This is a genomic window from Sinorhizobium sp. 6-70 (assembly GCF_030124375.1).
GTDB lineage: Bacteria > Pseudomonadota > Alphaproteobacteria > Rhizobiales > Rhizobiaceae > Sinorhizobium.
The window spans coordinates 55780-106041 of record NZ_JASKLS010000003.1 but is presented as its reverse complement, the minus strand read 5'-3'; the positions used below and the strand labels follow the sequence as shown (position 1 = coordinate 106041).

The window sequence follows — 50262 nt, the reverse complement described above, 5'->3', positions numbered from 1 at the left end:
ACGTAGAGGAACCGGTCGTCCATCGAGAGATCGATGTCGGTCACGAGCGGAGCGACCGCCTTGAACCCCTTGAGCACGGGCGGCAGGAGGTCCGGGTCGGCCGGCTCGGCGGGAATCTCGATCACTTTCTTCACCGCCCACTGGTCGCCGTCTCGATACCAGGTCCAGATCGAGGCGGAGAGATCTTTGAGACTGATCACACAGCCGACGAAACCATAAGCCTTGGTCGGATCGTGGGCGGGACGCAATTCGAAGACCAGCTGATGCTCTTCGCCGAGATCGATCTCCTGCACGTGCTTGCGCTTGTTGAGATCCCAGAAATGCAGCCTGCGCCCGTATTTCGAACCGAGCAGCACCTCCGGAACCAGGCCGTTTTCGAAGTTTTCCGGCGTTCCCCACTCGCTGGTAATCATCGTGTCATGGCCGAGATGCCACCAGAAATCATAGGCGAGCTGCTGCGGTCCACGATCCATCTCCCATTGCCCGAGCACGTCGAAGCTGTCGTGGTCGAGCAGGAAGATGCCACCGGGAGCGTTGCCGTCGCGGTCGGCAAGCGCGTTGACATAGATGCCCTCCGGTCCGCAATGGATGGTGTGCAGCCGGGAGTAGTTTGCCTTCTCGGCAATTTCCGCCGGATCGATCACACGGACGATCCGCGGATTTTTGGGATCCGGCTTGGTGTCGAGGATATGAAGCCGCGACGACCTCAGGCCCGGCACGACCAGATAGCGGCGCTCGACATGAGGATGCGGCGCATTGGGGCAAAGGCAGGACGAACAGGCATTCCAGCCGAAGTGATGCAGTTCGTCGCCGACGTTCGGCATGTCGACCTGCCCGACGATCTGAGAATAGCTCGTGGAGGTCGAATCGACGTCGACCACCGCGATCGCATCCGGTCGCTGTCGGTCCGGATCGAATGCCGCCACATAGGCGATGGTTTCCTTTGGGGCCTTTGCGGCCATACGGGGTGATGGATAGAAGGAAGGATCGGGTCGCCACGTCGCCATTTTTATTCTCCCCCAGAGAAGTCAATGCGTGGATCCTGCGAAGCTTAATGCATGTCGTCCAAAAGTGTGCAGCGGTTTTCAGACAACGACATGCATAAAAGCAGTTTAGTAGATGCGGCAAAAACGCGTCGGAAATGCGGCGCATTGCCTTATTCGGACGGTGCAAGCGAATGAAGGATATCGACGAATTCGCCGCGGAGGGTACTCTGGGAGCAGAGCGTCGCCGCGGGTACCTTCTCCTCCGCTTGCCGGGGGGGGAATGTGCCGGCAGGCGAATGCTCCCGTGGAGCAGTCGCTCTGCCGATTCAACCGAAGTTGTTGCTCTAAGTCTCGATCCTGAGCTTCATCCGGTCGGCCGCAAAGCGCGTGCGCGAAAATTCGACGGGCTTGCCGTCGAGGTCGGCGTTCACCGATTGCGCTTCCATCACGATCGCACCGGGCGACAGCTTCAACTGCGAAAGCTCGTCCGCATCGGCATGCCGCGCGACGATTTCGGTCGAAACGCGCACATAGTCATCGAGCCCCTGCGCGGCAAAGGCCTTGGTGATGGAGCCGAGCTGGGAATATTCCTCGGCCATCCGCGGAAAACGATCTACCGGAAAATAGCTGAATGACATGGAGAGCGGCCGACCGTCGCCGCTGCTGACCGTCCGCAATTCTATGAGCAGGGAGCCGGGGGAAATGGCAAGGGCGGCCGCGATCTCGCCGCTCGCCGGCACTTCCGCGTGGCCAAGCAGCCGTGTGCCGATCTCCTTCACCTGCCGGCCGAGCCCCTGCGAAAAGCGGGTGCGCCGCGAGATCGGATAGCTGACGCGATCCTTGCGCGTGATCATGGTGCCTCGCCCCTGGACGGCGCGGACAAGGCCTTCCTCGCCAAGCGCCGCCAAAGCGCTGCGAACCGTGTGGCGGTTGACGCCGAATTCCTGCGCCAGCACCGTCTCCGGCGGCACCATGCCGGTCGCGTCATAGTCGCCATTGCTGATCGAAAGCCGGATGCGATCGGCGATCTGCCGCCAGAGCGCCACGCCGGTCTGCCGTTCGACCACTTTCTTCAACGCCATTTTCCTTGTCCTGAGTTCTCGCCCCATTTTCTTCGCCGATGTCACAAGCCTGTCATTTGCGAACGTTAAGGAAAGATATAAGATGTATAGTTGTCTAGATCAATAGACATTTTGGAGTGAACGATGGACGCAACGCAGAAACATGAGGCGCTGCCGGACCCAGCCGCAGAACGTCGGGAAGGCATGCGGCTTCTCGCCCGCGCCACGCTCGCGGAACTTGCCGGCGCCTGGGAGGCGATCACCGACAGCCCGGACGTGGCGCCGGTACGCGGCCCGGAAACGGGGCTCGTCATGGTGCGCGGCCGGATCGGCGGCGGCGGCGACGCCTTCAATCTCGGCGAGGCAACCGTGTCGCGCGCTACGGTCAGGCTCGCCAGCGGCGAGATCGGCCATGGACAGATGCTCGGCACCGACAAGGAACGGGCCCGCTTCGCCGCGATCTTCGATGCGCTCTTCCAGACCGAGAGGCATCGCCCGGCAGTCGAAGCGCTGCACCGGCTGATCGCCGCCCGCATCGAAGCCGAAGACCGTCGAAAGGCGGAAGAGACCGCCGCGACCCGCGTCGATTTCTTCACCATGGTCCGGGGAGACGACTGATGGCCGCGCAATCGCAAATCTACGCCGGCGCTTTCGCCGACCCGGTATTCCAGGCGCAATCCGTGTTCCGCGCTCTGATGGATTGCTTCGCCCGCCCGGGCACCGTTGCTAGCCTCGCGGCGCTCGCCTCGCCGCCCTCGCCCCTCGGCAAGGCGAGCGGCGCCGTTGCGCTGACGCTCTGCGACCACGATACACCCGTTTGGCTCTCCCCTGCGCTCGCAAAGTCCGCCGTGCCGCAATGGATCGCCTTCCACACCGGTGCGCCGGTGACCGAAACAAAGGATGACGCCCGCTTCGCCTTCATCGAGAGGGGCGGCGCGGTGCCCAGTTTCGACCAGTTCGCACTCGGCACGCAGGAATATCCCGATCGCTCGACAACGCTGGTGATCGAGGTCGAGGCATTCACGGGTGGCCAACCGCTTATCGCCAAGGGACCGGGAATCAAGGACGAAACCATCATCGCCCCCACAGGCCTTCCCGACCTCTTCCTCGAGTTCTGGACGGCGAACAGGGCGATTTTCCCGCGCGGCATCGACCTGCTCCTGGCGGCAGGTGACGCGGTGCTCTGCCTGCCGCGTACGACGAAGCTCTCACTTGACGAGAACGCGCGGGATACGGGCGGAAAACCGCCTCACACTTTTCCTTATCCCGCCCGGAAGGAGGCGTGATCCATGTATGTAGCCGTCAAGGGCGGGGAAGCCGCCATTGCCAATGCCCATCGCCTGCTCGCCGATCGCCGCCGCGGCGACCGCTCGCTGCCCTCGATCACCATCGAGCAGGTCGTCGAACAGCTCGGGCTCGCCGTCGACCGCGTGATGGCCGAGGCCTCACTTTATGACCCGGCGCTTGCGGCGCTCGCCGTGCGCCAGGCGCGCGGCGACATGATCGAGGCGATCTTCATCCTGCGGGCCTATCGCACGACGCTGCCCCGCTTCGGCTATTCCGAGCCGGTCGACACGGCGACGATGAAGGTCGAGCGCCGCGTCTCGGCAACCTACAAGGACCTGCCGGGCGGCCAGCTTCTTGGCCCCACCTTCGACTACACGCACCGCCTGCTCGACCCCTCGCTGATCGCAGACGAGGCGGTCGCAGAGCCGGCGGCCAAGGAACCCGGCGAGCACGTCATGCGTGTTTCCGACATTCTCGATGGTGAAGGCCTCATCGAGGGCGACGGCCGGATGCCGGAAGGCCATGTGATGGGCGACCTGACGCGCGAGCCGATGGAGTTCCCGATGGCGCGCGACCTTCGACTGCAGGCGCTTGCCCGCGGCGACGAGGGCTTCCTGCTGGCACTCGCCTATTCCACCCAGCGTGGCTATGGCCGCACCCACCCCTTCGTCGGCGAAGTCCGGATCGGCGAGGTGGAGGTAGAGCTCGACCTGCCGGAGCTTGGCTTCGCCGTCTCGCTCGGGCTGATCCGCGTTACTGAGTGCCAGATGGTCAACCAGTTCAAGGGCTCGGCCAAACAGCCGCCGCAGTTCACCCGCGGCTACGGCCTCGTCTTCGGCCAGAGCGAGCGCAAGGCCATGTCGATGTCGCTTGTCGACCGGGCGCTTCGCACCGACGAGTTCAGCGAGGACATCGTCGCCCCCGCCCAGGATCAGGAATTCGTCATCTCGCATGCGGACAACGTCCAGGCGACCGGCTTCGTCGAGCATCTGAAGCTGCCGCACTACGTCGACTTCCAGGCCGAGCTCGATCTGGTGCGGCGCATGCGCCGCGAATACGAGGCCGCCCGCGCCGGCGGCGAGGACGGCATGAAGGAGGCCGCCGAATGAACGACCTTGCCACCTATAATTTCGCCTACCTCGATGAACAGACGAAGCGGATGATCCGCCGGGCGATCCTGAAAGCGGTTGCCATTCCCGGCTACCAGGTGCCGTTCGCCTCGCGCGAAATGCCGATGCCCTATGGCTGGGGCACTGGCGGGGTGCAGGTGACTGCCTCGATCCTCGGCCCGAACGACGTTTTGAAGGTCATCGACCAGGGCGCCGACGACACCACCAATGCCGTCTCGATCCGCGCCTTCTTCCAGAAGGTCGCCGACGTCGCCGTCACCACGAAGACGAAAGACGCGACGATCATCCAGACCCGCCACCGCATTCCCGAGGAGACGCTGAAGGAGGGCCAGACGCTGGTCTATCAGGTGCCGATCCCGGAACCCTTGCGTTTCCTCGAGCCGCGCGAGACCGAGACGCGCAAGATGCATGCGCTTGAAGAATACGGCCTCATGCATGTGAAGCTTTACGAGGACATCGCCCGCAACGGCCATATCGCCACGACCTATGCCTATCCGGTCAAGGTCGAGGGCCGCTACGTGATGGATCCCTCGCCGACACCGAAATTCGATAATCCGAAGATGCATATGTCGGAAGCGCTTCAGCTCTTCGGCGCCGGCCGCGAAAAGCGCATCTACGCGGTGCCGCCCTATACGGAGGTCGTCAGCCTCGATTTCGAGGACCATCCCTTCGAGATCCAGCAATTCGACAAGCCCTGCGCGCTCTGCGGCGCCGAGAACGTCTATCTCGACGAAGTGGTGCTCGACGACAAGGGCGGGCGCATGTTCGTCTGCTCCGATACCGACCACTGCGAAGACCGGCGCGCGCATGGCCATGCCGGACAGATGCTCGCCCGCCCAACGCAGGAAAGCCAGGAGGCCGCAGAATGAGCGCCGTTCCGCTTCTGAAAGTCAACGACGTCTCGAAATTCTACGGCAGCCGCATCGGATGCCGGAACGTCTCCTTCGAGCTCTACCCGGGAGAGGTGCTCGCCATCGTCGGCGAATCGGGGTCCGGCAAGACGACGCTTCTCTCGTGCCTCTCGACCCGGCTGATGCCGACCTCCGGGATCGTCGAATACCATATGCGTGACGGGCAATACCGCGATCTCGCCCGCATGGGCGAGGCCGAACGGCGCTTTCTGATGCGCACCGACTGGGGCTTCGTCCACCAGAACCCGGCCGACGGACTGAGGATGACGGTTTCGGCCGGCGCCAACGTCGGGGAGCGCCTGATGGCCGTCGGCGACCGCCACTACGGCAACATCCGCGCCACGGCAAAGGACTGGCTTACCCGCGTCGAAATCGATGAGGACCGGATCGATGACCAGCCGCGCGCGTTCTCCGGCGGGATGCGCCAACGCCTGCAGATCGCCCGCAATCTCGTGACCTCTCCTCGCCTCGTCTTCATGGACGAGCCGACCGGCGGCCTCGACGTCTCGGTGCAGGCACGCCTGCTCGATCTCGTGCGCGGGCTCGTCCACGATCTCGGCCTTGCCGCGATCATCGTGACCCATGACCTCGCCGTGGCGCGCCTCCTGTCGCACCGGATGATGGTGATGAAGGACGGCGCCGTCATCGAACAGGGGCTCACCGACCGGGTGCTCGACGATCCGCGCGAGCCCTACACCCAGCTTCTCGTTTCCTCGATTCTCCAGGTGTGACGCATGATCTCGAAAAGTGGAATCCGGTTTTCGGACAAGATCATGCGCAAAGGAAAGTAATAGTCATGGCTACTCCACTCGTTGTTTCAGAAGTCGCCAAGAGCTTCACCATGCACTTGCGTGACGGCGTACGCCTGCCGGTGGTCGCCAATGTCTCCTTCTCGGTCAAGGCCGGCGAATGCGTCGTGCTCGGCGGCCCCTCGGGCGTCGGCAAGAGCTCGATCCTCAAGATGCTCTACGGCAATTACGGCGTCGACGAAGGCCAGATCCTCATGGAGCATGACGGCCGGTTGGTAAATCTTGCGACGGCAGAGCCGCGCACCGTGCTCGAAGTGCGGCGCACGACGCTCGGCTATGTCAGCCAGTTCCTGCGCGTCGTGCCACGCGTCTCCGCCCTCGACATCGTCGCTGAACCCTTACAGGCGCGCGGCGTTGCTGTCGCGGAGGCGCGCGACCGGGCGGCGGAACTGCTTGCGAAGCTCAACCTGCCGACGGAACTCTGGTCGCTGCCGCCCGCCACCTTTTCCGGCGGCGAGCAGCAGCGGGTCAACATCGCCCGCGGCTTCATCACCGATCACAGGATCCTGCTGCTCGACGAGCCGACCGCCTCGCTCGACGCGAAGAACCGCGCCGTTGTGGTCGAGATGATCGCCAAGAAGAAAGCGGAAGGCACGGCTCTGATCGGCATCTTCCACGACGAGGAAGTGCGCGACGCGGTCGCCGACCGCATCATCGACGTCTCCGAATTCTCGCCGAGGAAGCAGGCGGCATGAGCCAGAAACTCGGCATCGAACCCTTCATTCATCCGACGGCAAGCGTCAGGAATTCGACGCTCGGCCGCTACAGCGAAGTCCAGGAGCGTTCGCGTCTCGACGAGGTCGAGTTCGGCGACTATTCCTACATCATGCAGGACGGCTCGATCTGGTGCGCGACGGTCGGCAAGTTCGTCAACATCGCTGCCTCGGTGCGCATCAACGCCACCAACCATCCGACCTGGCGCGCGACGCTGCACCATTTCACCTATCGCGCGCCGAACTATTGGGAGGATGCCGACCTCGACCACGATCTCTTCGCCTGGCGGCGGCAGAACCGGGTGACGATCGGCCATGATGTCTGGATCGGCCACGGAGCGACGATCCTGCCGGGCGTAAGTGTCGGCAACGGCGCGGTGATCGGCGCCGGCGCCGTCGTCTCCAAGGACGTCGCCCCCTATACGATCGTCGGCGGCGTTCCGGCAAAGCTCATCCGTGAGCGATTCACGGCCGAGATAGGCCGACGCATGGATCGTCTTGCCTGGTGGGATTGGGACCATACCCAGCTGCGGCGCGCGCTCGACGACTTCCGCCATCTGACCGCCGAGGAATTTCTCGTCCGTTACGGTTGAGCCACGATGCTACGGCCGTTCACCAGCTTCAGGATAAGCTGGTGAACATTGCCGCCGTCGCTCATCTCGACCCGGTCGAAATCCCGGCTGCGCTGCCGCTGCGCCAGCGAAAGTGCGCCGAGGCGCTTGGTCAGTTCGGTCCTGATCTTGCGGCATGCCGGGTCGTCGGGCACCGTCAGGCCGACTGAGGCGCTTTCGATCTGACGCACCATGTCCTTGATGAAATCGCCATGCACCCGCTCGTGCTCGTGCACGCCGGCGATGAACGTCTCCCAATCCTCCCGCGGACCGGCCGGCAATGCCTTTGCGGGCTTCGGCAGCATATAGGTGATCGTAAGCTTCGGCTTCGCCGTCGAAAGGACGCAGGCATCACCCTGCGGCTCGTATTTGCGCGTCCAGGTCAGCTTGAAATCCGTGTGCGCGATCGCGCGAACCGGACCCAGCTTCGGCCCCCGCTCGCCGATCGAGGCATAGAGCTCGGCACCGGTTTCGCCCGAAATGGTATAGGTTCGCACTTTCTCGACTGCCTGCCATTCGGCGCGCGCACCAGCAGGCGATGCCGCCACGCAAGCCGCCAACAGACAAGAACGAACGGTTGCCCCCACGCAATTCCCCCCGCAAACTAATACGACACCCTGTACGTTCGTCGCTGCCAGGCGAGGCCGCCAGCGACGGGGTTTCAAGCAATTCCAGGAAAAGCGTGTAGCGGTTTTCCGCCAGGAATTGCGTAGTTCCAAAGAGTTAGATCATTTCGCCGTTTCAATGAAGCCGTGAAGTGATCTAGTTGACAGCGTTGAGCGTCATCGACGTCCCGGCGGCAGCGATATTGAGCCCAAGCTGGCCGGTTACGCTGAGCGCCTGCAGATGAATCGAGCCGGACGTACCGCCGATGAGCACATTTGCACCGACGCCGGCGCCGACGGTCGCTTCGGCCGACGCACCCTGGTAGATGCCGCCCAGGGACCCGCGGTGATAACCGGCGGTCGGCGCCAGCACCGCCCAGATCACCCGGCTGCGCGTGGTGAAACCGAGATCGACGCCGAGTTTCCTGATCTCGCCCTGATAGTGATCCGAAGCCTCGCCCGCGAGCGTGGACCGAAAGACGCAGTCAACTTCCTTGGCCGAGCCAAGAACATAGCCGGCGCCGCCGCCGATGTTGCAGTCCAGATAGCCGATCTTCACGCCCCCATGCAGATCCGGCTCCAGCGCCGGCGCCGGCGCTGGAGCCGGATAGCTTGGGAAGTCGGCGGCATTGGCGGCCATCGTCCCCGCGAGAACCAGCGCCGCGACGGACGCCTTCACGGCAAAACTCTTTTTCATACATGGTCTCCTTTTCGGGATCGGCAGCGGTGGCCGGCGCTCAATCGTTCAGCGAACAGAGCGCAGGAAGGGTGGGAATCACACCCTTGGTTGCCGATTGGGCTTTTCCAAGGCGCGCCCGAAACGCGGATGACGAAAAGGCGCTATCGCCCTGAACTCAAGACCGTTTTCCACAATGCCATATATGAGCTTGAGAGGCACTCGCCGCTGATGGAGGGCCGATGTCAGCCGGTCGCCAGGATCGCCACGTAGGCAAGCACCGTGACGATCAATCCCCGAAAAGCAAGATTGACGAAGCGGTATTTGCTGCACGCGATCGACGCAAGGGCGTCAGCATTCTCGATATATTGCTGGAACAGATAGGCCGGGTGGCCGCCGGCTGCGGCTTTGCGGAACGTCTCGCGATGCGACAGCCACCCACCCCAGAAGAGCGTCGTCGACGTCGCGCTCTTTCGCGGCAGAACGACGAGGATCGCCGAAATGATCGAGAAGATTGAAGCAATCGCCAGCAATGCCGATAAAATCATCGCCAATGGATCATCACCGAGATAGCGTTGCCAAGTGAACACGTTTCTTCCCTCGGCCGAACTGATGAGGAAGGCAAACATGAAAGTGAAGATGTAGGCCGCCTTCTGGTCCGACATCTTTATTTGGTCGTAAAAGACGTCGTTGATCTTCCGTATGTGGTCGTAATACGCGCTTGGTCCGAGCTCCAGCGGTAATACTTCATCCGAAAGGTCTATGCTGTATACGCTTTCGCTAATCGCCATCTAAACCTGCCCCCTCGCACTGTTTCCCTCTTAATACACCGTAGCGATAAAAAAAGCCGCGGCATCACAGGGAACTTGACTTTTTTCTCCTGAAAATCCACTGGATTCGCAAGAACGAGGGTGGGACTCGGCAATGAGGGGACGTTTATCGGGGGTCATGTTTGCCGCCACGGTGCTGCTTGCGCCGTGGCCGACGTTTGCCGAGCCGATTCCGCGCCAGGCGCCCGCGGCCGGATCCGTCATCGCCCGCAAAACCGGCGAGGAGGTGCGCTTCGTCGACGTCTCCAACTGGCGCGTCGTTGATCTCGCCCAGGATCTGCTCCCCGGCGACGTCTTGCGCACCAATGCGGTAGGCGCGCTCGCCGTCCTCTTCAGCGACCACACGCAGATCCGGCTCGGACGCAACACCGCCTTGCGCGTCAAACAGATCGGCGCGGGCGACTCCAGCCTGGAATTGCAATCGGGCACGATCTGGGCCCGCGCCGAGCGTGGCGGTGAAGGCCTGGTGATCGACACACCCGCTGCAACCGCCGCCATCCGCGGAACGGACTGGACGCTGACCGTCGGAGGAGACGGCAAGACTTCGCTGGTCGTTCTCGAGGGTGTTGTCGAGCTCAGCAACGCCTATGGCAGCGTGACCGTGAAGCAGGGCGAAGGCGCCGTCGCGGCGATCGGCAGCGCTCCAACCAAGATCGTAATCATCACGCCGAAAGACCGCGAGCAGATGCTCTTCCATCTGTCACTGCGCAACGCCTTCGTCTGGATGCCGGCGACACCGCTCAGCGTTCCGCAGATGCGTCGTGAGCGCGCGCGGATCGAGGCAGAGCCGGAGGCCTCTCGCTCGACCGAGGACTGGCTGGCGCTTGCCGAAATCTATCTGTCGCTGAACGGCCGCCAGAAAGCCCAAGCCGCTCTTTCGGAGGCGACCAGGCGCGGTCTCTCCGGCTCGCAGGTTGCACGCGCCGACCTGATCAGGGGGTTGATCGCCGGCTCCTCGAACCAGTATCGGGAGGCGGCTCGCCTGTTCTCGAAGGCCGAACGCGGGCTCGACCCGAGCCGCCGGACGATCGCTGCCTATGGCGGCTATTTCGCGCGCGGGCTTGCTGACCCCAATCGGGTGGAGGAACCGCCGCGGAACGCAAGCGGCCGCTATGCTGGGATGGCGCAGGCCTGGACCGCAGGTTTCCGGGAAGACATTCCCGCAGCGATCGAGGTGATCAAAAGGGCCGAGCAGAGATATCCCGACGATCCGACATTGCCGGCAGCGCGCGCGCAGCTCGCCATGTTGCTCGATGATCGCGACGAGCTGCGCGACGGAGTCGAACGGGCACTTGCGATCGATCCCAACGATCCGACGGCACTAGAGGCCCGCGCCCACTATCGCTATCATATCGACAACGATCTCGAGGGCGCCCTCGCCGATCTCAACAAGGCGCTGGAGACTGCCCCGGGCTCCTCGTCCATCTGGAATTCCCTGGGTCTGGTCCAGGGTGTTCGCGGCGACAACCGGGCCGCGGAGGCCGCTTTCAAGCAAGCGATCGCGCTCGACCCGCTGGACCCGGTCGCGCATGCGAACCTTGCCGTCCAGTATCTCGACGAAACGCGGATGGCCGAGGCAAAGCGTGAGCTCGATACCGCCCTTGCCGTCGATCCTTCTTTCGATATCGCTCTGGTGGCCCGCGGCCGTTATCACCTGCAGAACGGTGACGTGGACAAGGCGGTCGAAGACCTGCTCGCGGGCTCCACCGCCAACCCTGCCTATTCCAATGCGCAGCTCCTGCTCGCCGCCGCGCACTACGAGAAAGGTGACCGCATTCCGGCGGCTCAGGCACTCGACAATGCCGACAGGCTCGATCCGAACGATCCGGTCGTGGCGACCGTGCGCACCGCCCTTGCGATCGATGCCTACGACGCCGACGGCGCAATCCGCAACGCCCAGGAAGCAATGCGCCGCACCCGCGCCAAAGGCGGCGACACGGCGGCGCTCGGCGCCAATCAGGAGCAGGGCTCGACGCTCAACGACGCCTTCCGCCTACAGGGGCTCGACGCCTGGGGCCAATATTACGGCGACGCCGTCTTCGATCCCTTCACCGGCGCAAGCTATGTCGACCAGGCGGTCCGCGGCAGCGTCAATCCGTTCTTCAACACGTTCGATTTTGCCGCCAACGCCATCACGAACACGATCAACCCGGGCAGCTTCTCCGCTCTGATCCAGGGGCTCATGATCGAACCGCATATGCTCGCTAGCCGCGAGCGCACCGTCAATTTGCTGCGTTCGCCGTTCTTTGAAACAGAACTTGGCGGCGGGTTCATCGCAAACGAAGATCATACCGGATGGATTGGTGAAGCTGCGGTACGAGGATTTACGGTATCCCCGTTTCCGATCAGCGTTTTTGGCACGTTCCAGTGGGAGGAGCCGAGAGACACGATCGAGTCCGGAGGCGCGCGCATTGAACGCGAACTGAGGCTTATCGGAGGTAACGGCTACATCACGGCCAGTCCGACTCCCGACGATCGTATAGTCGGCTTCGCCAATTATTCGGATGTCGATGAATTTCGCGAACTGCTGCCGGTCCCGCCGGACATCGACATAGGACACGAAGCTTCTGGTATTCTTTCCGGCCTCGCCTGGAGCCACACATTCGGCTACCGCAACGTCGGTAACGCTGCGCTATTCTTCAATGAACTCCGCACCGAAGATACCGACACCGAGGACTTCGGCGCGGTTAAATTAAGCAGCGATGTTGAGGCTAAGGAGCGTACCTACATCGCTGCTTTGAACCATATGTATGGCGACGGTGACCTGACGTGGCGCTACGGCGTGGAAGGCGGGAAAATCAGGTCGGATACGAAGACGCAGATTAGTCTCATCGTTCCGCCGCCTCCCTTCAGCGTGACCGACTTCCAGTCGTCTACGCAGGCCGTGGCAAAGGCCTATATCGACGGCATCTACGAAATCACGCCCGATCTCAAGGTCGAAGGCGCGCTGTTCGCCCGCTACATCGAGGACGTCAACGACAACAATATCCGGCCGGAGCCGAAGCTCGGTGTCGCCTGGGCACCGGCCGAGGGTCATTGGCTGCGCGCGGCCGTCCAGCGCGAAGGTTACAATTTCGGTACGGCAACGCTGGCGCCGGTCGGCATCGTCGGGCTGCAGCCGAACCAGTTCCTGATCGGCACGCAAGGCTATGCCGACACGTTGGCTCTGCGGTGGGACGCCGAATGGAACGATTGGCTCTTCACCGCGGTTGACTACCAGCATCAGGAAATTCGAAACGGCTCAATCGATCTCCCGTTCTCAATCACGGACTTTGCCTTCGACAAGGCCAGACTCGACCGCCTGGCGCTGACCGCCAATCTGGCGCTCGGCCACGGTCTCGGTCTGTCGGCAACCGTGGCCCGGACGGAAAGCGACGACCTCTCAACGGGGGGCGACCTTCCATTCCTGCCGGAGAATTCGGGCCAGATCGCGCTGACGTGGGTTAACACCGCCAACATCAAGACGACGGTTGCAGCGAACTATGTGGGCGAGCGCACCTCGGATCTCGGCACGACGCTCGACGACTTCTGGACCCTCGATGCATCCCTCCTATGGGAGCCCTTCGACAAGCGGTTCGAGTTGGAACTCGCCGGCTTCAACCTGCTCGACGAGGAATTCGAGGTGCGCGACGGCCTTCCCGGCTGGGGGCCGACCGTCAAGGGCACCGTTAAAGTGCGGTTCTGATGAACGCCCCCGCTCCAGCGCTCGTCCCCCAACGCTTTTCCGCGGCAGTCGAACGAATTCGCCGTTCCACGCGGCGGATGAAACTTGCCGTCTTGACGGCCTTCGTCGCCGCCCTCGTCTCGCTTGTCTCGCTGACGGGCAGCTGGTCGCTCGTCGATCTGCGCGCCTATGACTATCTCTCGATCATCGGCCGGCCTCCGCTCCCGGAAGATGGTCCGATCATCGTCGCGATTGACGAGCCGTCGATGGCGGAAATCGGCAGCCAATGGCCCTGGCCGCGCGCACTGCACGCGCGCCTGATCGAATCGCTGAGACGCGCCGGCGCGCGGGCGATTGCCCTCGACGTCATTTTTGCCGAGCCGGCCGCTGCCGCGGAAAGCGATGCGGCACTGGCCGCGGTCCTCGGGCCCGACATCGTGCTTGCCGGCGACCAGTCGGTGATCGAGACACCGCAGGCCGACCAGTACGTCCGCACCGAACCGCTGCCGCTTTTCACGGCGACGGGCGCGAAAGTGGGCATCGCCTCGGTCAATCTGAGCGGCGACGGTACGCTCAGGCAGATGCCGCCCTATGCGGACGGCTTCGCGCTGACACTTGCAACCGTCGCTGGAGCAGGCCCGGCGCCGCCGCCGACGGGAGCCCTGATCCAGACCTTCGGCCCGGCGCGCACCTACCCGACCGTTTCCTATTACCAGGCGCTCGATCCGGAAAATTTCCTGCCGGAGGGCATCTTTCGTGATCGCGTCGTCATCGTCGGCCTGAGCCTGCAGAATGCACCGTCGCTTGCGGCCGGGGGAGTCGATGCCTTTGCCATCTCCGACACGGTGTTTTCGCGCAGCCTCGTCGCCGGCGCCGAAGTCCAGGCGACGATCTACGACAATCTCGTGCAGCGGCTGTTCATCAAGCGGGGGGGCGCGACGATCGCCATACCGGCGATCGTCCTCGCCGCCTTGGCCGCGGCTCTGACAGTCTCCAAATCGACAAGCTGGAGGACACTCGGCTACGGCGCCGCTGCACTCACCCTGATCTTCCTGGCAAGCTATGCCCTTATGCGTCTCGGCCACGTGTTCGTCTCGCCGCTCGGCCCCGGACTGGCTTTCTTCGGCGTTGCGGTCGGACAGGCGGGTCTCGACTATGCCGAGGAGCGCAGACAGCGACGCGAAATCACGCGTGCCTTTTCACAGTATCTCTCGCCCGCGCTCGTCGAACGGCTGGCCCAGGATCCTTCGCAGCTGAAGCTCGGCGGCGAGAGGCGCACGCTCACGATCCTCTTCTGTGACGTTCGCGGTTTTACGACGATTTCGGAGGACATGAGGGACGATCCGGAGGGACTGACGACGCTTATCAACAGGCTCCTGACCCCGCTTTCAGAGGCCGTGCTCAACCGGGGCGGCACGATCGACAAGTATATCGGCGACTGCCTGATGGCGTTCTGGAACGCCCCGCTCGACGATCCAGACCACGCGGTCCACGCCGTTCAGGCGGCGCGCGACATGCTCACCGCTCTCGCAAACCTCAACGCGGAACTCGAAGCCGAAGCAACGGCGGCAGGACGTCCGCCGAAGACCTTGCGGATCGGCATCGGCATCAATACGGGCGAATGCGTCGTCGGCAACATGGGGTCCGCCCGCCGCTTCGACTATTCGGCACTTGGCGACGCGGTCAATCTCGCCTCGCGCCTCGAGGGAGCGTCGAAGGACTACGGCATCTCCCTGCTGCTCGGCGAGCGGACGGCGAAGCTTGCGGCGGCGAGATTTCCGACCGCCGAAATCGACCGGATCACCGTCAAGGGCCGAAGCGAGGTCTCGCCGGTATTTACGGTCGCTGATGGTGCCAGTGAGACCGCGCTCCAACACCATCACCATTTTCTCGAAGCGAAGTATCGCGGCGCGGTCGCCGCCGATGACCCGTTGTTCGATCAGCTCAAGACAGAACTGCCGTCGCTCGAGCGCTACTATGAACGTGAGCGGGAACGGCTTTTGAGTTGACGCAACCCCCGATGCCGAGCCGGCGTCCGCCAGGCCGCGACGTTCAGCGCCCGATGTAAACAGGCCTTCGCTTCTCGCGGAACGCGATCCGCCCCTCGCGCCGATCCTCGCTGTCCCGAAGGACGCCCCAAGCCAGTTCCGAGAGCCGGAAGGCCTGTGCGGTCGTCATGTCCGCCGCCTCGGTGGCGAGCATCTTCACCAGTTGAACTGCCAGCGGACCGTTGCTGGCGATCGTCGCCGCCACTTTCGCAACGGCTGCCTCCAGTTCATCCTCGGGAGCCAGCTCTGTTACCAGGCCGATATCGTAGGCGCGGGCCGCATCGATCCTTTCGCCCGTCAGCAGCAATCTCATTGCGATGTTCCTTGGAACCGCGTTGAGGATGCTTGGCACGCCGCCGCCGGCCGGCAGGCTTGAAACCGCAACCTCGGGCAGCCCGAAGGCCGCATTCCTCGAGGCGATGATGAAGTCGCACTGGAGCGCCAGCTCGAGGCCGCCGCCGAGGCAAAAGCCATTCACCGCCGCGATCAACGGCTTTTTGATATCCAGGGACTTCAGATCGAACAGCTTTATATAGAGGCCGCGCTCGGCCGCCTCTGCGCGCGAAAGGTTGAATGCTTCTACGAAGCTGTGATCGGAGTCGATCGTGGCACCCAGATCGGCACCGACGCAGAAGGCGCGCCCTGCCCCGGTCAAGACGATCACTCTGACGGATCGGTCTTCATTGGCGAGGCTCAGTTCCCTCCGCAGATCGACGAGGTGCTCGACATCCAGCGCATTCAGCTTGTCGGGACGGTCGATGCGGATCGTTGCAACATGGTTTTCGGTGGTGGTTTTGATGGGCATCTTCGGCTCACACGCTAGGACTCGACAATGACCGGCCGCCGCAGACGTAGAGCAACTGGCCCGTGATGTAGGAACTCGCCTTCGCGGCGAAGAACATCACTGCCTGGGCAATGTCGTCGGGTGTGCCGATGCGCTGCATCGGCACGCTTTTCTTCAAACGCTCCTGCACGTCGTCGGCGAAGGTCTGGAACAGCGGCGTCGCCACGATCCCGGGTGCGACGGCGTTCACGGTGATGCCCTGAGACGCCAGCTCGATCGCAAGGCTGCGGGTCAGGCTGACGACGCCGCCTTTCGCCGCCGAATAGTTGGCCTGGCCGAAACCGCCGAGCCAGGCCCGCGACGAGATATTGATGATGCGCCCGTATCGCTGCTCGATCATCGCCGGAACGACGCTTTTGCAGGTCAGGAACTGGGACTTCAGATTGGTAGCGATGACACTATCCCAATCGTCCTCCTCCATTTTGACCAGTCGGCGATCGCGGACAATCCCGGCATTGTTCACGAGGATATCGATCCGCCCAAAATGCTCCCGCACGTCCGCGACCGCATTTTCGACCTGCTCGCGGCTGGTGATATCCGCCTGCACACCGAGCAACTTCCCGTCTCCGTAACTGCTCTTCAACGTGTCCACTGTTGCGGCGAGCGTCTGGGCGTCGAAGTCCACGAGGGCGACTGCGTTGCCCGCCTCCAACAATTTCTCGGCTACGCCCAGACCAATTCCGCGCGCGCCGCCGGTCACGATGGCAATCTGATTGTCGCTCATCTTACACCCCCAGGATGTGGACCGCGGATGCGGCGTGGTCGACGCCGGCGATGCCGCCGCCCGTGCACTGCGTCAGGCCGATTTTTGCGTTCTCGATCTGTCGTCCGTCCGCGCGATTCTGGAGTTGCCAGACGATTTCGACCATCTGGGCCACACCTGTCGCGCCGAGCGGGTGCCCCTTCGCCAGAAGGCCGCCGCTGGGATTTACGGGAACTCGGCCGCCCAGTGCCGTGGCGCCGCTGCGAAGCAATTCGCCACCTTCGCCGGGTTTGGCCAGTTGCAGAGCTTCGTAGTAGAGCAGTTCCGCGATCGTGAAGGCGTCGTGAAGCTCGACCAGGTTGACGTCCTTCGGGTCGACGCCCGACTGTTCGTAGGCAAGACGAGCCGTCCTGGCGGTAATCTCCGCGTCCAGGATGTCGTCACAGCCGAGCTCCTGGTATCCCGACTGAACCGCGGACGCCAGGATGCGGACTGCCGCCGAATGCTGCGTCGGGCGACGGGTCGTGAGCACGACTGCCGCCGCGCCGTCCACCGCCGACGGGCAGCATTGCAGCAAGGTCAATGGCTCTGCCACCGGCCTCGAATTGAGCACCTCCTCAAGTGTCACTTCGGTACGCTGCTGGGCGAGAGGATTGCGTGCGCCATGCGCCCTGTTCTTCACGGCAACGCGGGCGAGCAGCTCGGCCGTTTCGCCCCTTTCGTGAAGGTAGCGCGTGCCTCTCATCGCGTAGACCGTCGGCAGGGTCATTCCATGGGACGCATAGAGCTCTGTCTTGTAGTCGTTGCGCTGAAGCGGGATGGTGCCGCCGCCGAGCTGCGTCAGCTGCTCGACGCCGAACACGACGACGGTCTCGTAAAGTCCGAGCCTCAACGCCTGGCAGGCGAGATGCACAGCCGTGGCACCGCTGGCGCAGGCGTTCTCGACATTGTAAAGGGCGGGCCCGGTGATGCCCGTGTCGCGCATCAGAACCTGGCCCAGCACCATTCCGCCGTAGACATTGGCGGCATAGATCGCCTGAACCTCTTCTCGGCGCACGCTGGCGTCCTTCAATGCATTGAGAACGGCGGCCTGCGCCAGACCCTGCATGGAAAGCTCGTTATGACGACCGAAGGGCGTCATTGCCGCCCCGGCGATATAAACCTGGCTGGTCACGATTTTCCTCCCTTGGCGACCGTGAAGAAATAGTCGGCGTTCGGATCGGCCCCCTCGCCTTTGCTGCGGACGCAGAGCCGCGAACCGATCTCCGGCTTCTCGCCGTCGGCGAGCTCCAAGCGTCCGAAGACCCTGACGTCTTCCGGAAAATCGGCGTAGACGAGCACGAACGGCTTCAGGCCGGTCTTCGGGTTCGGATGGATTGTCGTGTGGCTATAAAGGATTGCCTCCGGCGACAAGTTGATCGGATGAAAGCGATCCGCCGAAGGCGACGTTCCCGGTATGCGCGGAAACACCGCCTTCCCTGTGTCCTTCTCCCGTGATGCATCCAGGCACACGGCTTCGTCGCGAGATCCGGTGCGGCTCGCCACCTCGATCGAGGTCATTGGGGGTTCCTCCACCTATTGAACTGAAATTCGATACAGGAAGGGTAGTCGAACCGCGGATTTTCTAAGAACGACAAAGGCTGCCGCCACCGTTGACTAAAAGGCAACAGTATCGCTATGTTCTGCCATGGACATGCTGCCGCCCTTAAATGCGCTGCGAGCCTTCGAGGCCGCCGGACGCCTCCAGAGCATCCGACGTGCGGCGGAAGAACTGCTAGTGACCCCGGGCGCCGTGAGCCGGCAGGTCCAACGCCTCGAGGCCTATCTCGGCGTTCGCCTTTTCCGTCGCGATCCGCGCGAGATCGTGTTGACGGCCGAAGGGGAGCGTTACCTGGCCGCCGTGAGCCGACACCTGGATGGAATACGCGAAGAGACCCAGAAGCTGACGGGGCGGAAATCCGTCGAGATCCTGAGGGTTCGGGCCTACACCACCTTCGCCATGAAATGGCTCATTCCGCGGCTCGGCACGTTTCATCAATCGAATGCAACAACGGAAGTGCGACTCACGACCTCCAACGAAATGGTGGACTTCGAGCGGGAGAGCGTCGACGGAGCCATTCGCCTTGGCGACGGAAACTGGCCCGGCGTCGAGGTGGACCGGGTGATGAGGAATGAGCTGGTGCCATTGTGCACGCCGTCATTCGCATCCGAGCGGGGCATCAACGATGTGGCCGACCTGAAGCAGGTGCCCCTGCTGCACTCGTTCGTCAGGCCGGATGATTGGCGATACTGGCTCGAAGCCGCAGGTGGTTCGGACATCGATGCCTATGCCGGCGACAAATACGCAAGCTCGACGCTCGCCTATCAGGCAACGCTTGAAGGCCAGGGTGTCATGATCGCGCAAAAGGCGCTGTTTGCCGACGATCTCCGCACCGGCCGCCTCGTTCAACCGATCGATTTCACCCTCGATCGCGGTGACTTCACCTACTATTTCATCTATCCGCGCAACCGCCTGAGAAGCCCGGCGTTCAGGCGTTTCCGCACATGGCTTCTCGATCAGGCAGAGTCTGGCGACGGCTCCAGCCTGAAAACGGCCGATCTGGCCAAGGCATGACCCATGGGCCAACGAAAGAGGCGCGCGGCTACCATTGGCCGCGCGCCTCTTTCTTGACCTGCACCGTACCGAGGAGCGGTCGTGTGGACGAGCCTCCGCCTATCGCAGCGGCTGTCCCTTCGTCTCAGGCAGGCTCGCATAGACAGCCGCTGCCACGAGGCAGACCGCCGCCAGATAGAGCCATGTATAGCCGCCGTATCCTGCCCCGTTCATGACGGTGATGATGTATGGGGCCGTGCCACCGAAAAGCGTCACCGAGAGCGCATAGGGCAAGGCAACCCCCGTGACGCGGACCCGGGCCGGAAACTGCTCGACCATCAGCACGGCGGCAGCGCCGGCAAAACCCGTCATGATCACCATCGCAATCGTCATCATGGCGAGTCCTTCGACGAAGCTCATGCCCGGATAGAGCAGAGCGAAGCTCGGCCATGCCCAGAGGGCGGACAACAGCGCAAAGCCAATCAGTACGGGCTTCCGCCCGATATTGTCAGCGAGCTTGCCGACGAACGGAATGATGAACAGCGAGATCGTCACTGCGATGACGCCGATGAGCAGCGTTTCCGCACGTGGCATGCCCGTTACGATGTGAAGGTAGGACGGATAGTTCACCATCCAGACGTAGTTCAGGAGGTTGCCCGACATTGCGATGCCGATAACGCGCAGCGCATCACCGCGGTGCTTGAAGATCACGTCCCTCAGTGGGTTCTGGGGGACCCCTTCGACGGCGATCCGTTTCTTGAAGACTTCGGTCTCCCCAACGGAGAGGCGTATCCAAAGCGTGATCAGTCCCAGAAGGGCGGCCACCACGAAGGCAACGCGCCAGCCCCAATCGGTCAGGCCGGTTTCGCTGCCGAATGCAGCAAGGACATAGCCCAGCACGAACGACACCAGCGTTCCGGCGTTGATGGCGAACCATTGCCAGGAACCGGCGAATGCCCGCCGCTCGGCGGGCGCGGACTCGACAAGAAACGCCGACGCCGAGCCGAATTCACCACCGGCCGAGAAACCCTGGACCAATCGTGCGATCACAAGGACGATCGGAGCTGCGATGCCGATGGTGTCATATCCGGGGCAGACGCCGATCGCGAACGAAGCAACGGACATGAGTAGAATGGAGAGTGTCAGACCCGCTTTTCTTCCATATCGGTCGGCGAATGCACCGAGGACTGCGCCACCGATCGGCCGCATCACGAAGCCGACCGCGAACACGGCGAACACCTGCAGCAACGCCGTCAGGCTGTCGCCCGCCGGGAAGTATTGCTGCGCCAGGATCGATGCAAAGGTCGCGTAGATGACCCAGTCCGCGTATTCGACGATCGTGCCAAGCGTTGCGGCGACGACCGCCTTCTTTTGCGCATAGGTCAGCGTCCCCGCATGCTGCGGCTGGCTGTCAATGCGGATATTCGATGTGTTGCCAAGAGTATCTGACATCGCGCTCCTCCTCCGTGCTGTCAGTCAAACGGTCGTCTCGACCTTGCACCACGATCCCAGAAAGCCCCGGCGGGTGTGAGCGAGTTTTCTGGCCTTGATCGTTGACTAAAATTCAACACCGGGATGCACCCGAACTGTTGAGTTCTGGTCAACGGTAGCGGCCGAATTCTCACTTGAAGAAACGGGCATTTACGGACCGTACTAAGCGCCTGACCTGATGGTGGAGGAGACCATGGAAAATCACACATCTCGCTCGTTTAGAGACATCGGCTTCATTGGCCTCGGCGCGATGGGAGCGCACATGGCCCGGCACATCGCCGGAGCCGGCTTCAAGCTTCACGTTCACGACACGAGCAGCGAGATCCTTGAGCGCTTCGCGTCATTGGGAGCGAGCGTGTGCAGTTCTCCGAAGGCGGTTGGCGACGCCGCGGACGCCGTGCTCGTCTGCCTTCCGACACCGGATATCGTCGAGCGCGTTGCACTTGGGGAAAATGGCCTCGTCCACGGCGCGAGAGCGAAAATCTATGTCGACCACTCGACGACCGGCCCAAGCGTCGCTCGAAAGGTGGCCGAGGCACTGGCACAAAGGCAGATAACCGCACTCGACGGCCCGCTCGCCGGCGGCATGCGGGGTGCGGAAGCGGGCACGCTTTCGGTCATGATCTCCGGTGAGGAAAAAGCCTTCGACGCCTTGAGGGCCGTCTTCGACTGCTACGGTCGCAACGTGGTGCATGTGGGAGATCGCGTCGGCCAGGGGCAGGCGCTCAAGTTGATCAACAACATGATCGTCGGGGCGAACTTGGTCGTTGCCGCCGAAGCCACCTTGTTCGGCATCAAGTACGGGCTGGCGGCCGAGACGATCCTTGAGATGCTCAATGCCAGCACGGCACGCAGCTTCGTGACCGAAGACCTTCTCGAAAAACGCGTTCTCGACCGCCAGTTCGACTTCGGCTTCCGGCTTGAGCTCATGTGCAAGGACCTTCGTCTTTGCGTCAGCGAAGCCGAGGCCACAGGGGCGCCAATGATGGTCTCGGCGCTGGCCAAGCAGTTTTACGAACTCGCGCACGCCCATGGAAACGCCACTCAGGACATGACGGTCGTCGTCAGGGAACTCGAGAGGGCATTCGGCGTGAACATCGAGCGCCGGGTTTGAGTCCTTTGCGCGGCGCCGAGCCGACCATTTGGGCAGTTGAGGAGGTGGAGCCATGCTAAGCGGAGCATTGAACGGACTGACGGTCATCGACTTCACGCATATCGGCGCAGGCCCGACGTGCACGATGCTGCTCGCCGATATGGGCGCCAAAGTCATCAAGGTCGAGCCGCCGGAAGGCGAGTTGGGCCGCAAGCTCGGCCCGGCGTGGATCGGCAACGACAGCGCCCTGTTTCATGGCTTCAACCGAAACAAGCTGGGCCTGAACCTCGACCTTAAATCCCCCGCTGCCGCGGACGCGGCACGCTGCTTGGCCGCCGAGGCAGACATCGTCGTCGAGAGCATGCGGCCCGGGGTGATGGACAGGCTCGGGCTCGGTTACAAGACGTTGTCGGCTTTGAACCCGCGGCTCGTCTATTGCTCGATTTCCGCCTATGGCCAATCCGGCCCCTACGCTCAACGACCGGGCGTCGACGGCATCCTGCAGGCCGACAGCGGCCTGATGAGCATCATCGGTACGGAAGATGCCGAACCTTCGAAGGTGCAGGCTCCCGTGATCGACGTCTTCACCGGCTATGTCGCGGCGATGGGCATCCTGGCGCAATTGCGCAAGACTGAGGAGATTGGCCTCGGCGCGCAACTGGACGTCAATCTTTTCAACGCGGCAATCGCGCTTCAGCAGGTTTCACTCACCAATTATCTCGCGGACGGGGAGGTCCCGAAGCGCATCGGGAGTGCGGCCCCCTACTCTGCTCCCAACGAGGCCTTTGAAGCGGCAGACGGCTGGTTGATGGTCGCCGCCTATAACGGCGGTCGTTGGGAGCGATTGTGCGAGGTACTCGGCGTTCCGGAACTTGCAGCAGATCCACGCCTCGCGGATTCGTCGACGCGCGTTGCCAATCGCGCGCTGATGAAGGAGTTGCTCAGCCCACGCTTCCGGCAAAAGAGCCGCGCTGAATGGCTCTCGCTGCTGCTGCAGGCCGACATCCTTTGCGCGCCTGTCTCCGACTACAAGGATTTGATGGATCACCCGCAACTCGCGGCCAGCGGCATGTTGCTCAAGCTCCGCGATCCGCAACATGGCGAGATCACCGTGCCGGGCTTTCCGATCAACAGCGCGGCCATGAACGCCGGCAATCACAAGGTGGCGCCTAAACTCGGCGAAGACTCGCGCGCAATTCTAAGGTCCTATGGCTTCAGCGAGCAGGCAATCGACGGCGTGCTGGAGAGCAACGTCATAAGCATGACCAAAAAGGCCCCCGTCCCGATGAAGTCGGGGGAAGAAGGAAACAGAACCAAGATGGCGAGGGAATGAGATGAGCGACCGGACTGTGAGTTACATCGGCGGCAGGGATGTCGACCCTGTCGACGGCCATTATTCCGTCAAGCTGGACCCGCGCACGAAAGCCAGGATAAAGGACGTCGGCAATGGCGGCGAAAAAGACGTCGCGCTCGCCTGCGACGCGGCCTCCCAGGCGCTGTCTGCATGGAGCGACATGCGCCCGTCGGAGCGCGGCCGGATCCTCGTCGATATCGCGCGACGACTTCGCGAGGATGGCCAGCACATTGTCGACATCGAAAGCCAGGAAACGGGAAAGCCCGGCCGCGAGATGGCCGCGCTCCTGGATCTCACCGCCCAGTATTTCGAATTCTATGGCGGCATCGTCAATGTCATGGACGGGGAAGTCATCAATGTCGGCCCCGACTATCACGTCTACACCAGACGGGACCCCTTCGGCGTCATCGGCGTGATACTTCCGTGGAACGCGCCGCTGCATCAGGCAGCCCGCGCCATCGCTCCGGCGCTGGCGACAGGAAACACGGTGGTCGCCAAGCCTTCCGAGCACACTTCGGGCTCGCTCGTGGCCTTCGCGAAGTTCGCGGTCGCGCACGGCTTGCCGGCCGGGGTCTTGAACGTGGTCGTCGGCAAAGGCTCTGCGGTCGGACCGGCGATGGCCACCCATCCTGCAGTACGGAAAATATCGTTTACGGGCGGCCTCAAGGCCGGCCAGGAACTGGGGCGGATCGCAGCCGAACGCGTCCTTCCCCTCACGCTCGAACTCGGCGGCAAGAGCGCCAACATTGTCTTTGACGATGCGGATCTGGAGGCCGCGGCAAAAGGCTCGACGCGCGCATTCACCTGGAATAGCGGGCAGTGGTGCGCCGCGGGAACGCGACTTCTGGTGCAGGAAAGCATTCATGATGCGTTCGTCGAGAAACTCGTCGCCAACGTCGCCGCGCTTCATCTTGGTCCGCAGTTCGACGCCTCCAATGGCCCGATCACGACGGAGGCGCAATTCGAGAAGATCAAGAGCTTCTTTGCCATTGCCGAACGTGATGGCCTGACGCCCGCGATCGGCGGCAAGGTCGCCACCGGATCCGAACTCGGAAGCGGAAACTACATCGAGCCGACGGTCTACACCGGTGTGCGCAATGACATGGAGCTCGCCCGAGAAGAGATCTTCGGGCCGATCCTGTGCGTCATTCCGTTCAAGGATGAGACGGACGCTGTGCGCATCGCCAACGATTCCGATCTCGGCCTGGCCGCCGGTATCTGGTCCCAGAACATCGGACGGGTTCACCGTGTGGCCGCTCGCCTCGAGGCCGGGCGGATCGTCGTCAACGAATACAGCGGCGGCTTCGTGCAGACCCCCTGCGGCGGTTTCAAGTACAGCGGCTATGGACGCGAGCAAGGAATCGACGCGCTTTCACACTACACTCAGCTCAAATCCGTGATCATTCGCCTTTGAAGCCTAATGCATGTTTCCTTAAATCGTGGTCGACCCAGCGAGTGAAACATGCAGAAATTCAGAGCGTTGCAGCGTCCTTTGCGCGGCTGTGAAGACGCGCGGCGCTGCGGGGGGTCGCAACACAAATGCCGGCCCTCGTCATGGTGCGGCCGGCCAGAATGTCATTGTCCTCGACAGCAAACCCGTGCTCTTGGGCGGGAACTGCCCTGGACAGAGGATGAGCAATGGAGAACGACGACCTCATTCAGATCGGAACGGCGGAGTACAAGCGCCTCGCCACCGCGATGGTCATGGCTGGTTTCGCCACGTTCTCGCTGTTGTACAGCGTCCAGCCACTTCTGCCGGAGTTTTCCACGACGTTCGGGATCTCGCCCGAAAATTCGAGCCTCGCTGTCTCGTTGGCGACCGGTCCGATGGCGATCGGGATTCTGGCTGCGGGCTGGCTCTCGGACCGGATCGGGCGTCGGACATTGATGATCTACTCGCTGATCTCCGCCGCGCTCTTCGGGACCATGGCGGCGATTGCGCCAACGTGGGAAAGCCTGCTCCTGTTGCGCTGTCTGTCCGGCATCGCGCTCGCAGGCGTGCCTGCCGTCGCGATGACCTACATTGCCGAAGAGGTAGAGCCCGCCACGATCGGTCCCGCCATGGGGCTCTACATCGCGGGTTCGGCGTTCGGAGGGATGATCGGGCGGCTTGGCGCGGCGGTCGCCACCGAGTGGCTCGGCTGGCGGTGGGCGATTGCCTCGATAGGCCTCTTCAGCGCGGCAGCCGCGATCGTCTTTTGTGCCAGCGCCCCCGCATCGCGCGCGTTTCAGCCGCAACGCCATTCCCTTCGGAGCTTCCTCGGCGGTTATGCAAGCGTGCTTCGCGACCGGGTTCTGCTGATGCTCTATGGCACCGGCTTCCTCATGATGGGAGCCTTCGTCACGATCTACAACTACGCACCGTATCGGCTGGCTGTCGAACCCTACGCTCTCAGCCATGCCGAGATCGGCGCGATCTTCCTGCTCTATATGCTCGGATCGGCAAGTTCCGCCTGGTTCGGGAAGCTGGCGGGCCGGATCGGCGTGCGCCCGACGTTCTGGCGACCCGTCGTCGTTCTGCTGATCGGCCTGCTGCTGACTGCACCCTCTCCGCTCTGGCTCATCGTTTCAGCGATCGGGATCGTCACGATGGGGTTTTTCGGGGCGCATACCGTCGCCTCGAGCTGGGTCAGCAGAAGAGCCTTCGACAGTCGCGGCTATGCGAGCGCGCTTTATCTCTTCGGCTACTACGCCGGCTCGAGCCTGCTTGGTTCTGCGGGTGGGGTGATGTGGAGCAAGTGGGGTTGGGAGGGGGTCACGGCTTTTACCGCCGGGCTTTGCGTCACGGTCCTGGCGATCGCGTTCATCATCGCCCGCGCGCCACCACTCGCAAATCCCCGGCAACCTAAGACTGGTCAGCGATTGCCGGGCTAGAGCGTCCTGCTTTCAAGTGGAATCGCTGAAAGCAGAAAAGATGCTCTAGATTCAAAGTTCTAGAGCGTCCTTTGGGCGTTCATTTGAACGCCCGGCGCTCTAGCCTCGCCAGTCAGGGGGACAGCCCCTGTCGAACTTTGCCGAAGGTCTGGTGTTCCTGGCATCCAGCAAAGCCGAAACGAAGGCCCGAACCAGGCTTGCCTTCTGCATGTCCGGCCGGAACAGAAGATAGCTTTTGAAGTAGACCGGCGGCTCGAAGGGGCGGAAGATCAATCCCCTTTCGGCAAAACCGTCGATTGCCAAAGGGTTGACTATTCCGACGCCAACTCCCTCGAGCGCAAGCGCGCAAGCGGTGACCGCGAACGGGGTTTCGATGACGAGATTTGGCCGCACGTCTGCTTCCGCACACAAGCGATCGAACTGGAGGCGCGCCCTGTCCTCCGGCGACAGCGCGACGTAATCGACGCCGTCGAAGTCTTGGGGCCGTATCACGCTCTTGACGGCGAGCGGGTGGCCCGGCGGCATGGCGCAGAGCGCCGGAAAGCTGCCGAATACCTGATGGCCGACACCGGAAAGGTCGACCTCGTCCGCGGCGAGCCCGAGGTCGAATTCCCCGTCCACCACATGATTGCGGACGGCTGCGGACGTCATGATGCTGAGGGTAACGATCGCCGAGGAGTGCGTTTCGCGGAATTTGCGGACGGCCCGCGGCACGATGGTCGAACCCGCTGCGGCGAGGCTTGCGACGCGGATGTGCCCGGAGCCGAAATCGCGGATGCGGGCGGCCGAAGACCGTAGCCGATCAAGTCCGCGGAAGCTGGCCTCCACGTCGCGATAGAAGATCTGCCCCTCGGGCGTGGGCACCAGCCTGCCTTTCACGCGGTCGAAGAGGGCAAAACCGGTGGATGCTTCGAGCTCGGCGATGAGGCGGCTGACGGCAGGCTGGGTGATCCCCATCAGCTCTGCGCCCGCAGATACGGTGCCGGTGATGATGACAGCGCGAAACGCTTCGATCTGGCGGAAGTTCACGTTCTGGACCTATAAGGTTTCGGCATGGACTTAGGCATGTTCGTCAATTGCCCTTCTAGGGTCCGCATGTCAACACTGGGCTCGAAATCTGAACGAGGACAAGACATGCGTGACAAGACGCTCTGCGTAAAGCGGCCACAGGTCTCCCACGACGGCTTCGCAAGCCTGGCGATCCCGACATACCGGGCATCCACGATCGTGTTCGACAGTGCCGAAGCCTACGCCAACCGGAAATACCGCGGCCCGGACGGCTATACTTACGGCCTGCACGGCACGCCGACGTCCCGGACGCTGGAAGCGTCGCTTAGCCAACTCGAACAGGGCCTCCGCACCGTGCTTGTTCCATCGGGTCAGGCAGCGATCACCATCGTTTTCCTGTCCGTCCTCATGCCGGGCGACACTGTTCTTATCCCCGACACCGCCTATCCGCCGGTCGCTGGTTTTTGCGAGAACCACCTCAAGCCGCGCGGCATCAATCACCGTATCTACGACCCGATGATTGGCGCAGGCATCGCCGACCTCATCGACGACAGCGTCCGGCTCGTCTGGACCGAGTCCCCGGGCTCCACCACCATGGAGGTGCAGGACATTCCGGCGATCGTGGCCGCAGCCAAGGCGCGCGGCGTGCTGACCGGCTGCGATAATACCTGGGCGACGCCCCTATATTTCAAGCCATTGGCGCATGGCGTCGACTTCTCGTCACAGGCGCTGACGAAATATGTGGGCGGCCACTCCGACCTGCTCATGGGATCGATCTCCGTGAAGGACATCGACCTCCATCGGCGGCTCAAGGACACGATGCGCATGATCGGCATCGGCGTGTCGCCCGACGATTGCGCGCTGGCGCTGCGCGGACTGGAGACGATGGGTGTGCGCCTTGCCCATTCCGGCCGGGTGGCGGCCGATTTCGCCAAGCGCATCGCGTCGCGTGTACCAGCGAATCTCGTGCTTCACCCGGCGCTGCCGGATTGCCCGGGCCATAGATACTGGCAGCGGGATTTCGCGGGCTCGAGCGGCGTCTTCAGCGTCATCATCCCGCGTTACGCGGAAGACGCGCTCCCCAGCCATCTCACCGCGGCCAAGACCTTCTCCATCGGAGCCTCCTGGGGCGGCACCCACAGCCTGCTTGCCCCTATGACGATCACGCGCGCGACCGACGGAAACGCCCACCCGGGCACCATCCTTCGCATCAGCATCGGCCTGGAAGACGAAAGAGATCTCTGGGCCGACCTCGAGCCGATCATCGAAGCGATAGCGGAACGCCCTGCAATGCCGAAGACGGCATAGAAAACCTGACACCAACGATAAAAGGGAACAACAACATGAATTGGAAGACCGCTACACTTGCCGCGACCTTGGCGGTCGCGGCCACCGCTCAGGCTCACGCCGGCCCCACCGTGGATTCCGTGAAGGCCCGCGGCCATCTGATCTGTGGAGCAAGCCAGGGTACCGTCGGCTTCGGTGCCCCGGACGAGAAGGGGTATTGGAGGGGCCTCGACGTCGAAACCTGCCGCGCCGTCGCGGTTGCGGTCTTCGGTGACAAGGACAAGGTCGAGTTTGTGCCGCTGAGCGGCCAGCAGCGCATCCCGGCGCTTCAGACGGGTGAGATCGACATCCTCCCCCGCACGCTGACCTGGACACTTCAGCGCGACGCCAACGGCATCAACTTCGCCACGCCCAACTACTATGAGTTCACCGGCTTCATGGTTGCAAGGTCATCCGGGGTCACCAAGGTCGAGGAGATGACCGGCGCGTCCGTCTGCGTGCAGACAGGTTCCACCACCGAAGTCGTGGTGAACGACGTGTCGTCCAGACTGAACCTGCAGCTCAAGCCTGTCGTATTCGACAACGTGGCCGCGACGAGGCAGGCATTCTTCTCGGGCCGGTGCGACGCGCTGATCACCGACGCCTCGGCGCTGGCCTCCGTCCGCGCCACCCAGTCGAAAGACCCGGATGGCTACGTCATCTTTCCCGCCACCAAATACATGGATGCTTTGACGCCCGCCGTGCGCCATGGCGACGACCAGTGGCTGGACATCGTGAACTGGTCGATCCAGGCGCTCCTGAATGCGGAGATGTACGGTATCACGCAGGCCAATGTCGATGAGATGGTGGTTTCGGGCGATCCGCGCATCAAGCGCTTCCTCGGCGTTGAGCCGGGCAACGGCAAGGCCCTCGGGCTCGACGACAAATTCGCCTACAACATCGTCAAGCAGCTCGGCAATTACGGCGAGATGTTCGATCGCAACGTCGGAAAGGGCAGCCCCCTCAAGATCGACCGCGGACCGAACAAGCTGTTCTCGGATGGCGGCCTGATGTTCCCGCTCGCGTTCCAATAATCCTCGAGGGAGCACCGCAATGATTGCCGCTCTTTGGGACAATAGACGGTTCAGGAACTGGGGCGGACAGTTGCTCCTGCTGGGCGGTCTGGCCGCCCTCCTCATCTGGCTCGTCACAAACACCGTCGCCAACCTCGACGCCCGTGGAATACGCGTCGGCTTCGACTTCCTGTCGCGGCCCGCCAACTTTCCGATCTCGGAAAGCGTGCTGCCCTACGACCCCGCCGATACCTTCCTGTGGGCCTACATCACGGGAGTCGGGAACACGGTTGCGATCTCGATTCTTGCCATCGCGCTATCGACAGCTCTCGGCCTGATCGTGGGGTTGGCTCGTCGGTCGCAGCATCCGCTGACCTCCGGCGTCGCCAGCGTTTTCGTGACGACCGTGCGCAACATGCCGCTGATCGTCCACCTGCTCTTCTGGTATGCGCTCGCGACCACGGCGCTGCCGGCGCCACGTGAAGCCCTGAACCCGCTGCCGGGCGTCTTCCTGTCGCTCCGCGGGCTCTACATTCCGGCTCTTGAACTGGACGCCAATGCGGCAGCCTTCGTTGGTTGTCTCCTCGCGAGCCTCGCCCTGCTCGTCGCCTTTCGTCGAAAGGTTGTGTCGTATTTCCGGTTGGAAGGAGGAGGCGCGGGTCTTCTGCTGCTTGCAGTGTCAGCGGCTTTTGCGCTCTTCTGGGCCGCGCTGTTCATTCCTGCGACAAGCCTCAGCCTGCCTGAATATAAGGGCTTCAATTTCTCCGGCGGACTGAGGCTTTCGCCCGAGTTTGCGGCACTCATGGTGGGCCTCGTCATCTATACCTCGGCCTTTATCGGGGAGATCATTCGCGGTGGTATCGATGCGGTTCCTGCGGGCCAGTGGGAAGCCGGCCGTGCCATCGGCTTGTCGGAGCGACACACGCTGACGCACGTGATCATCCCTCAGGCGCTGCGGATCATCATCCCGCCGATGACCTCCCAATACCTTTCGACCGTCAAGAACACGACGCTCGCACTCGCAGTCGGATATCCGGAGCTTGGCCTGGTCGTCGGGACTGTCATCAACCAGACGGGCCAGGCGATCGAGAGCATCGCGCTCCTGCTCGGCACATTTCTGACGATCAGCCTTGCCGTTTCGCTGTTCATGAACTGGTACAACGCCCGCGTGGCGCTGGTGGAGGCACGATGACAATCACCGACACGACCCCCATCCTCGGGCGGCCCGCCTTGGCCACGCCGCCCCGGCGCTCCCGCAAGCCGGTCGTTCACGTCTTCTTCGGCGATCTGGCGGCGACGTCCCTTACCGTCGCCACCGGGTTCCTGCTGCTGTCGATGATCCCGGCGATCAACTGGGCCGTGTTCGATGCCAACTGGACGACAGGCGACCCCGCAACCTGCAGGGAGGGCGGCGCCTGCTGGGCGTTCATCGCCGCAAAGTTCCGGTTCATCATCTTCGGCGTCTACCCGCCGGACCAACAGTGGCGTCCGCTCGTTGTGATGGGCCTTATCATCACGATGGTCCTCGCATCGCTATCCCCTCGCCTGTGGGGTCGCAAACTCGCCTACGGCTGGGTTGCGGCGATTGCCGCGATGCTGACCCTGATGTGGGGCGGTGTTCTCGGGATGGCTCTGGTGCCGACATCCAGTTGGGGTGGCCTGCCCGTCACGCTTCTTCTTGCTCTCCTGTCGCTCGGACTCGGTTTCCCCTTTGCCGTGTTCCTGGCATTGGGGCGGCGCTCGAAACTGCCCGTCCCGCGCCTCCTTTCGATCCTGACGATCGAGTTGGTCCGCGGCCTGCCGCTGGTGGGCCTCCTGTTCGTGGCGTCTATCCTGCTGCCGCTGCTGCTCCCAGCCGGATGGACGATCGACAAGTTGGGTCGCACGCTGGCAGCGCTCACCGTATTCGCCGCCGCCTATCTTGCTGAAGTGATCCGCGGCGGCCTTCAGGGCCTTCCTCCAGGACAGGTTGAGGCGGCAAAAGCGCTCGGCATCCCGGGATGGAAAACCGTCTGGCACATCGTGCTGCCGCAGGCGCTGCAGAAAGTGATACCGCCTTTGACGAACACCGCGATCGTGATGGTGAAGAACACCAGTCTCGTCCTCATCGTCGGGGTGTTCGACATGCTGAGCGCAAGCCGCGTGGCCGCGACAGACCCGCTATGGCCGGCTCCTTATGTCGAGAGCTATGTCTTCGTCGCAGCCATCTACTTCGTCATTTGCTTCGGCATCTCCAACTACGCACGCTGGCTCGAAAGCCGCGTCCAAGCGAGGACCTACCGATGAATCACGCTCTAACTTCCGCTGCGATTTCCATTGCCGCGCTCAACAAATGGTACGGCAATTTCCAGGTTCTCAAGGACATCAATCTGGTAGTCGCTCCGGGAGAACGCATCGTCATCTGCGGCCCCTCGGGGTCGGGCAAGTCGACGCTGATCCGTTGCGTAAACCGTATCGAGGAACATCAAGCCGGAAGCATCTCGGTCAATGGCATCGAACTTGATGAAAGTCTCAGGAACCTTGACGCGATCCGGCGCGAGGTCGGCATGGTGTTTCAGCACTTCAACCTCTTCCCCCATCTCACGGTCAAAGAGAACTGCGCGCTGCCGCAGATACTTTCGCGCGGGAAGCGGCGGAAGGAAGCGGAGGAGTTCGCGATGCACTTCCTCAGCAAGGTCCGCATCCCGGAACAGGCGGAAAAATATCCGGGCCAGCTGTCGGGAGGGCAGCAGCAGCGGGTCGCAATCGCCCGAGCCCTATGCATGTCGCCGAGGATCATGCTCTTCGACGAACCGACGTCGGCGCTCGATCCCGAGATGGTAAAAGAGGTGCTGGATACGATGATCGCTCTCGCGGAAGACGGGATGACCATGATCGTCGTCACGCACGAAATGGGCTTCGCTCGCAAGGTGGCTGACCGAGTGGTTTTCATGGAGGGCGGAGAGATCGTCGAGATCAACGAGCCGAACCGGTTCTTCGACGATCCGAAACAGCCAAGGACGAGGCATTTCCTCAGCAGCATCATGCATTGACGCCGTGAGGTGGCATCAAGCCCGCAGAGTCGACGCAATCGCGGTTGCCACGTCTTGCACCTGGACACGGATATCCGGAACCGCAGTGATTTCCCAGAACTGGCCCGCCGTCAAAGCGCCGACCGCGTAAAGCCCTGGCTGCGGCTCTTTCTGCTGATCAAGCACGCGGGAGCCCTTGTCGACAGAAAGGCCGAGTCCGAGCTCGTCGGGACTGATCAGCCCCTGCCGCTGCATCGCCCGAAGCAGCGGCGAATGCGCGACTCCAGCCCGCTCCATACCGGTGCAGTTGACGATCCAATCCGCATTGAACGATCGGGGCCGGTGGCTTTGCCTTTCTCGATACCTGACCAATGCACCGCGAGGCCCTTCCTCGATCGCCTCCAGAAAACCGGCGTGGACGGTAACGATGCCATCTCTTCTCAAGGCCTCGAAACGCGAAGATATCTCCGGGGCGATCCGATGGCGGTGGACGTTCCACCACGCCAGGCCGTGGCGCAGGAACCGCGAACGTTGCTCTTTCGTCAGTTCCTGCCAAAGCTTTTGCGTCACCGGTCTCAAACCGTCCATCAGACCGCGCCAATCGGCACCGTCGCGAACCCGCTTGCGAAAGCCCGCAAGCAGGGCGCTGATCTCTCGCGAACTTCCGAGCTCCGGCTCGACGGCCGCCGCCCGGCGGTCGGCCGTCGGATGCGCATGCGGGGGAAGGCCACGGCGCGACAGGACGCGAACACGCCCGCGATGACCGTGAACCCGCAAGGCAAGCACCTGATCGACCATCGTCAATCCGGACCCGAGGATGCAGATCGTATCGCTCGGGCCGACCTTCGAGAGCCAACTCAGCCGCCAAGGATTGCGCACGATGCGACTTTCAACGCCGGCGTCGATTTGCCCAGCGGCGAGCGGCAGATCGGCATTGCCGATGCCGAGACAGAGCACGACGTTTCGCGCGCCGAGTTCCGCGCCGTTGTCGAGATGAAAGACAAGCCCTGCCTCGCTGCAATGAATGCAGTCCGTCGCCTTGGCCTTGACGAAATCAACCCACGCGCGCCGCTCGTGATCACGCAACAACGATGCCAGCCGGTCGCGCAAGTAAAGTCCATAGTCTCCCCGTGACGCGAAGCCGTCCGCCGAAACCTGCCGCATATGTTCCTGAAGCCATTCGACAAAATCGTCGGGCTTCTCGGGAAAGACGCTCATGCGGCCGGCAGGAACATTCAAACGATGGACATAAAATTCCGTCCGATAGGCGGTGCCCCTGCCAAACCCCGGGTCATCACCGACGACCGCAATCGACGTGGAGGCCGGCAGTTGCCGGAGCAGGTTGATCGTCACCGCGATCGCTGAAAATCCAGAGCCGACAACAGCGACATCATAAAGCAAAGGCGTCTCCTTGATCCGTTGTCCCGTGCAAGTTCCGGAATGCGTAAGGCGTCCGCCAAGGCCGACCCGAAGTCCCTGCTGACAACGCTCATCACGGACAATGGTTTCGCGGCTTGATGATTATTTCTACAGAAATTATCAATCTTATGAAAGGCTGTTGGCTTGTCTTACGGCCCGCCGCTATGATCGCTCAGGAGAGGGTGGCCGGCATCGGAATATGTGCGGCTCGCCGCAAAGCATCCGGTTGCCCCGAAGCTCCATGAATTCAAGGAGACAGAAGTCGTCCGAGCCCTGGCCGCGCGGGTTCAAGAGGAGTTCGGCGATGGGCGCTGCATATTCCCAGCACATGCAGCGGTCGCGATCTTTCGTGCCCAATTGACGGTCTCCGATTTTCTCGCGACCGTGTTACGCCGACGCGTCCCGCTCCTCTTTGTGCCGCCGCAAGCTTTGGCCTTGAAAACAAGAGCAGCCCTTGGGCCCGATCGGCCGGATGCGACAGACTGACAGTCCTAAGATGGCAAGCGCCAAGATCGTGGCTACAAAAGGCGTCATCCGATGAGCTCGGCTTGTGAGCAGCGCTCCGGATCGATCCGCCTGGTTAGGGCGGCGATGTGGCGCGCATGCATACGCGCGGCAACAAGCTGAACGAGGCTCGGGCCTGCGGCTGCCTTGCCGTCAGCGCCGTCAAGCTCGTTGCCGATTAGAAAGCGGTAGGGAAGCTCCGCCACGATCATGCCAAGCTTCATCATTTCATATGCCAGTTCCTTGCCCCAATCTCCCGGACCTTGCGATGCGGCGCCGGGCACGACGAATACCGAGCCCAGCTTACCGATGAAAAGCCGGTGTTCCGGCAAGTTGGCCGCCTGTTTCAGAAAGCGGATCGCCCGGGTGGCGTCGCCCGCGTCGCGAAGCAGCAGCAATATTCCGTCGACCTCGAGAAGATCTTCTAACCGCGCAATTTCAGGGATCGCGAATTCCTCACGCGCTTCCTCCTGCGGATCGACGGCGTAAAGGCAGCCGAGAGCCTTGATGGTGACAGCGCCTCCGCCCTGGGTCGCACCTTCGGAAGCCGAGCGCGATATCGCATTCATGAAGCTCGATATGGTGGTCGGGAGAAGCAGAATGTTCGTTGGCATAGCGTCGGAATTCCTTGGCGCGGGTGGAGTTGGATCACCTCAAAACGGGCGCTGATGATGCGCATGGTTCGCGGCACTTAGTGTCACGCAGGGGACAGCCGCCACAGCCTGAACGTGCATGGCCGAAAACATACGGAGATTGGCAGGAACACCCCGTAGCAAGCACACAAGCGGCCTGAAGCCGCGGCCGGTTCGCTTCAATCGAGGCTCTCGCAGAACGCTGGCTTGGCCCATGCTCGCCGGCGGGGCCGGTCCCGATTGATGGCGGTCACGGGGAATACGGAGCAACATGGCGTGACTTCACGACGCCCCCGGATGCGCCTTTTGCCGCCAGGGAGATCAGTGGCCGAAAACATATGCGATGAGTCTGAAATCGTCCTATTAGCTCCATTTAAGACATAGCCGTTGCGTGTTTTAATCCTGTCAGCATCTTTCCAGACAGGAGCAACCGATGACCATCCAATCCATCAAGGTTTCGAACAGTACGCCGCTGACCAGGCGTTCGATCTCCCAGCTCCCCATCAACCTGTTCGGCTCGGTGATGGGCATCACCGGTCTGAGTCTGGCGTGGCGCGAAGCCACCCACTCCATAGGGTTGCCGGGTCTGCCCGGCGAATATATCGGCTGGCTCGGCACCTTCATCTTCCTCGGCCTCGCTGTCGGTTATTCCGCCAAGTGGATCCTGCATCCCTCCCATGTATCCTCGGAGTTCTCGCATCCGATCCAGAGCAACTTCTTCGCCACGGTCGCCATCGGTCTGCTGCTGCAGTCCGCCTTTCTGAACCGCTACAGTGCGCTCGTCTCGCAAGGCATCTGGATCGCTGCTTCCGCGCTGACCTTCGCCTTGGCCTATCTCGTCACCAGGGCTTTCCTTGGCCGGCAACAGTCACCTGAAACGACGCTGCCGCCGCTGCTCATCCCGGGCGTCGCGACGCTGGATATAGCCGTGACCGGTCATGCCATGCCGTTTGCCTGGGCGCATGAAATGAACATGTTCGCCTTTTCGATCGGCAGCGTCATGGCCGCGGTCTTCGTTGCCCTCATTTTCGCCCGGTTGCGGCACGAGGACCCGGTTCCGGTGCTCGCCCGGCCGTCCCTGATGGTGCTTGTCGCTCCGTTTGCCGTCGGCTTCCTGGCCTATACCAACGTTACTGGGTCAGTTGACCTCTTCGCCACTGTTCTGTTCTATTTCGCCTTGTTTCTGATGCTTGTGCTGTCGCCGATGGTCTTCCGGTCGCATGTTCCTTTCAGCATCGCCTGGTGGGCCATCAGCTTCCCGCTTGCCGCTCTGTCGATCGCTTTCTTCCGATACGCCAGAGCTGCTGAAAGCGATGTTCTCGTCGGTCTGGCCGGTTTCATGTTCATATTCCTTGCCGCCGCAATCACGGTCGTTTTCGTTCGCACGGCGAGCGTCGTTCTGACCGGCAAGCTTTTCGAGGTACTGTGATGTCCACTCACAAGATCGCAATCGTCGCGATGCAAGGCGTGCAGCTGCTCGATGTGATCGGCCCCTCCGACGTGTTTGCCGAAGCAAACCGCCAGAGCGGCCAGGACTATTATTCGGTGGAAATCGTCAGCACGGCGGGTAGCCCCCTGCGCGGTTCGTCCGGATTGGTGCTCGTACCCGATCGCTCGATCGACGACGAACCCTCCCTTGTCGACACGCTCTTGGTTGCGGGCGACCCGTTGATCCAGGAACGGCCGATCTCGGAAGCACTGCTGCGCTGGGTGAAAGAGACGTCCGCTCGCGCCAGTCGCTTCGGTTCGGTCTGCTCCGGCGCTTTCGTGCTTGGCGAGGCAGGTCTGCTCAATGGCAGGAAAGCGACGACGCATTGGTCCCAGGCCGCGGAATTCTCCAAGCGCTTTCCCGAGGTGAAGCTCGAGCCCAACCGCATTTTCACCAAGGACGGCAACGTCTGGACGTCAGCGGGCGTAACGGCCGGGATCGATCTGGCGCTCGCGATCGTCGAGAAGGATCTCGGTCTGGAAATCGCTCTCAAGGTCGCGCGCGAACTGGTCGTTTTCCTGAAGAGACCAGGGGGACAAACGCAGTTCAGTACGCTGCTTGCCGGGCAGATCGCCCAGAAGACGCCGATCCGCTCGGCCCAGGACTTCATTGCCGACAACCTCGCCGCCGACTTGACCGTCGCCGCGATTGCGAGGCGCGTCGGCATGAGCGAGCGAAACTTTTCCCGGCAGTTCAAGCAGGAAGTCGGCATGACACCGGCCGACTACGTCGAAAGCATGCGGCTGGAAGCGGGACGGCGGCTGGCCGAAGACACCAGCATTCCGCTCAAAAAGATTGCCACGGACATCGGCTTCACCGACGACGTCGCCTTCCGGCGATCGTTCGTTCGCAGGTTCGGCACCTCGCCGGCCGCTTATCGAAGGAGCTTCGGATCTTAAGACGCCTGCGCCAGAACGCGGCTCACGCCCCGCCCAGGCGCCTGATATTGCCCGCCAGTTCCGCCGCAAGCCTGGTGGCAGCCGCCGTCGCGCCGGCCATCTGAGGGAGGATCAACCATTCGAGCGTCCAGGCTGAACCGGAGCGTTCCTGCTCATGCACGAGCGCCTGATGCACGCCCGCAAGCTGGGTTGCATTGAATCGCGCCAAGGTGACAAGCACTTCGGCTGCAACCGGATTCTGCTTGTGCGGCATGGCCGAGGAGCCACCGCCGCCGGCAAGCACGATCTCCTCGCCGTTTTGCGCCATCAGCGCCACGTCCTGGCCGAACTTGCCCAGGCTGCCCGTGATCAGCGACAGCAGATTGGCGAAATCCGCCACCGCCGAGCGCTGGCTGTGCCATTGCGGGCAGTCGACCAGCGCAAGCTCCTCGGCGAGCGTCTCGCGAACGGCCTCCGCCTTGTCCTCGAGCTTGTCGAGCGTGCCGGCGGGGCCGCCGAACTGCACGGCGAACAGGTCGCGGTCCATGGCCTCGAGGCGGTCCTGGTGGTCGAGAAGCGGCTCGATCCAGGTGCGCAGGCGATCCGAAACCGTGACCGGGATCGCCGCCTGCATGCGCGTGCGTCCCATGAGGGGACGAAACCCCCATTGCCGGTCGCACTCTTCAAGCACCGCCACGACATCGCGGAGACGGTAGCTGAAGAGTTCGGCGATCGCCTTCAATCGCAGCATCAGGCTGGTGTCGATGACGTCCTGGCTGGTGGCTCCGAAATGCACGTGATGTGCAGCGTCGCCACCGACCGCCGCGCGCAATTGCCGGACCAGTTCCGGAACGACGACGCCGTCTGCCGCCGTCGCGCGGCGGAGCGCCACGACGTCCGGGGAAAAGGCGCGACAGGCTTCGGTGATGCGATCGGCCGCAGAACGCGGAATGATCCCGTGTTCCGCCTCGGCCCGCGCGAGCGCCGCCTCGAAGGCAAGCATGGCGCGGATATCGGCCGCAGCGGAAAATTCCGCCGCCACCGCCTCGTCACCAAGAAGACCGGAAAGATAGGGATGATCAAAGGCCGAGTAAGTCATTCCACATCTCCAGGATCCCGTGTTCCCGCGAACAGCGGCGTCAAAGGCACGAAGCAACGCGGGCATGACGCCACGCGATGATCATATATCCAGGAAGACCGTTTCCTTCTCGCCCTGGAGATGAATGTCGAATGTATAACTAGGTGCCGCACCCGCGGCGACAAGCGTCTCGGCGCGATGACGATGCTCTACCCGGGCAAGCAGCGGATCTTCGGCGTTCGCCGCTGCCTCGTCCGGGAAATACATCCGGGTGTGAAGACCGATATTGATGCCGCGCGCAACGATCCAGAGGGTGATGTGCGGTGCCATCAGACGACCGTCCTTGAACGGCACTCGACCCGGCTTGACGGTCTCGAAGGTGAAGACGCCATCCTCGGCGCTCGTCGGGCACCTGCCCCATCCGGCAAAATTCGGGTCGGCGGTGCCGCGCATTTCCGCGGGTGAATTGTAAAGGCCGCTCGCATCCGCCTGCCAGATCTCGATGAGCGCATCCTTGAGCGGCATTCCCGCCCCGTCGATCACGCGACCCCTGACGGTAATGCGTTGGCCAAGCGTCTTGTCGTTGACCATCGATGTGCCGAGATCGGCCTTGTAGACGCCCGATATGCCGCAGAAGTTCGGCGTCAGGCCGATATGAACGTAGGGCCCCGCTGTCTGCGAGGCGGTCTCCTTGAGGTAGCCAAGATCCTGAACCATCGTTGCCCCCTCAGTTGCCTTCCGGCCGGTTTTCGAAGAACGTCGAGCGGCGGCCGCGCAGCACGATGTCGAACTTGTAGGCCCGGGCGTCCATCGGCATCGTGTTGGCCCAGTCGAGCGGCGCGATCAGTTGCTCTATCGCCCGGCGATCGGGGATCGTGTTGACGATCGGACATTTCCAGATCATCGGATCGCCCTCGAAATACATCTGGGTGATCAGCCGCTGGGCGAAGCCGTGCCCGAAGATCGAGAAATGGATGTGCGCCGGCCGCCAGTCGTTGACGCCGTTCGGCCAGGGATAGGCACCAGGCTTGATCGTCCGGAAGAAATAATAGCCTTCGTCGTCGGTAATCGTCCGGCCGCAGCCGCCGAAATTCGGATCGAGAGCCGCGAGATAGGTTTCCTTCTTGTGCCGATAGCGCCCGCCGGCATTCGCCTGCCAGAATTCGAGCAAGGCGCCCGGCACGGGACGGCCGCGCTCGTCGAGCACCCGGCCATGCACGATGATGCGTTCGCCGATCGCGCTTTCGCCGGGTTTGGCGAAGTTGTGGATCAGGTCGTTGTCGAGCTCGCTGAGCATCGAATGGCCGAAGACCGGGCCGGTGATCTCGGAGATCGTGCCGTCGAGCGAAAGCAGAGCCTTTTGTGGTGAGCGCAGGACGGAGGTCTTGTAGCCGGGAGTAAAGGCCGGCGCGTGCCAGTCACGGTCGCGCTGGAAAAAGGCGCCCGTTTCGGGCTTATCGTTCCGTCTGTCCGACATTGTCATTGCTCCTCTCAGGCCGCCTTGCCGGCATCCATCTCAGCCAAGACCTGCTTGGCGATCTTGATCGCGTGGTTCGCCGCCGGCACCCCCGCATAGATCGCCACATGCAGAAGCGCCTCGCGGATATCCTCGTGGCTCGCCCCGGTATTGGCCGTGGCGCGGACATGCATCGCCACCTCTTCATCCTGCCCGAGCGCGGCCAGCAGCGCGATGGTGACGATCGAGCGCTCCCGTTTCGTCCAGTTCGGGCGCGACCAGACATGGCCCCAGGCGGCTTCGGTGATCAGGTCCTGGAAAGGCTGATCGAAGTCGGTCGCAGCCGATTGCGCGCGGTCGACATGATTGTCGCCGAGAACGGTGCGGCGCGTCGCCATGCCCTGGCGATAGCGCTCGGAGGGCGCTGTGGCGTCACTCATCTTTCCTGTCTCCATGCATGACGAGTTCGAAGAACGGCCGGAGAATCGCAGTCAGGATTTCCGGCTGTTCGACACAGGGGATATGGCCGGCTTCGCGGATCACCTCGTAGCGTGCGCCGGGGATGAGCCGCGCCGTTTCGAGTACGAGGTCAGGCGGCGTCGAACCGTCCTCCTCCCCGACCACGCACAGCACGGGCACGGCTATCTTTTTGGCCGCCTCCGTGTAATCGGCGTCGCGGACTGCGGCACAGGTGCCTATATAGCCTGCCACTGGCTGCCGGATCAGCATGTTGCGATAGCCGGTGAATGCAACGTTTTCCGGCCGGCGGAAAGCCGGCGTGAACCAGCGCTCGAGTACGGAGTCGGCAATCGTCTCGATGCCGTGCGCCTCGATCGCGGCGATGCGCGCGTCCCACATCTCCGCCGTGCCGATCTTGTGCGCCGTATCCGAAAGCACGAGCGCACGCACCAGATCCGGACGACGCTGATAAAGGGACTGTGCGATCAGGCCGCCGACGGAAAGCCCGCAGATGATCGCCCCGCGGACGGAAAGCAGGTCGAGCAGGGCGGCAAGGTCGGTCGCATGATCCTCGATCGAATAGGGAACCTGGCCGACATCGGAAAGGCCATGGCCCCGCTTGTCGTAGAGAACGATCGCGAACTCGCCGGCGAGCCGGACGACGACATCGCGCCAGATGCGGAAATCGGTGCCGAGCGAATTGGCAAAGACAAGGACAGGCTTTTCCCCCGTCGCACCAATGACCTGATAATGAATCGTGATGTCGTTGATACGGGCGAATTGCACGGCAGATCTCCTCCGTCACCAAATTGGATGTTTGATCTGGTTAGGTAAAATGATATTTCATGGCTTTCCATTAACTCGCAGGTTATGGATTTCATGATTGACGCTCGTGTAAAGTTTCGCCATCTGCAAACGTTTGTCGAGGTCGCGCGCCAGAAGAGCGTGATGAAAGCGGCCGAACTCCTGCACGTCAGCCAGCCGGCTGTCACCAAGACGATCCGCGAACTGGAGGAGGTACTGGGCGTCGCCGTGTTTGAGCGCGAGGGGCGCGGCATCAGGATCACGCGCTACGGCGAGGTCTTTCTCCGCCACGCCGGCGCGGCGCTGACAGCGCTCCGGCAAGGGCTCGATTCGGTCTCGCAGGAACGTTCCGGCGACGGACCGCCCATCCGGATCGGCGCCCTTCCGACCGTTTCGACGCGCATCATGCCCCGCGCCATGGCGCTCTTTCTCAAGGAGGAAACAGGCGCGCGCATCAAGATCGTTACCGGCGAAAATGCGGTGCTTCTGGAGCAGTTGCGGGTCGGCGACCTCGATCTCGTCGTCGGCAGGCTGGCGGCGCCCGACAAGATGACCGGCTTTTCCTTCGAGCACCTCTATTCGGAACAGGTGGTATTTGCGGTGCGCACCGGCCACCCGCTGCTCTCCGGCAGGCAGTCGATCTTCGCCCATCTCGGGGACTATCCGGTTCTGATGCCTACCCGCGCTTCGATCATTCGCCCCTTCGTCGAACGCTTCCTGATCGCCAACGGCATCGCCAGCCTGCCGAACCAGATCGAGACCGTCTCCGATTCCTTCGGCCGCGCCTTCGTCCGTTCGAGCGATGCGATCTGGATCATCTCGACCGGCGTCGTTGCGACGGATATCGACGACCGCCTGTTGGCGACGCTGCCGATCGATACCAGCGAGACCAGGGGGCCGGTCGGGCTCACCATGCGCACCGACGCGATTCCATCCTTGCCGCTCTCGATCCTGATGCAGACGATCCGCGAGGCGGCTGGGGCTGCGATGCCGAAGGCCTGAACGCAACGACGACACCGCGCGTCCAGGCCGCGAACGATAAATGCTGAGATTGGGTGGATAGCGGCCTGTCCGCTTCTTGCTATCGGAAGGGACACGCCGCCGTCAGATGACGCTATTTCAGCGGCAAAAACAGTTCCGCGACCGCCTCATGCTCCGGTACCTCCGGGAAGAAGCTCAGCCGCTGGCAATAGATCGGGAAGTCGCGTGCTTCCTCGCCGCTGGCCGGAAGCCAGTCGCGATAAAGATAGAGCGCGGCGGGCTCCAGATTGTCGGTGTTGCCAACGACGCGCAGCACCGCGCAACGTCCGCCAGGGATCTCCCCGACTTTGATCTGCTCGCCGTTCGCCTCGATCGGTTGGTCGGTCCCAACGCAAAGGTCCACGCTATAATCGGCAGGCGAAGCAGGACGTCGCTCGGAACGCCAGACATTGAAGGTCGGACTTGTCTTGGGGTGCAGGCCAGCAGCCTTGCGCCACGCGATGAACCGCTGGATGGTGGCGCCGAGCGTCGCCGGGTCGCCCCGATGCTCCATGATCGCCACCGGCGTGGGGGGCACATCGCGAATCTTCACGTCGTCAGTGGTAAAAGTCTTCTGCATGAGCTTGCTCCTCGCGTTGTCGAGAGGCCCGAAGGCCGCAAACCACGGCTCCCAGTCGGGAGACTTCCGGAACGACGAAGGCGATTGCCCGAACCGTTGCCGAAAGGCGCGGGCGAAGGCGTCCGGTGCATCGTAACCGGCATCCATCGCTATGTCCGTGACGCTTTGGGCATCCCTGTAGGCTAGCCCGTATGAAGCGCGCTTCATACGGCTAGCTGGATATAACCATGCACGGACAGACCGAAGGTCGCCGTGAACTGCCGGTGGAAATGATATTTCGAGTAGGCTGCGACGCTGCTCAGCGTGTCTAGGTCCAGATCGTCGTCCAGATGCCGGTCTATGTGATCCAGCACCCGCTGCATCCGGGCATGGTAGTGTTGAAGCGCCGCCTTCATCGTTCTGTCCTCCGTGGCAGCACCAGCTAAGCGCACGCAAACATGACCCGCTCGTCCGATCTTGCGGTTTTGTCACGGATCGCAGAACCTCGCCAAGGACCGTTTACGGGCACGCCCAATTTATCGATGAACCGCGAAAGAGGCTCTACTGCGAGCGCAATCTGATCGAGCGGTTCTTCTCCAAACTGAAGCACTTCCGCCGCGTCGCCACACGCTATGACAAGGTCGCCGCCAATTTTCTCGCCATGGTCCAGCTCGCCTCGCTGCGGCTGTGGCTGCACGCCTATGAGTCTGCGGCCTAACCGGACGCGCAACGGACGCCATGGCATTTTCAATTACTGCGTGTTTTTATATCGACCGTCATGACTGAATCACAACTGCAGCTTCATAATTTCGCGAAGGAACATGCTCGGGACCTGCCGGCCTGGTTCCCGACGCTGCAGTCGCTCATTCAATGGGGCGGTCCGGACGTCCGCTTTCCGCTCGACAAGGGCCAGATCGAGGGGATGGTCGCAGAGACATCTGGGTTTGAGGCGAAGCGCTGGATCTTTTCCGGTCTTGTGCGGGGTGTTGTCGCGGGCCACGCGCAAGTCGCCCTCGACTGGCAAAACGGCGTCGCCCGGCTCAGCCGTGTCGCCGTCAATCCCCTGTTTCGCGGCCAAGGGCTCGCCCGCCCCTTCTTGAGGCTTGTCGTCCAGCGTGTCTTTGCCGCTCCTGTTTTCGAACGGCTGGAACTCAACGTCTACACCTTTAACGGCGCGGCAATCCGCACCTATCTTGGCCTTGGCTTTATCGAAGAAGGCGTGCGGCGCTCGTCGGTCAAAGTCGGCGACGAGCGTTGGGACACCGCAATTTACGGCCTGCTGCGCAGCGAGCTTCCCGAAAACTAATACCCCCTCGCCGCGCCTGCCCCGATGCGGCTGTCGACCGCGCCGTTGTAGCGGGCGCCGCCGCCGGCCCCGATCTCCTCCAGGTTTTCGCCGCCGACGAGGATGCCTGTTGCCTGCCCCCAGATCTTCCAGCTTTCGTCAATCTCGACATCATGGCCCATGGCGGCGAGAAGCTTGCGGGTATCCGGCGAGAGCGCATAGGGTTCCATGAACACCTTGTCCGGCAGCCATTGATGGTGAAGACGCGGCGCATCGACCGCTTCCTGGATGTTCATGCCGTGGTCGATGACATTGATGATCGCTTCCAGCGTGATCGTGATGATGCGCGCGCCGCCGGGGCTGCCGATCACCATGAAGGGCTTGCCTTCCTTTGAGATGATCGTCGGGCTCATCGACGAGAGCGGCGTCTTGCCGGGCGCGATCGCGTTCGCTTCGCCCTGGACCAAGCCGTAGAGATTGGGCGCGCCGGGCTTGGCGGTGAAATCGTCCATCTCGTTGTTGAGCAGGATCCCGGTTCCAGGCGCCACGACGCCGGCGCCGAAGGAGCCGTTCAGCGTATAGGTGACGGCGACGGCGTTGCCCTCGTCGTCGATGATCGAATAGTGGGTCGTCTCCTTGCTCTCGGCGAAACCCGCCGGCATCAGCGCCTGCGAGACGCCGGCCCTGAACGGTTCGATCTTCGTGCGGATTTCCTTCGCATAGGCCTTGTCGGTGAGCTTGCTGACCGGATTTTCGACGAAGTCCGGATCGCCGAGCGCGGTGTTGCGGTCGACATAGGCATGCCGCATGGCCTCGATCATGGCATGCACGGTCTCGGCCGAACCGTAGCCGAGGTAGGAAAGCGGATAGCCCTCGAGAATGTTGAGGATCTCGCAGATGATGACCCCGCCCGACGACGGCGGCGGCGACGACACGATGTCATAACCGCGATAGTTGCATTTGACCGGTTCCAGCTCGCGAACGGCATATTGCTCGAAATCCTTCTTGGCGAGGATGCCGCCCTTATCCGCGCTCGCCTTGACGATCGCGTCGGCGATCGTGCCCTTGTAGAAGGCGTCCGGCCCCTTCTCCGCGATGCTTGACAGAGAGGCGGCCAGATCGGCCTGGACCAGCTTCTCGCCGACGGCAAAGGGCTTGCCGTCGGGTTTCAGGAAGATCGCCGCCGCCGCCGGATCCTTCGCCAGCCGCTCGGTTTCACCGTCGAACGAGTCGATGTCCCCCTGCTCCAGCACGAAGCCATCCTTGGCGAGCTTGATCGCCGGCGCGATCAGGTCCTGCAACGGGCGCGTCCCGTAGCGGCTGCGCGCGTGCTCAAAACCCATCACCGGACCGGGCACGCCGACAGCGAGATAACCTTCCGTGCTCAAGCCTTTGACGAGATTTCCCTTGTCGTCGAGATACATCGATTTGGTGGCGGCGAGCGGCGCGCGTTCGCGAAAATCGAGAAAGGTGGTCTTGCCGTCCTTGAAGCGGATGGTCATGAAACCACCGCCGCCGATATTTCCCGCTGTCGGATAGACGACGGCGAGCGCATAGCCGACAGCCACCGCCGCATCGATTGCGTTGCCGCCCTTCTTCAAGACTTCCACGCCGATATCGGAGGCGAGATGCTGGGCGGTAACCACCATGCCGTGCTCGGCCTTGACCGGCTCCGGCGACGCCGCCTGCGCCGTCCACGGTGATGCCGCCCCAAGCGCGAATATCAAGGCAAAGGACAGGCTCTTGACGCTCAGTCTGCGCATGCTTTCCTCCCGCAACTCAAAATGATTGCCCACAAAACGATGCCCTCAACCGGCGACTGTAGCATCAAAATTCGCCGGTTGCATTGCCGAAGGCGGTCCCGCATCAATCGCCGGAATAGCGCTCCTCGAGCCAGGGGTCTCCGCGCATATGATAGCCGTTGCGCTCCCAGAAGCCGGCCCTGTCGGCGGCGCGGAAATCGATCCGCGTCAGCCACTTTGCGCTTTTCCAGAGATAGAGATGCGGCACGACGAGGCGCATCGGGCCGCCGTGGGCACGGCTGATCGGGCCCCCTTCCCAACTCGTCGCAAGGATCGCGTTCTCTGCGGCGAAGTCGGTGAGCGGAAGATTGGTGGTATAGCCGTCATAGCTCGTCAACAGGACATATTCCGCCTCGGGCTTCGGCATCACCAGGTCGAGGAGATCGCGCGTCAGCACGCCGTGCCAGCGATTGTCGTAGCGCGACCAGGTCGTCACGCAATGGATGTCGGAGAGACTGTCGCTCTGCGGCAACGACTGGAACGCCCTCCAGTCGAGCGACAAGGGCCTCTCGATGAGGCCCGTCAGGTCAAGCCGCCAGGTCTCCAGCGCAATGTGCGGCTGCTGTCCAAGATCCAGAACCGGCCAGTCGTTGACGAGATGCTGGCCGGGTGGCAGGCGGTCGATCTCCGGACGCCCGACGCGCCCCGTCAGGAACTTGCCACCCGCCGCCCATTGCCGCTTGGTGGACGTCAGTTTCGTTTCCGGTACCGGTTCGTCGTCGCCCATGATGCACCCATCGTCGTGCTTTTTATGGGATCGATTTGAGGCTCGAAAGACCGCGGCGTCAAGCGAGCGGTTCGCGCGTATGCCCGTACCACATTTGAGCTAGATCGATTGGGTGAACGTCGATTGACTATCTGCTCCCGCCGTGACAGTCTCTGCTGCAGTGCAGCAATGCTGCGCGCCTGTCTCGCACGGTCACCCGGCTCGGTGGAGGACTGCTTTCTTGCGGCTGGATGAATATTCTTTCGGAAGCTCCCACACTCCCGCGCCAGCCCCGTCGCCTTCGCTCATGTGTGGCCTGATATCGCAGGTTGCGCCGACTCAAGGGCGACCGACCCAACAATTGCCGTCATTCTGGAGTTGATGCCTTTTCGCCTCGCCCGTTCGGGTGAGGTGCAGCCCCACGGTCACGGCGAAATGTCTGATGAAGGAGAAGCGGTATGAAGGTCCTGTTTGCCGGCGGAAACGGTTATTATCCGGAGTTCAGCGGCGGCGTTCAGTCGAGCACGCACCACCTCGTCCAGCAGTTGCGTGACCGTGGTCATGAGGCCGGCGTATTGGCCGCCCTGTTCGGCGACGGCATGTTCGGCTTCAAGGCGCGCGTCAAGCTTAAGTTGTCCGGAGAGCGTGGCGTGATGGACAGCTTTCCCGGCTATCCCGTCGTTCGGGCCTGGCATCCGTGGGAGGCGGCAACTTTCGCCGTCAACAAGCTCCGCCCCGACGTGGCCGTTGTGCAGTGCCACAAATCGGTTCCGATCGGAAAGGCGTTGCAGGCGCACAATGTGCCGCTGGTGATCTATCTCCGAAACGTCGAATTTCACGAACTCGCCGGCGACCTCAGGGAACTGACCGCCGCCCACTACATCGCGAATTCGGAATTCACCGCCCGGACCTACAAGCAGAAATACGGGATCGACTCGGTGGTGATCCCGCCGACGATCAATCCCGAAACCTACAAGACGCCGACGACGCGCGAATATGTGACCTTCATCAATCCGTATAGCGAGAAGGGATTCGAGCTGGCGGTTCGCATCGCCGAGCAATGCCCCGACATTCCTTTCCTGTTCGTCGAGAGCTGGAAGCTCGCCGACGATCACCGGGCGGAGATCGAGAAGATCATCGCGCCGCTGAAGAACGTGCGACTCGAAAACCGCACCAGCGACATGAAGACCGTTTATGGGCGGACGAAGATCCTGCTTGCCCCGAGCAAATGGGAAGAGGCCTGGGGACGGGTGGCGTCCGAGGCCCATTGCAGCGGCATTCCGGTCGTCGGATCGACGCGCGGAGGGTTGCCGGAAGCGATCGGCGAAGGCGGCATCCTTCTCGACCACGATGGACCACTCGAACAATGGACCGGCGCGATCCGCCGTCTGTGGAGCGACGATGGCGAGTATGAACGGCTGTCGGCAGCGGCGTCGAAATTCGCCGAACGCCCGCTGATGCAGCCCGCCCGCCAGTTTGCCGCATTCCTCGAGGTTCTGGATCGCGCTGCCGCGAGCCGCGCCTCCGCGCTCAAGGCCTCTTGAGACCGCAACATGCGCGTCGGTTTCATAGTCGGTCAGTTTCCGTCGCTTTCGGAAACCTTCGTCATCGGCCAGATGGCCGGCCTCTTGCGTCGCGGCTTCGAGGTCGATGTCGTCTGCAACGGGATGTCGGATTATAACTTCGCGGATCGGCGCCAGGAGCCGCTCGCCACCCTTCTGGCACGAACCCGTGACTGGTGGGGCGCGGCGGCGCGCATGCGTCCAGCCATCGAGCGGCTGCCGGCGAAGATTCGCGACAAGGTCTCCACCGTGCTCGACATGTCGTCCGTCGCCCGCCTGAATGAATGCGATGTCCTCGTCGCCCATTTCGGGCACAACGGCGCTCGCGCCGCGCGACTGAAGAAATGGAAGCGGCTAAAGCCGCCGATCGTCACGATCTTCCACGGCTACGATGTCGGGGTGCCGCTCCAGGAGCGGGGACTCGGCCGATACAACGACCTGTTCGAATACGGCGCGCTGAACCTTACCGTGAATGGCTTCTTTCGCCGTGTTCTGATGGAGGCCGGAGCGCCGGAAGCCAAGGTTGCCGTGCACCATATGGGGATCGATCTCAAGAAGATCCCCTATCAATGGAAATCCTGGCGCGGCGCTCCGCTGCAATTGATTTCCGTATGCCGGCTGGCCGAGAAAAAGGGCGTGGAATACGCGCTGCGCGCGCTCGCGCGGCTGCGTGCCGACGCGCCGGAACTCGCCTGGCGCTATACGATCATCGGCGACGGTCCCTTGCGGCGAGAGCTGGAGGCGCTCGCCTCGGAGCTCGGCATCGCTGGACAGGTCTCCTTCCTCGGCAGCCTCGCCCACCAGGACGTCAAGGAGTGGCTGCGGCGCTCGCACACCTTCGTGCTGCCGAGCGTCACGGCCAAGAACGGCGATGTCGAAGGCATCCCTGTCGCGCTGATGGAGGCCATGGCCGCTGGCCTGACGGTGGTGAGTTCCAACCATTCCGGCATTCCCGAATTGATCGAGGATCAGAAGACGGGCTTCCTCGCCGACGAACGAGACGTCGAGACGCTTGCAAGCCGGCTGCGCTTCGTCGCGGAGCATCCGGAGCAATGCGAGGTCGTGGCGCTGCAAGCAAGGAAGAAGGTCGAGGCGGAATTCGACATGGAGGCGCTCGACGACGATTTCGCCGAGATCGTCGCCCGGTTCGCCAGAGCGCAAGGTGCGACGCCCGCTCGCATTGCTCTAACTCGCTAGGATCGATCGCGGTTTTACGATTTGGGGCGATCGACCCGCAATCGTCGCGATCCAGAACATTCACAGTTCGCGGAACAGAAAAACGCTCGAACTCTTTGAAACGACGCAGTTCCGGATGGAAAACGATCGCACACTTTTCCCGGAATTGCCCCAGTCGAGGCAAGTCGCTTGAACGCAGAAAACATCCAATTCGGTCGGCTCGCACTTCGTGGCGGGCTGGTGACGGGTGGTGCCCAGGCCATTCGCATGGTCATCCAGTTCGTCTCCGTCGTCGTGCTCGCACGTTTGCTGGCACCGGAGGACTTCGGCCTCGTCGCGTCGGTCAGCCCCGTTGTCGCCTTCGTCGGGCTTTTTCAGAATCTCGGGCTTCAGCAGGCGGTCATCCAGCGCAAGGAAATCGGGGAGAGGGAGCTCAACCACGTCTTCTGGATCAGTACGCTCGTCGGTCTCATCTGCACCCTCGTCGTGGTCGCGCTTTCCCCGGCAATTGCCGTTTTCTACGGCGACCAGCGCATGACGGCCATTGCGATTGCCGCAGCGCTGCCGCTGCTCCTCGGCAGCCTGGCCGCGCTGCCGCTCGCTTTGATGAACCGGCACCTGAAGTTCGGACAACTGGCGTTGAACGATGTCTATGCCGCAGTCGTGGGCCTTCTCGTCACTGCCGGGGCCGCCTATCTCGGCCTCGGCTACTGGTCGCTCGTTATCGGGCCTGCGGCCTCCGCCGCCGTCGCCCTCATGGCTGCATGGTGGGCCACGCGCTGGATGCCGGGC

45 protein-coding genes and 3 pseudogenes (1 of these 48 only partly in view) are annotated in these 50262 nt (G+C 62.6%); 27 read left to right on the top strand and 21 right to left on the bottom strand.

Going from position 1 to position 50262, the window contains the following annotated elements:
* Both QN222_RS07610 and phnF read right to left on the bottom strand, forming a co-directional pair.
* On the bottom strand, window positions 1–1007 hold a 1007-nt coding region (locus QN222_RS07610), incomplete at its 3' end, for a selenium-binding protein SBP56-related protein (RefSeq protein ID WP_284005348.1).
* A 323-nt stretch (window positions 1008–1330) separates the two neighbouring features.
* Window positions 1331–2068 carry a phosphonate metabolism transcriptional regulator PhnF gene (gene phnF / locus QN222_RS07605; RefSeq protein WP_283965204.1) on the bottom strand — a complete coding sequence of 246 codons (738 nt, stop codon included), beginning with the start codon at window positions 2066–2068 and terminating at the stop codon, window positions 1331–1333.
* Window positions 2069–2191: 123 nt separating this feature from the next.
* Here phnF and phnG point away from each other — a divergent pair, with 123 nt between their 5' ends.
* The 7 genes and pseudogenes from phnG to QN222_RS07570 all read left to right on the top strand — a co-directional run bounded on the left by phnG (window position 2192) and on the right by QN222_RS07570 (window position 7490).
* Entirely contained in the window at window positions 2192–2665 is a 474-nt protein-coding gene (gene phnG / locus QN222_RS07600; RefSeq protein WP_283965203.1) for a phosphonate C-P lyase system protein PhnG, read from the top strand.
* A pseudogene (gene phnH, locus QN222_RS07595) lies at window positions 2665–3264 on the top strand (phosphonate C-P lyase system protein PhnH); the annotation flags it as partial. The gene phnG and the pseudogene phnH, both read left to right, overlap by 1 nt.
* 72 nt (window positions 3265–3336) lie before the next feature.
* Complete coding sequence (locus tag QN222_RS07590) at window positions 3337–4443, top strand: carbon-phosphorus lyase complex subunit PhnI (protein WP_180943402.1); 1107 nt, start codon at window positions 3337–3339, stop codon at window positions 4441–4443.
* Window positions 4440–5333: an alpha-D-ribose 1-methylphosphonate 5-phosphate C-P-lyase PhnJ gene (locus QN222_RS07585; protein ID WP_283965172.1), complete on the top strand. Its 894-nt coding sequence runs from the start codon at window positions 4440–4442 to the stop codon at window positions 5331–5333. Before QN222_RS07590 ends, QN222_RS07585 begins: the two co-directional genes overlap by 4 nt.
* The gene (gene phnK, locus QN222_RS07580) at window positions 5330–6106 is read left to right on the top strand and encodes a phosphonate C-P lyase system protein PhnK (RefSeq protein WP_180943400.1); all 777 of its coding nucleotides are present in this window, start codon (window positions 5330–5332) and stop codon (window positions 6104–6106) included. The genes QN222_RS07585 and phnK overlap by 4 nt, the downstream gene beginning before the upstream one ends.
* 65 nt (window positions 6107–6171) lie before the next feature.
* A complete protein-coding gene (gene phnL, locus QN222_RS07575) occupies window positions 6172–6879 on the top strand; it encodes a phosphonate C-P lyase system protein PhnL (RefSeq protein WP_283965171.1) in 708 nt (235 codons plus the stop codon).
* Window positions 6876–7490, top strand: a complete 615-nt coding sequence (locus tag QN222_RS07570) for a DapH/DapD/GlmU-related protein (RefSeq protein WP_283965170.1) — start codon at window positions 6876–6878, stop codon at window positions 7488–7490. Before phnL ends, QN222_RS07570 begins: the two co-directional genes overlap by 4 nt.
* Here QN222_RS07570 and QN222_RS07565 read toward each other — a convergent pair.
* From QN222_RS07565 to QN222_RS07555, 3 genes are all read right to left on the bottom strand, one after another.
* Window positions 7481–8095 (bottom strand): DUF922 domain-containing Zn-dependent protease, encoded by a 615-nt coding sequence (locus QN222_RS07565; protein ID WP_283965169.1) that lies wholly within the window; start codon window positions 8093–8095, stop codon window positions 7481–7483. The genes QN222_RS07570 and QN222_RS07565 overlap by 10 nt on opposite strands.
* Window positions 8096–8270: 175 nt before the next feature.
* Window positions 8271–8810: a DUF992 domain-containing protein gene (locus QN222_RS07560; protein WP_284005344.1), complete on the bottom strand. Its 540-nt coding sequence runs from the start codon at window positions 8808–8810 to the stop codon at window positions 8271–8273.
* Window positions 8811–9034: 224 nt separating this feature from the next.
* Window positions 9035–9580 (bottom strand): Pycsar system effector family protein, encoded by a 546-nt coding sequence (locus tag QN222_RS07555; RefSeq protein ID WP_283965167.1) that lies wholly within the window; start codon window positions 9578–9580, stop codon window positions 9035–9037.
* A 133-nt stretch (window positions 9581–9713) separates the two neighbouring features.
* On the opposite strand from QN222_RS07555, the gene QN222_RS07550 reads away from it, so the two are divergent.
* On the top strand, window positions 9714–13304 hold the full coding sequence (locus tag QN222_RS07550) for a FecR domain-containing protein (RefSeq protein WP_283965166.1): 3591 nt from the start codon (window positions 9714–9716) through the stop codon (window positions 13302–13304).
* Window positions 13304–15292, top strand: coding sequence for a CHASE2 domain-containing protein (locus QN222_RS07545; protein WP_283965165.1), 1989 nt, complete (start codon window positions 13304–13306; stop codon window positions 15290–15292). The genes QN222_RS07550 and QN222_RS07545 overlap by 1 nt, the downstream gene beginning before the upstream one ends.
* Window positions 15293–15335: 43 nt before the next feature.
* Here QN222_RS07545 and QN222_RS07540 read toward each other — a convergent pair whose 3' ends face one another.
* From QN222_RS07540 to QN222_RS07525, 4 genes are read right to left on the bottom strand one after another with little or no spacing between them, the layout of a single operon-like run.
* Window positions 15336–16136, bottom strand: coding sequence for an enoyl-CoA hydratase/isomerase family protein (locus QN222_RS07540; protein ID WP_283965164.1), 801 nt, complete (start codon window positions 16134–16136; stop codon window positions 15336–15338).
* Between the two features lie 7 nt (window positions 16137–16143).
* Window positions 16144–16899 carry an SDR family NAD(P)-dependent oxidoreductase gene (locus tag QN222_RS07535; protein WP_283965163.1) on the bottom strand — a complete coding sequence of 252 codons (756 nt, stop codon included), beginning with the start codon at window positions 16897–16899 and terminating at the stop codon, window positions 16144–16146.
* A gap of 1 nt (window position 16900) precedes the next feature.
* Window positions 16901–18052, bottom strand: coding sequence for a thiolase family protein (locus QN222_RS07530; protein ID WP_283965162.1), 1152 nt, complete (start codon window positions 18050–18052; stop codon window positions 16901–16903).
* Window positions 18049–18438: an OB-fold domain-containing protein gene (locus tag QN222_RS07525; RefSeq protein WP_283965161.1), complete on the bottom strand. Its 390-nt coding sequence runs from the start codon at window positions 18436–18438 to the stop codon at window positions 18049–18051. The genes QN222_RS07530 and QN222_RS07525 overlap by 4 nt, the downstream gene beginning before the upstream one ends.
* A gap of 127 nt (window positions 18439–18565) precedes the next feature.
* On the opposite strand from QN222_RS07525, the gene gcvA reads away from it, so the two are divergent.
* Window positions 18566–19492: a transcriptional regulator GcvA gene (gene gcvA, locus QN222_RS07520; RefSeq protein ID WP_283965160.1), complete on the top strand. Its 927-nt coding sequence runs from the start codon at window positions 18566–18568 to the stop codon at window positions 19490–19492.
* Window positions 19493–19591: 99 nt separating this feature from the next.
* On the opposite strand, the gene QN222_RS07515 is transcribed toward gcvA, so the two are convergent.
* Window positions 19592–20923 (bottom strand): MFS transporter, encoded by a 1332-nt coding sequence (locus QN222_RS07515; RefSeq protein ID WP_284005343.1) that lies wholly within the window; start codon window positions 20921–20923, stop codon window positions 19592–19594.
* A 232-nt stretch (window positions 20924–21155) separates the two neighbouring features.
* On the opposite strand from QN222_RS07515, the gene QN222_RS07510 reads away from it, so the two are divergent.
* The 4 genes from QN222_RS07510 to QN222_RS07495 all read left to right on the top strand — a co-directional run bounded on the left by QN222_RS07510 (window position 21156) and on the right by QN222_RS07495 (window position 26283).
* Window positions 21156–22076 (top strand): NAD(P)-dependent oxidoreductase, encoded by a 921-nt coding sequence (locus QN222_RS07510; RefSeq protein ID WP_283965912.1) that lies wholly within the window; start codon window positions 21156–21158, stop codon window positions 22074–22076.
* Between the two features lie 52 nt (window positions 22077–22128).
* Window positions 22129–23388: a CoA transferase gene (locus tag QN222_RS07505; protein ID WP_283965911.1), complete on the top strand. Its 1260-nt coding sequence runs from the start codon at window positions 22129–22131 to the stop codon at window positions 23386–23388.
* Between the two features lies 1 nt (window position 23389).
* Window positions 23390–24823, top strand: a complete 1434-nt coding sequence (locus QN222_RS07500; RefSeq protein WP_283965910.1) for an aldehyde dehydrogenase family protein — start codon at window positions 23390–23392, stop codon at window positions 24821–24823.
* 224 nt (window positions 24824–25047) lie between these two features.
* Window positions 25048–26283, top strand: a complete 1236-nt coding sequence (locus tag QN222_RS07495) for an MFS transporter (RefSeq protein ID WP_284005342.1) — start codon at window positions 25048–25050, stop codon at window positions 26281–26283.
* Window positions 26284–26382: 99 nt separating this feature from the next.
* Here the strand turns inward: QN222_RS07495 and QN222_RS07490 are convergent, their stop codons facing one another.
* A complete protein-coding gene (locus QN222_RS07490; RefSeq protein ID WP_283962643.1) occupies window positions 26383–27312 on the bottom strand; it encodes a LysR substrate-binding domain-containing protein in 930 nt (309 codons plus the stop codon).
* Window positions 27313–27417: 105 nt separating this feature from the next.
* On the opposite strand from QN222_RS07490, the gene QN222_RS07485 reads away from it, so the two are divergent.
* From QN222_RS07485 to QN222_RS07465, 5 genes are read left to right on the top strand one after another with little or no spacing between them, the layout of a single operon-like run.
* Entirely contained in the window at window positions 27418–28599 is a 1182-nt protein-coding gene (locus QN222_RS07485) for a PLP-dependent transferase (RefSeq protein WP_283962642.1), read from the top strand.
* 35 nt (window positions 28600–28634) lie between these two features.
* Window positions 28635–29651 (top strand): amino acid ABC transporter substrate-binding protein, encoded by a 1017-nt coding sequence (locus tag QN222_RS07480; RefSeq protein ID WP_283962641.1) that lies wholly within the window; start codon window positions 28635–28637, stop codon window positions 29649–29651.
* 19 nt (window positions 29652–29670) lie between these two features.
* On the top strand, window positions 29671–30822 hold the full coding sequence (locus QN222_RS07475; protein WP_283962640.1) for an ABC transporter permease subunit: 1152 nt from the start codon (window positions 29671–29673) through the stop codon (window positions 30820–30822).
* Window positions 30819–31916: an amino acid ABC transporter permease gene (locus tag QN222_RS07470; RefSeq protein WP_283962639.1), complete on the top strand. Its 1098-nt coding sequence runs from the start codon at window positions 30819–30821 to the stop codon at window positions 31914–31916. Before QN222_RS07475 ends, QN222_RS07470 begins: the two co-directional genes overlap by 4 nt.
* Complete coding sequence (locus tag QN222_RS07465; protein WP_283962638.1) at window positions 31913–32662, top strand: amino acid ABC transporter ATP-binding protein; 750 nt, start codon at window positions 31913–31915, stop codon at window positions 32660–32662. Before QN222_RS07470 ends, QN222_RS07465 begins: the two co-directional genes overlap by 4 nt.
* Window positions 32663–32677: 15 nt before the next feature.
* Here QN222_RS07465 and QN222_RS07460 read toward each other — a convergent pair whose 3' ends face one another.
* Window positions 32678–34042 (bottom strand): FAD/NAD(P)-binding protein, encoded by a 1365-nt coding sequence (locus QN222_RS07460; protein WP_283962637.1) that lies wholly within the window; start codon window positions 34040–34042, stop codon window positions 32678–32680.
* 548 nt (window positions 34043–34590) lie between these two features.
* Window positions 34591–35178 (bottom strand): hypothetical protein, encoded by a 588-nt coding sequence (locus QN222_RS07455; protein ID WP_283962636.1) that lies wholly within the window; start codon window positions 35176–35178, stop codon window positions 34591–34593.
* A 451-nt stretch (window positions 35179–35629) separates the two neighbouring features.
* Between QN222_RS07455 and QN222_RS07450 the strand changes: the two genes are divergently transcribed.
* Window positions 35630–36625 (top strand): SLAC1 anion channel family protein, encoded by a 996-nt coding sequence (locus QN222_RS07450; protein ID WP_283962635.1) that lies wholly within the window; start codon window positions 35630–35632, stop codon window positions 36623–36625.
* Window positions 36625–37584: a GlxA family transcriptional regulator gene (locus QN222_RS07445; protein WP_283962634.1), complete on the top strand. Its 960-nt coding sequence runs from the start codon at window positions 36625–36627 to the stop codon at window positions 37582–37584. The genes QN222_RS07450 and QN222_RS07445 overlap by 1 nt, the downstream gene beginning before the upstream one ends.
* Window positions 37585–37606: 22 nt before the next feature.
* Here the strand turns inward: QN222_RS07445 and QN222_RS07440 are convergent, their stop codons facing one another.
* The 5 genes from QN222_RS07440 to pcaD form a co-directional block, all read right to left on the bottom strand.
* Entirely contained in the window at window positions 37607–38662 is a 1056-nt protein-coding gene (locus QN222_RS07440; protein ID WP_283962633.1) for a 3-carboxy-cis,cis-muconate cycloisomerase, read from the bottom strand.
* 81 nt (window positions 38663–38743) lie between these two features.
* Window positions 38744–39358: a protocatechuate 3,4-dioxygenase subunit alpha gene (pcaG, locus tag QN222_RS07435; protein WP_283962632.1), complete on the bottom strand. Its 615-nt coding sequence runs from the start codon at window positions 39356–39358 to the stop codon at window positions 38744–38746.
* A 10-nt stretch (window positions 39359–39368) separates the two neighbouring features.
* Window positions 39369–40118, bottom strand: coding sequence for a protocatechuate 3,4-dioxygenase subunit beta (pcaH, locus tag QN222_RS07430; protein ID WP_283962631.1), 750 nt, complete (start codon window positions 40116–40118; stop codon window positions 39369–39371).
* A gap of 14 nt (window positions 40119–40132) precedes the next feature.
* Window positions 40133–40537 carry a 4-carboxymuconolactone decarboxylase gene (gene pcaC / locus QN222_RS07425; RefSeq protein WP_283962630.1) on the bottom strand — a complete coding sequence of 135 codons (405 nt, stop codon included), beginning with the start codon at window positions 40535–40537 and terminating at the stop codon, window positions 40133–40135.
* Complete coding sequence (gene pcaD / locus QN222_RS07420; protein WP_283962629.1) at window positions 40530–41342, bottom strand: 3-oxoadipate enol-lactonase; 813 nt, start codon at window positions 41340–41342, stop codon at window positions 40530–40532. Before pcaD ends, pcaC begins: the two co-directional genes overlap by 8 nt.
* A 93-nt stretch (window positions 41343–41435) precedes the next feature.
* On the opposite strand from pcaD, the gene pcaQ reads away from it, so the two are divergent.
* The gene (pcaQ, locus tag QN222_RS07415; protein ID WP_283962628.1) at window positions 41436–42362 is read left to right on the top strand and encodes a pca operon transcription factor PcaQ; all 927 of its coding nucleotides are present in this window, start codon (window positions 41436–41438) and stop codon (window positions 42360–42362) included.
* Between the two features lie 112 nt (window positions 42363–42474).
* Here pcaQ and QN222_RS07410 read toward each other — a convergent pair.
* Window positions 42475–43355 (bottom strand): annotated as a pseudogene (locus QN222_RS07410) (GyrI-like domain-containing protein).
* Window positions 43356–43498: 143 nt separating this feature from the next.
* On the opposite strand from QN222_RS07410, the pseudogene QN222_RS07405 reads away from it, so the two are divergent.
* A pseudogene (locus tag QN222_RS07405) lies at window positions 43499–43657 on the top strand (transposase); the annotation flags it as partial.
* A 60-nt stretch (window positions 43658–43717) separates the two neighbouring features.
* Complete coding sequence (locus tag QN222_RS07400) at window positions 43718–44245, top strand: GNAT family protein (protein WP_283962627.1); 528 nt, start codon at window positions 43718–43720, stop codon at window positions 44243–44245.
* Here the strand turns inward: QN222_RS07400 and ggt are convergent.
* Window positions 44242–45987, bottom strand: coding sequence for a gamma-glutamyltransferase (ggt, locus tag QN222_RS07395; protein WP_284005341.1), 1746 nt, complete (start codon window positions 45985–45987; stop codon window positions 44242–44244). The two genes, QN222_RS07400 and ggt, sit on opposite strands and share 4 nt — an antisense overlap.
* 103 nt (window positions 45988–46090) lie before the next feature.
* The gene (locus tag QN222_RS07390; protein ID WP_283962625.1) at window positions 46091–46753 is read right to left on the bottom strand and encodes a sulfite oxidase-like oxidoreductase; all 663 of its coding nucleotides are present in this window, start codon (window positions 46751–46753) and stop codon (window positions 46091–46093) included.
* 437 nt (window positions 46754–47190) lie between these two features.
* Here QN222_RS07390 and QN222_RS07385 point away from each other — a divergent pair, with 437 nt between their 5' ends.
* The 3 genes from QN222_RS07385 to QN222_RS07375 all read left to right on the top strand — a co-directional run.
* Window positions 47191–48276, top strand: a complete 1086-nt coding sequence (locus QN222_RS07385) for a glycosyltransferase (RefSeq protein WP_283962624.1) — start codon at window positions 47191–47193, stop codon at window positions 48274–48276.
* Between the two features lie 9 nt (window positions 48277–48285).
* Complete coding sequence (locus tag QN222_RS07380) at window positions 48286–49491, top strand: glycosyltransferase (protein WP_283962623.1); 1206 nt, start codon at window positions 48286–48288, stop codon at window positions 49489–49491.
* Window positions 49492–49659: 168 nt separating this feature from the next.
* Window positions 49660–50262: the start of a lipopolysaccharide biosynthesis protein gene (locus QN222_RS07375; RefSeq protein ID WP_283962622.1), read on the top strand. The gene runs 861 nt beyond the window's last position; the window shows 603 of its 1464 coding nt (coding positions 1–603); its start codon is at window positions 49660–49662; its stop codon lies off the right edge, out of view.

Excerpts from the sequence above, each read along its gene's own strand:
- phnF (WP_283965204.1), bottom strand. The coding sequence starts at position 2,068 with ATGGCGTTGAAGAAAGTGGTCGAACGGCAGACCGGCGTGGCGCTCTGG.
- phnG (WP_283965203.1), top strand. The coding sequence starts at position 2,192 with ATGGACGCAACGCAGAAACATGAGGCGCTGCCGGACCCAGCCGCAGAA.
- QN222_RS07590 (WP_180943402.1), top strand. The coding sequence starts at position 3,337 with ATGTATGTAGCCGTCAAGGGCGGGGAAGCCGCCATTGCCAATGCCCAT.
- QN222_RS07585 (WP_283965172.1), top strand. The coding sequence starts at position 4,440 with ATGAACGACCTTGCCACCTATAATTTCGCCTACCTCGATGAACAGACG.
- phnK (WP_180943400.1), top strand. The coding sequence starts at position 5,330 with ATGAGCGCCGTTCCGCTTCTGAAAGTCAACGACGTCTCGAAATTCTAC.
- phnL (WP_283965171.1), top strand. The coding sequence starts at position 6,172 with ATGGCTACTCCACTCGTTGTTTCAGAAGTCGCCAAGAGCTTCACCATG.
- QN222_RS07570 (WP_283965170.1), top strand. The coding sequence starts at position 6,876 with ATGAGCCAGAAACTCGGCATCGAACCCTTCATTCATCCGACGGCAAGC.
- QN222_RS07560 (WP_284005344.1), bottom strand. The coding sequence starts at position 8,810 with ATGAAAAAGAGTTTTGCCGTGAAGGCGTCCGTCGCGGCGCTGGTTCTC.
- QN222_RS07555 (WP_283965167.1), bottom strand. The coding sequence starts at position 9,580 with ATGGCGATTAGCGAAAGCGTATACAGCATAGACCTTTCGGATGAAGTA.
- QN222_RS07550 (WP_283965166.1), top strand. The coding sequence starts at position 9,714 with ATGAGGGGACGTTTATCGGGGGTCATGTTTGCCGCCACGGTGCTGCTT.
- QN222_RS07545 (WP_283965165.1), top strand. The coding sequence starts at position 13,304 with ATGAACGCCCCCGCTCCAGCGCTCGTCCCCCAACGCTTTTCCGCGGCA.
- QN222_RS07540 (WP_283965164.1), bottom strand. The coding sequence starts at position 16,136 with ATGCCCATCAAAACCACCACCGAAAACCATGTTGCAACGATCCGCATC.
- QN222_RS07535 (WP_283965163.1), bottom strand. The coding sequence starts at position 16,899 with ATGAGCGACAATCAGATTGCCATCGTGACCGGCGGCGCGCGCGGAATT.
- QN222_RS07525 (WP_283965161.1), bottom strand. The coding sequence starts at position 18,438 with ATGACCTCGATCGAGGTGGCGAGCCGCACCGGATCTCGCGACGAAGCC.
- gcvA (WP_283965160.1), top strand. The coding sequence starts at position 18,566 with ATGGACATGCTGCCGCCCTTAAATGCGCTGCGAGCCTTCGAGGCCGCC.
- QN222_RS07515 (WP_284005343.1), bottom strand. The coding sequence starts at position 20,923 with ATGTCAGATACTCTTGGCAACACATCGAATATCCGCATTGACAGCCAG.
- QN222_RS07510 (WP_283965912.1), top strand. The coding sequence starts at position 21,156 with ATGGAAAATCACACATCTCGCTCGTTTAGAGACATCGGCTTCATTGGC.
- QN222_RS07505 (WP_283965911.1), top strand. The coding sequence starts at position 22,129 with ATGCTAAGCGGAGCATTGAACGGACTGACGGTCATCGACTTCACGCAT.
- QN222_RS07500 (WP_283965910.1), top strand. The coding sequence starts at position 23,390 with ATGAGCGACCGGACTGTGAGTTACATCGGCGGCAGGGATGTCGACCCT.
- QN222_RS07495 (WP_284005342.1), top strand. The coding sequence starts at position 25,048 with ATGGAGAACGACGACCTCATTCAGATCGGAACGGCGGAGTACAAGCGC.
- QN222_RS07485 (WP_283962642.1), top strand. The coding sequence starts at position 27,418 with ATGCGTGACAAGACGCTCTGCGTAAAGCGGCCACAGGTCTCCCACGAC.
- QN222_RS07480 (WP_283962641.1), top strand. The coding sequence starts at position 28,635 with ATGAATTGGAAGACCGCTACACTTGCCGCGACCTTGGCGGTCGCGGCC.
- QN222_RS07475 (WP_283962640.1), top strand. The coding sequence starts at position 29,671 with ATGATTGCCGCTCTTTGGGACAATAGACGGTTCAGGAACTGGGGCGGA.
- QN222_RS07470 (WP_283962639.1), top strand. The coding sequence starts at position 30,819 with ATGACAATCACCGACACGACCCCCATCCTCGGGCGGCCCGCCTTGGCC.
- QN222_RS07465 (WP_283962638.1), top strand. The coding sequence starts at position 31,913 with ATGAATCACGCTCTAACTTCCGCTGCGATTTCCATTGCCGCGCTCAAC.
- QN222_RS07455 (WP_283962636.1), bottom strand. The coding sequence starts at position 35,178 with ATGCCAACGAACATTCTGCTTCTCCCGACCACCATATCGAGCTTCATG.
- QN222_RS07450 (WP_283962635.1), top strand. The coding sequence starts at position 35,630 with ATGACCATCCAATCCATCAAGGTTTCGAACAGTACGCCGCTGACCAGG.
- QN222_RS07445 (WP_283962634.1), top strand. The coding sequence starts at position 36,625 with ATGTCCACTCACAAGATCGCAATCGTCGCGATGCAAGGCGTGCAGCTG.
- QN222_RS07440 (WP_283962633.1), bottom strand. The coding sequence starts at position 38,662 with ATGACTTACTCGGCCTTTGATCATCCCTATCTTTCCGGTCTTCTTGGT.
- pcaG (WP_283962632.1), bottom strand. The coding sequence starts at position 39,358 with ATGGTTCAGGATCTTGGCTACCTCAAGGAGACCGCCTCGCAGACAGCG.
- pcaH (WP_283962631.1), bottom strand. The coding sequence starts at position 40,118 with ATGTCGGACAGACGGAACGATAAGCCCGAAACGGGCGCCTTTTTCCAG.
- pcaC (WP_283962630.1), bottom strand. The coding sequence starts at position 40,537 with ATGAGTGACGCCACAGCGCCCTCCGAGCGCTATCGCCAGGGCATGGCG.
- pcaQ (WP_283962628.1), top strand. The coding sequence starts at position 41,436 with ATGATTGACGCTCGTGTAAAGTTTCGCCATCTGCAAACGTTTGTCGAG.
- QN222_RS07400 (WP_283962627.1), top strand. The coding sequence starts at position 43,718 with ATGACTGAATCACAACTGCAGCTTCATAATTTCGCGAAGGAACATGCT.
- ggt (WP_284005341.1), bottom strand. The coding sequence starts at position 45,987 with ATGCGCAGACTGAGCGTCAAGAGCCTGTCCTTTGCCTTGATATTCGCG.
- QN222_RS07390 (WP_283962625.1), bottom strand. The coding sequence starts at position 46,753 with ATGGGCGACGACGAACCGGTACCGGAAACGAAACTGACGTCCACCAAG.
- QN222_RS07385 (WP_283962624.1), top strand. The coding sequence starts at position 47,191 with ATGAAGGTCCTGTTTGCCGGCGGAAACGGTTATTATCCGGAGTTCAGC.
- QN222_RS07380 (WP_283962623.1), top strand. The coding sequence starts at position 48,286 with ATGCGCGTCGGTTTCATAGTCGGTCAGTTTCCGTCGCTTTCGGAAACC.